Below are 57,122 nucleotides of genomic sequence, written 5' to 3' on the forward strand. Positions count from 1 at the left end.
CCCGCTGGCCCAGTGGCTGGTGGGCCTGGTACCGAAAAACCCCTTTGAGGCGCTGGCCGAGGCCAACCTGCTGCAGATCATCCTGGCCGCCGCCCTGGTCGGCGTGGCCGCCCGCCAGCTACCGGAACAGAGCCGGCCGCTGGTCTCGCTGCTGCAGAGCGGCTACGACGTGACCCTCAAGATCCTGTCGATGGTACTCAAGCTCGCCCCCATCGGTGTGTTCGCGCTGATCGCCTCGGTGGTGGCCACCCAGGGGTTCGACCTGCTGTTGAAGCTCGGCCTGTACGTGATCGGCCTGCTGGCGGCCATCGGCGCCATGGCGGTGTTCTATCTGGCCCTGCTGGCGATCACAGGTGCCCGCCCCCTGGCCTACCTGCGCCACTTCGGCGAGGCCCTGAGCTTTGCCCTTGGCACCGCCAGCTCCAACGCCACCCTGCCGATCGCCCTCAACAATGCCCGGGCCTACGGTGCACCACACCAGCTCAGCGCCTTCGCCCTGCCCTTCGGGACCGCCCTCAAACGTGACGGCGCCGCCGTGCTCCAGGGCTTCAATGCGCTCTTCGTGGCGCAGCTTTTCGGCGTCGAGGTGACCCTGACCCTGGCCGCCACCATCTTTACCACCGGCCTGCTGGTATCCTTCTCCACCGCTGGCGTGCCGGGCGCTGGCCTGGTGGCCATGAGCACCGTACTGTCGGCTGCAGGGCTGCCGCTGGAGGGCGTCGCCGTGGTCGCCGGCGTGGACCGCTTCACCGATGGCTTCCGCACCTCTCTGAACGTGATGGGCAATACCGCCAACGCCATGCTGCTGAGCCGTCTGGAGGGCCGCCACCATGCCGCCCACCCAGCCGCCCACCCAGACTCTGGCCAGACAGGCGCCAGCGAGGCAGGCCGCTAGACGATGAATCGACAGGGCCCGGCTGCGCAGGAGAGCCAGGCCCCACCTCGACCAGGTACTGATGATTCAGCGCCATGCTGATAGTCCAACGAGCACGGCCCCGTCACCTGATGACGGGGCCGTGCTCGTTGATGGTGTTGACGCTGAAGGACCGCTGTAGGCGCCACAAGGCGGCGCCGTCAGCAGTGGCGTCAGGAAGCGGTGGCGGGGCCGGTCTCGGCCGGGCGTGCGGGATCGCCGCTCCACTCGCTCCAGGAGCCGACATAGAGCCGCGGGGCCGGCAGACCCGCCAGGCGATAGGCGAGAATGTCATGGCAGGCGGTAACGCCGGAGCCGCAGTAGGCAATCACGCCAGGATCCTGCTGCGACGTCTGGGGCAGTTCTCTTGCTAAAGCCTCCGGCGACTTGAAGCGTCCATTGTCGTCGAGATTGAGGCTACAGGGGCGATTGACCGCACCAGGGATATGCCCGGCTCGGGGGTCCATCGGCTCGACCTCGCCGCGATAGCGCTCACCGGCCCGGGCGTCCACCTTCAGCGCCGCAGTCGACGCCATCTCCTCGAGGACGACGAAACGACTGTCGTCGAATTCGGGTGCCCACTGCGACGGCGCAGGAGGTGCACCCTCCCCCACCTCCCAGTCACCATTGATGCCCTCCCAGGCGGCGAGGCCACCGTCGAGCAGGCGCACCCGCGGGTGGCCGGCCCACTCGCTCAGCATCCACCAGGCCCGTGCCGCCGCCAGCTGGCCGCCGGCATCATCGAGCACCACCACCTCGCGCTCAGGCGCAACGCCCAGCCGCTGAAGGGTCGCGGTGAAGTCGGCGTGGCTCGGCAACGGGTGTCGTCCGCCTGCCTCGGAGCCAACGTCCCTGGGTCCGGACAGGTCACGGTCCAGATCCAGGTGCAGACTGCCGGGAACATGGGCCTGACGCCACAGCGCCGCCCCGGCCTCGTGGTCGTTCAAGCGCACGCGGCAGTCCAAAACCAGCGGCGGGGTGTCGCCGTCAAGCGCGTGTCGCAGGCTATCGGCGTCGATCAAGGGATGGGTCATGACGAACTCCTTCTCATGTCAGAACACTGTCTGGTGGCGCAAGGCTTTATCGCTTCGGAGCCTTATCGTATCGAAGTGCTTTCGCGCGTCTCGACAAGTGGCCCGCGCCCTGATCAGGCGCTCGACAGCCGCTCGATCGGGGCGCGATGGGCGATCAGGCGGCGCTTGCCGGCACGATCGAAGCGCACCTCGATGACCGGATTGGCGGGGTCGCCTTCCACCAAGGCGACCTCACCGTCACCGAAGACGCCGTGGCGAATGCGCTCACCCACCTGGTAATGGCCATTGCCTGGCGCTCGCTCAAGCGCCTTGATCGGCAGCGGCTGCCCCAGGGCATTCAGATAGCGCCCCACCAGTGCCGGCTCGGCGACGCTCACCTCCTCGGGGTCGGCTCCGTCAGCGCATCGGTACAGCGCCCTGGCCACGGCGCTGGCGTCGCGGCAGGCGCTCTCCTGGATAAAGCGGCTGGGACGATGATCGCCACCATCGTGGAGGAGGACCAGACGTTCGATGGCCCGGGTGATGGCCACATAGTAGAGCCTGCGCTCTTCCTCGAGACGCTCGGGGGACAGGGGGTTGTCACGACTGTAGTGGGGAAAGTCCTCTTCATTGACCGCCCCCACCATCACCAGCGGCCACTCCAGGCCCTTGGCGCCATGGACGGTGTTGATCAACACCCCTTCGTCGCGGTTCTGCACCGGGCGCCGCAACAGCTCGATGAAGGTGGCGATGTCGCCGACCTCCCGAGCCTGCTCGATCAGGACATCGAGCAGGCGCACGTCCTCCTCGCCCTTGTCGCGGCGGGAGGCGGCGCGCTTGAGCACCTTTTCCGCCTCGACCTCCGCGACCACGTGCTCGAGCAGCGCGTCGGCGGACAGATGGGCAAGCTTCGGCAGCTCGCACAGCAGTTGCCAGCGACGCTTGAGGGTGCGCTTCTGGTGGGGCTTCAGTCGCGCCAGCAGCGCGTCGCTCGGCCCTGGCCAGGTCTGGGTGTCGGCCAGGCGCTGGACCAGGCTAGCGAGCACTTCACGTGGTACGAAGCAGGTCGGCTGGGCAAACATTGGCATCAGCGCGCCGGGGTCGCGCAGTTTCTCGGGCGACAGCGCCAGCGATAGATAGCCGGCCAGAGCCTCCACCAGCGGCAGGCGAAAGACGAAGCGATCCTCCCGGGCCAGGCGAAAGGGAATGCCCTCGCGCAATAGCGCCAGCTGCATCGGCACCGACAGGGTCCAGCTACGTACCAGCAGACAGGCTTCGTCGAGACGACGGCCGGCTTCCACCCAGCGCTTGAGTCCATCGAGGAAGGCACTGGCGCCCCGTGCCACCTTGAGCTCGGTACGCGGATTGGTGGGCGCCGCCAGACACAGCTGATCCGGGCGACGCGGGTTGCCGGCGATGGCATGATTGGCGGCCAGCGCCAAGGCGTGACCATGGCGAAAGGTGGTCGACAAGGGGTAGTCGGTGGCGGCACCGAAGATCCGGGTAAAGTTCTCGAGCATGGCCTCCGGGTGGGCGCCGCGCCATTCGTAGATGCACTGGTTGGCGTCACCCACCGCCATCACCGAGGCCTGGTCGCCGGCCAGCACCGCCAACAACCGCTGCTGAGCGGCATTGATGTCCTGATACTCGTCGATGATCACGTGGTCGAGGAAGCCCTGAACCCGCTGGCGCAGCGCGGGATCACCTTCGAGTGCCAGCAGCGGTCGATACAGCAGATCCGAATAGGTCATCACGCCGTGATCGGCCAGCAAGGTCTCGAGACACTGGTGGGCGACGACGAAGTGGCGAGTCCCCTCGCCGAGCTCGAGCCGCTCATACAGCAACTGGGGGTCGATCACCTCGGCCTTGACCAGCGAACAGAAGTGAGCGAGTTCCTCGATGCGATCGGGCTCGAGCGCGGCGTCGCGATCCTCGTCGACCTGGGCCAACGCCTCCAGGGTCGCCTGGCGCAGCAGTCGCTCCTGCTGCCAGTCTGCGGTCAGCAGTTCGCGCCGTGGCAGCGCGCCCCAGCGGGTCAGGCTCTGACTCAGGCGATGTCCGAGAGAGTGAAAGGTACGCACCTCCGGCAGTTCCATGCCGGGTTCGGCCATGGCCACCAGACGGCGCTGAAAGTCTTCCCGGGCGGCGCGGTTGAACATCAGCACCATCATGCGCCGGGCGCTGACTCCGTGGGACAGCAGGTGCAGCACCCTGGCCACCAGGGTGGTGGTCTTGCCCGCTCCGGCCACCGCCGCGACCCTGGCGTGGCCTGCCGGGTGGGCGACAACGCAGCGTTGTTCGGGCGTCAGCGCGAGCCGCTCCAATGCAGGTGAAGCCATCAGTGCGCGTCACCCTCCAGGCGTCCCAGCGGCTGCCACACGCCGTCGCTGGTAAGCCCCAGCTCGCCGCGCTCGGTGCACGCTTCGGCCTGCTCGACCAGACGGTAGAAGACGTTACGCCCGAGTCGAGCACTCACGCCATAGGGCAGGCACACCTGGGGCACCTCCTCGCCCGCCGGTGTCGTCGACAGTGATAGTCGATGCTGCTGCCCCAGGGCGATACGCTCGCCGACGTTGGTGGTCAGCCACCAGCGCTTGTCTACGTGGTCTTCTGGCTGGCCTTTTGACTGGCCTTCCAGCCGAGCGTCTGCCTGCTCGGCCTCCAATACCACGAAGGCGCTGTCCTCGACGCTGATCCGCCACTTTTCGATAGGCGTGACCAGGTAGTGGTGGCCGTCGTCCTCCCGTCGCAGGATGCGCGCAAAAAGGCGCACCAGCTCAGGACGCTGGATCGGACTGCCTTCGTGGATCCAGCGCCCGTCCCGGGCGATCACCAGGTCCATCTCGCCGCTCGGTTCGGGCTGCCAGTCAGACAAGGGCGGACGCTCACCAAGCTCGGCGATGCCGTTCAGGATGTGATCGAGTTGCATGGAGGCTACCTCGTCGAGTTATCGCTCAAGGCCCGGCCAACAGACCGGTGCCCGTGCCGACCGGGGCCATGGGCCCTGTTCACAACAAAGCCTGCTTCGCCCTGGTCCACAACGCCCGCTTAGCCCTGGTCCACAAAGCCCGCGTCGCGAAGGGCCTGCTTGAGGTCCTCCGGGGCGGCAGGCTGGGCCTTGGGAAACAGCCGGTAGAAGTTGGCGGTGGTCTGCATCGCCACCTCTTCCACGCTGATTCCTCGCTCGTCGGCGATGCACTGGGCCACGTCGACCACCCAGGCCGGCTCGTTGGGCTTGCCACGGTGCGGCACCGGCGCCAGATAGGGGCTGTCGGTCTCGATCAGCAGACGATCCAGCGGTACTTTTCTGGCCACCTCGCGCAGCGACTCGGCGGTGCGAAAGGTGACGATCCCCGACAAGGAGATATAAAAGCCCAGGCGCACCGCATCCCGCGCCATCTCGAGGTCCTCGGTGAAGCAGTGAAGTACCCCGCCGACCTCGGGATCGCTGTACTGACGAATCAGCGAGAGCGTGTCCTCCCTCGCTTCCCGGGTATGCACCACGATCGGCAGCGACAGCTCGGTGGCGGCCTGCAGATGGCGAGCGAAACGCTCGTGCTGCACCTCGGCGGGAACGCTGTCGTAATGATAGTCCAGTCCCGATTCACCGATGGCCACGGCGCCATGCTCCTTGGCGCAGGCGACAATCTCGGCAACGCCGGGTTCGTGCTCCACCTGATGCAGCGGATGCACCCCGGCGGAGATCACCACATCGTCGTGGGCCTGGCGAATTGCGGCCAGTTCGGGTACGCCGTCGAGGGTCACGCTGATGGCCAGGAACTGCTGGACGCCGCGCTCGCGGGCGGCGTCCAGGGCCCGCGACAGATCGCCGCCATGGGTATCAGGAGAAAGGCGATCGAGATGGCAGTGGGAATCGACGAACATGAAGATCTCTCGGGGCTTGAATACGGATGTCAGGGACGAATACCGGCGACGATGATCAGAGACGCCAGCGAGCCTCCGGGGAGGACGTCTGGGCACACGACGTCGCTCAGGAACGCAACAGGGCCGCCCAGCGGACCAGCCAGGCCTCGAGCACCAGTTGCGGGTTGGGATTGCCGCCTTCACTGAGCAACCGACGCTGCTCACGGGCGTAGTCGAGCAGGCGGAACCAGTCGCGCACCCGGCCATTTTTCACCGCCTGGCGATAGAGCGGTGCCAGGTCGGGGTTTCTGAGGCCTTCAGGCTCGCCGGAAAGGCCCAGGCGAATCAGATCCTCCAGCCAGGCGATACCGTACCACAGGATGGCATCGATGGCCTGGCGGTCCAGCCGGGCCGCCTCGGCCACCGGTTCGGCGCCACGTACCAGGGCGTCGAAGGTCTCGTGCAGCTGTTGACGCAGCGCCCGCGAGCCCGGCTCGGCCAGCTGTCGCGCTGCCAGCGGCAACCCACCGGCGGCTCGAAACCAGAAGCGTGCTTCGTCCTCGGAACCGAGTTCCTTCGACAGCCAGTCCAGGCAGTCTTCGAGTTCCGGCGGCTTGAGCGTCCACTGCTGGCAGCGCGAACGGATCGTCGGCAGCAGGTGGGACGGCATGTCGGAGACCAGCACGAACAGGGTGTCCTGCCCCGGCTCCTCCAGGCTCTTCAGCAGGGCGTTGGACGCGGCCACGTTCATCGCCTCGGCAGGACGGATCTCGATGACCCGGTGCCCACCCTGCTGAGCGGTCTGGGAGACGAAGCCATTGACCTGACGGATCGGGTCGATGCGAATCATCCGCTTGCCCTCCTCCGGCGCCACCCGAAGCAGGTCAGGATGGTAGCCCGAGGCCAGCATATGGCAACTGTGGCACTCACCGCAGGCGGTCTCGCCTGGGCGGGCACACAGGGCGCGGGCAATCAGTGCCTCGGCCAGGGACTGCTTGCCGAGCCCGCGGGGGCCCGACAGCAGCACGGCATGGGGCAGACGACCGGCGTCCATCAGCCGCACCAGTTCGTGCCAGCGCGGCGCCAACCAGGGCATCGGCGGCTGGGCGACGCTACTACTCACGTCCATTGCGCCACCCGCTCGTCCAGTACCCGCGTGATCCGCCGCTGCACCTCTTCGAGGCTGGCGTCAGCGTCGATCCTGACCATCCGCTGCGGTGCCTGCTCGGCCCGGGCCAGGTAGGCCAGGCGCACCCGCTCGAAAAAGTCGCGGCGCTCCTGCTCGAAGCGATCCTTGCGCGTGCCGGTGCGGTCCAGACGACCCGCCAGGCGACGCTCCGCCGCGTCCAGCGGCATGTCCAGCAACAGCGTCAGATCCGGCGTCAGTTCTCCCTGGACCAGACGTTCGAGCTGGACGATGCGCTCGAACGGCAGGCCTCGACCGCCACCCTGGTAGGCAAAGGTGGCGTCGGTGAAGCGGTCGCTGACCACCCAGGCGCCGCGCTCCAGGGCCGGGCGAATACGCTGGGCAAGATGCTGGGCCCGTGCCGCGAACACCAGCAGCAGCTCGGCGTCACTGTCCAGCGGCTCGTCGCTGGACGCCAGCAGCAGTTCGCGAATGGCCTCGGCCCGAGGCGTCCCGCCGGGCTCGCGGGTCTGTACCACCTCGATGCCACGCGCCTCGAGGGCGTCGACCACGAAGGCCAGGTTGGTGGACTTGCCGACGCCTTCTCCGCCCTCCAGGGTAATGAAGCGCCCGCGCGCGCCGGAGGTGGGCTCGGCCGGTTGTGTCTGCGTCATGGATACCACTCCTGGTTCGGGAGACGTCCGCGTCAACGGCGCCGAATATAACGATTGACGGCGTTATTGTGCTCACGCAGCGTGCGGGAGAAGTGGTGGGTGCCATCTCCCTTGGCGACGAAGTACAGGGTGTCGCCCTCCTCCGGGTCGACGGCGGCCTCCAGTGCAGCCCGCCCCGGCAATGCGATCGGGGTCGGCGGCAGGCCATCGATCACGTAGGTGTTGTAGGGGGTGGCTTCGCGCAGGTCGGCCCGAGTGATATTGCCCTCGAAGCGATCGCCCATGCCGTAGATCACCGTTGGATCGGTCTGCAGCCGCATCCCACGCTCCAGGCGGCGCTTGAACACCCCGGCAATCTGACGCCGCTCTTCGGGGGCGCCGGTCTCACGCTCGATCAGCGAGGCCATGATAAGCGCCTCGTACGGCGTATCGATGGGCAGATCCTCGGCGCGATCGGCCCACACCTCCTCGAGCAGGGCCTCCATGCTCTGATTGGCCTGGCGCAAAATCTCCAGATCCTCCACCCCCTTGTGGTAGGTGTAGGTATCGGGGAAGAAGCGCCCCTCCGGATGCTCGCCCTCGTGCCCCAGCGCCGTCATGATCTCGTCGTCGCTCATGTTGGCACTGGCGTGGGCCAGCTTCTCGGCCTCGGCCAGGGCCGCGCGCATCTGCTGGAAGGTCCAGCCCTCGGGAATGGTCACGCTGTAGGTGACCACCTCGGCGCTGGCGAGCTTATCGAGTACCTGCATGCCACTCATGCCTGGCTCCAGCGAGTACTCGCCGACCTTCAGCGACGGCACACGATCTGGCTCCACTCGCGTCAACAGCTTGAAGGCCCAGGCGTCGGCCAGCACACCCTGGGCCTCGAGATCATCCACCACCCGATTGAAACCGGCCCCGGGCGGCACCTCGTAGAGCATCGGTTCATCGAGGGTGATCGGGGCCTGCAGACGCGTCTGCCAATAGTGATAAGCGCCGTAGCCGCCAATAGCGGCAATGACGACAAGAGTGAGCAAGACCTTGAGCGCGGTGCGCATGGAAGTTCCTTAGTCTGGTCGCGCCGGCGCACGGCGCTTGTCTGAAGCGGTCAGAATAGTACGGCAAAGCGGATGCAGGCACCCCGGCTGGAAGCGCCCGGGTGACTCAGTCGGCCCCGGCATACCCCAGCAGGCGGTGGGCTCGGTGCTGAAAGGCGCGATGGACATCACTCAGCTCCCAGCCATGCTGGGGCTGCCCTTCGCTGTCGTCGAGTCGCGCGACCGGCCACACGCCCTGGACGCTGTTGCCAAGCCATAAAGCCTCGCAGGACGAAAGCTCGTCGGCCAGCAACGGCGCCTCCACCACCGCGCCCTGTTCCAGCAAGGCGGCTCGCAGGGTACCTGCCACGCCACACTGATCCAGCGGCGGGGTCGATACCTGTTCGGCGCCCCGGGCGAGAAAGAACACGTTCATGGCGGTGGCTTCGACAAGCTGGCCTCGATCATCCTCGAGAAGCCCCTCGGCGATGTCGGGATCCTGCCACTCCGCTCGTGCCAGCACGTTCTCGAGGCGGGCCAGATGCTTGATCCCTGCCAGCACGGGCTGGCGTGCCAGGCGCAGGCGGCAGCGACGCACCCTGACCCCGGCTGCCCAGCGCTGTTGATCGGGTGCGAAGCTCGACCATATCGCCTCGAGCCTGGGGTCTGAGGACGCCGGCGGCGCGTAGCCCCGCCCACCGCTGCCCCGGGTGTAGACCAGCTTGAGCACACCAAGCCCCGGCCCCGCGCCAGCGAGGGCGGATGCCAGGGCCTCTGTACGGGGCGGGGGCAGGTCGAGCACCCGGCAGCCGTTCAGCAGTCGTGCCAGGTGCTCAGACCACAACAGCGGCGTGCCGTCGCGCACCAGCACCGTCTCGAACAGGCCATCGCCGTAGGCCAGCCCCCGGTCACTCAGGGGCAATGTCGGCTCGGGCGGCCTATTCATCCATCAGGCCTTCTTGAACACCAGGGTGCCATTGGTGCCGCCGAAGCCGAAGGAGTTGGACAGGGTCACGTCGACCTTGGCATCGCGGGCGGTATGCGGCACGTAGTCAAGCACGCACCCTTCCTGGGGATTGTCCAGGTTGATGGTGGGCGGCAGCGCCTGATCACGAATCGCCAGGATGCTGAAGACCGCCTCCACCGCACCGGCGGCACCGAGCAGGTGGCCGATCATCGACTTGGTGGAGCTGACCGCGACGCTTTGGGCGGCGCTGCCCATGACCTTCTCCACCGCCCTGCTCTCGGCCAGGTCACCGGCGGCGGTCGAGGTGCCGTGGGCGTTGATGTAGTCGATCTCGCTGGCGTCGATGCCGGCGTCCTTGATCGCGTTGGCCATGGAGGCCGCCGCGCCGCGACCGTCTTCCGGCGGCAGGGTCATGTGGTAGGCATCATCGCTCATGCCGAAACCGATCAGCTCGGCGTAGATGGTCGCCCCACGTGCCTTGGCGTGTTCGTACTCTTCCAGCACCACCACGCCGGCGCCGTCGGACAGCACGAAGCCGTCGCGATCCTTGTCCCACGGGCGGCTGGCCGCCTGGGGATCGTCATTGCGGGTGGACAGTGCCCGCGCGGCGGAGAAGCCGCCCAGCCCCAACGGTGTGGTCGCCATCTCGGCACCGCCACAGACCATCACGTCGGCGTCGCCGTAAGCGATGGTGCGGGCGCTGTAGCCGATATTGTGGGTACCGGTGGTGCAGGCGGTGGTGATGGCGATATTGGGACCACGGAAGCCGTGCTGAATCGCCAGATTGCCCGAGATCATGTTGATGATGGAGCCGGGCACAAAGAACGGCGAGATACGCCGGGCGCCGCTCTTGTTGAGTGCGTTGTGGTTGTGCTCGATCATCGGCAGCCCACCGATTCCCGAGCCGATGGCCACGCCGATGCGATCGGCATTTTCCTCGGTGCACTCGATACCGGCGTCCTCGATGGCCTGAGCCCCCGCGGCAATACCGTACTGGATGAACAGGTCCATCTTCCTGGCATCCTTGGGGTTCAGGTAGGGGCTGATATCAAAGTCCTTCACCGAACCGCCGAAGCGCGTGTTGAAGCCGCTGACATCGAAGTGCTCGATGGGCGCCACACCGCTCTTGCCGGCCAGGATGCTGTCCCAGCTTTCCTTGACGGTGTTGCCCACCGGTGTGACCAGGCCGAGGCCCGTCACCACTACCCTTCTACGAGACATCAGCTTTCCTCCAGACATCCAAAAAGTTACGGCCCAACTGTGGAGGACCGTCGGTTGCGCGCATTATACCCGAGACACAGGCCGCTGTGCTCCCCCCGGCGCCGAGGCTTTACCGGGAACGCTGGCACAGGACCCTGCCTTCGAGGCCTGGACACGCAAAAGCCGCCCTGGCGAACCAGGACGGCTTCCGCGGGGATTGCATCCCCGCCTTTCAGCAAGCGGCCATCGCCGCCACCGGCAGACTGACTCGGAACACCGAGCCGGTCTTACTGGTTGGCGTTGACGTAGTCGATCGCTTCCTGAACGGTGGTAATCTTCTCGGCTTCTTCATCAGGAATTTCGGTATCGAATTCCTCTTCCAGCGCCATCACCAGCTCAACGGTGTCCAGGGAATCAGCGCCCAGGTCCTCGGTGAAGGAAGAGGAGTTCTGAATATCTTCTTCCTTGACGTTCAGGCGCTCTGCCACAACTTTCTTCACGCGCTCTTCGATGGTGCTCATTTAGACATACTCCAGTCGTTCACGTTAGCCGTTCTGATGACCAGCTGGTTAATTCCGCAAGTAAACTGCGGGGTAGTTTATAGACCCCTTCGGGTCGACGCAACACACGCAGGAAGCGCATTCAGCGCATGTTCATCCCGCCATTGACGTGCAGGGTTTCGCCAGTGATATAGGCTGCGCTATCGCTGGTCAAGAACCCGACCGCCGCGGCGATTTCCTCGGGCTGCCCCAGACGCGCCAGAGGCACCTGCCCCTTGAGCATCGTCTGCTGATCCTCGGACAGCGCCTGGGTCATGTCGGTGGCAATAAAGCCAGGCGCCACGGCGTTGACGGTGATGGCACGGGAGGCCACCTCGCGCGCCAGCGCCCGGGTGAAGCCTTCCATGCCCGCCTTGGCGGCAGCATAGTTGCTTTGGCCGGCGTTGCCCATGGTGGCGACCACCGAACTGACGGATACGATACGGCCCCAACGGGCCTTGCTCATGCCACGCAGGCACGCCTTGCTGAGGCGAAAGACCGACTTGAGGTTGGCGTCGAGTACACCATCCCACTCATCTTCCTTCATTCGCATCAGCAGATTGTCACGGGTGATACCGGCATTGTTGACCAGGATGGTCGGCGCACCAAACTCGTCATTGATCGACTTCAGCAGTGCTTCGACGCTGGTCGGATCGGTGACGTCGAGGCGGCGCCCTGCGCCCTGAAACCCCTGCTCCTTGAGGTCCGCATCGATGCGGTCGGCACCGGCATCGGTGGTGGCGGTGCCGATCACGATGCGACCCTGCCGCCCCAGCTCGTGGGCGATGGCACGGCCGATACCGCGGCTGGCCCCGGTAATCAGGGCGACTCTAGGCTCGGTTGTCATGGTCACTTCCATTGCTTCGTCGTTGTCGCCCGGCACAGCGCCGGGCCAGGAGGCTTTCGATCAGTTGATCTCGCGAGCCAGCTCAAGGGCGGCACTGAGACTGTCGGGATCATTCACCGCCAGTCCGCGACTGCCCCGGGCAATACGCTTGTTGAGGCCGGTGAGGACCTTGCCGGGCCCGCACTCGATGAACACCTCGGCACCGCCGTCGACCATCTTCTCGACGCAGGAGACCCAACGCACCGGCTGGTAGAGCTGCTCGATCAGACGAGTGCGCAGGGTGGCCACATCGGCATGGGCCTGGGCATCGACGTTCTGCACCACGGTATAGCGCGGCGCCTTGAGCTCGATATCACCAAGCGCCTGCTCCAGCCGCTCGGCGGCCGGCCGCATCAGGTCACAGTGGGAAGGCACCGATACCGGCAACGGCATCGCGCGCTTGGCCCCGGCCTCCTGACAGGCGGCGATGGCACGATCCACGGCGGCCTTGCTGCCGGCGATCACCACCTGCCCGGGAGCATTGTAGTTGACAGCAGAGACCACGTCCCCGTCGGCCGCCTTGGCGCAGGCCTGCTCGACGGCCGCGTCGTCCAGACCAAGAATCGCCGCCATGGCGCCCTGCCCGGCCGGCACGGCCTGCTGCATGGCTTCGCCGCGCAGGCGAACCAGACGGACCCCTTCCGCAAAGGAAAGCGCGCCGGCGCACACCATGGCGCTGTATTCGCCGAGACTATGGCCGGCCATGGCACCGGGGCGCGGGCCCTCGAGTTCCTGCCACACGCGCCAGATCGCCACGCTGGAGGCCAACAGTGCCGGCTGGGTGCAGGCGGTGGCATTGAGCGCCTCCGCAGGACCCTCCTGGACCACCTGCCACAGGTCGTAACCCAGAGCCTCCGAGGCCTCCTCGAAGGTCGTCCTCACCACGCTGTAGCGTTCGGCCAGATCGCGCAGCATGCCGACCTGTTGCGACCCCTGCCCAGGGAAGATAAGGGCAAGCGGTTGAGTCATCTTGATCACCTATAGCTCTTGTTGGCCATCATCCATATCCACACTGCCCCCTGACAAGGGACCGGAAGATGGACGACGATGGTCGAGCTCGGCCTCCAGCCGGCTCGGCAAGTCACGGCTGACCTCCTGGGAGGCGCGCTTCAGGGCGTAGTAAAAACCCTGAGCGTCACAGCTGCCATGACTCTTTATCACAATACCCGCCAGCCCCAGCAGGCTGGCGCCGTTGTAGCGAACCGGATCCAGTTCACTCTTCAATCGTCTGAGCGCCGGACGGGCCAGCATCCCCACCAGCCGACTCCCCCAGTGCGCCTCGAAGGTCGCCTGGACGCGACCGACCAGCATCTTGGCCAGGCCCTCGCTGGCCTTGAGCAGCACATTGCCGACAAAGCCGTCACAGACCACGACGTCCGCCTGACCGGCAAACACGCCATCGCCCTCGATAAAGCCAAGATAGTCGATCCCGGCCACCTGGCGCAGTGCCGCATCGGCCTGCTGTACCGCCAGGGAGCCCTTGGTCGACTCCACCCCAACGTTGAGCAGGGCAATCCGTGGAGCCGCCAGACCGTCGACGTGGCGCGCCATGATATCGCCCATCAGGGCGAAGTCCACCAGGCGCTCCGCCGACACATCCACATTGGCACCCAGATCAAGCAAATAGCAGCGTCCGTCGCCTCGCGTCGGAATCGCCGTACTGATGGCCGGGCGCGGCACGCCCGGCACCATGCCAAGGGCGCGGCGCGACAGCGCCATCAAGGCGCCAGTATTGCCGGAACTGACGCCGACATCGGCCTCACCCGCCGCCACACAGTCAAGCATGCGAGCCATGCTTGAAGCATGGCCTCGGCGCAGCGCCTGAGAGGCGCGCATATCGGCGGGAATGATATCGGGTGCGTCACACAGGTGCAGATGCGACGCCGCCGCGGCCAGAGGCCGCGGCAGGCGTGAAATCTCGTCATCCAGCAGGCCCGCAGGGCCAAACAGCTGAATGTCGAGCTGCGGGTCCTCGATGACTGCCCTGGCCGCCCCCGCCACGGTGGCGCGGGGACCCTTGTCCCCGCCCATGGCATCTACGGCAATCCGCATCCCGGCGGCCAGGCGCTATCGAGGCGTCGTCAACTTATACGTCGACGACCTTGCGACCGCGATAGAAACCGTCCGGGGAGACGTGGTGACGCAGGTGAGTGGTACCGGTCTCCTTGTCCTGGGACAGGGTCGGTGCACTCAGGGCGTCGTGGCTACGACGCATGCCGCGCTTGGAACGGGTCTTACGGTTCTGCTGAACTGCCATGGGAAATCACTCCACAAAAAATCGATCAGGTATCGGTGTTGCCCTTGAGGCGCTTGAGCACGTCAAAGGGACTGCCAGAGGGCGCTTCCGAGACTTCGGCATCCGCCCCGCTGCTCAGCTGGTCGCGCGAGACAGGACACTCTGACTCGTCGTGGTAGACCACCTGGGGCAGACTGAGGATAAGTTCATCCTCGACCACGCCCAGCAGGTCCAGCTGTTCATTCTCCACCAGCACCGGTTCATGGGTGCTCGGCAGATCGGCGGCCAGGTCGTCACTGCTGACGAGCCCGAGCAGGAAGTCGCTCGTGACATGTTGGGCCATGGGCTCGAGGCAGCGGCGACACGGCAGCTGCAGATCGGCCTCCAGGCGCCCCCGGATCACCCGACGCCCCTGAGCGTCGATGGCGAATTCCAGCCAGGCGCTGGCATCGCCCTGTTGAGCGCCGACCTCTTCGGTCAGGCGACTCATGTCGGCCAGCGCCACCAGGCCTTCGAGGTGTTCGGCTTGGGCGGCGAGCTTGTAGGGCTCGACCCGGCCGGGCAATCGTGAGGTCAACATAGGCGCGCAATGATAGGCACTCGCTCCGCCCCTGTCAAAGCCCTGTGCTCAATAGGTTACCATGTCCCGGAATCCGCTCGAACCCGGCGAGCACAACCTGCCCATAGCGGGCCTCCCCGACACGACTCCACACACGACAAGGAAAGACGCATGACCCCACTGGTGCTTGCCTCCAGCTCACCCTGGCGCCGCGAACTGCTTGAACGGCTGGGCCTGCCCTTCTCCTGGGCGAGCCCGGACATCGACGAGACCCGGCGCACGGACGAGACGCCCACATCACTGGTGCAGCGGCTGTCGCTGACCAAGGCCGAAGCGCTGGCCGACGCCTACTCGCGCCACCTGATCATCGGCTCCGACCAGGTAGCCCTGTTCGACGACCAGATCCTGGGCAAGCCCCACACCCAGGAGCGCGCCTGCGCACAACTGCGAGCCTTCTCGGGGCAGCGGGTGCGTTTTGTCACCGGACTGGCGCTGCTCGACACCGCCGAGCATCGCCATTGGGTCGGCTACCAGCACTATGACGTGGTCTTTCGCCGCCTCACCGACACCGAGATCAGCACCTACGTCGCCCGCGAGCAGCCGCTTCAGTGCGCTGGCAGCTTTCGCATGGAGGGCCTCGGCATCACCCTGTTCGAGCGCCTGGAGGGTGACGACCCGAACAGTCTGATCGGCCTCCCTCTGATTCTGCTGTGCCGGTGGCTGCGCGAGGCTGGCGCCGACCCCCTGGCGGCATCCGCCACCGATGTCGCGAACGGCGATCAGGGCAACTGATAACGCACCGGCGATGACGCCTGGGGCAGCCCCACCCACTGGGCCACGCCCACACCGAAGCGCCGAGCCAGGCGGTCGAAGGGGTCCTGGGATGGGGTGTAGTCCTTGATTCGCGGCTGGTCGAGCCATTCATGGGCCTCTTCGTCCAGGGTACCCAGGCGATCCACCAGGCCCAGCTCCAGCGCCTGCTCTCCGGTCCAGATCAGGCCGCTGAAGATCCGGGGATCATCGGCCAGGCGATCACCGCGCCCTGCCTTGACCGCATCGATGAACTGCTGATGGGTCGTATCCAGCACCTCTTGCCAGAACGCCTGCTGTTCGGGACGCATCTCGGAGAAGGGATCGAGAAAGGCCTTGTTGTCGCCTGCGGTGAAGACGCGCCGCTCCACACCCAGCTCATCGATGGCCCCTTCCAGCCCGAAGCCGGCGTAGATGACGCCGATAGAGCCGACCAGACTGGACGGCGCAGCGACAATCTCGTCCGCCGCAGACGCCATGTAATAGGCGCCGCTGGCCCCCAGGTCCTCGACCACCGCGACGATCGGCTTGTCGCCGCGCTCGCGCAGGGCCATCACCGCCTTGTAGACCCGCTGGGACTGCACCGGACTGCCGCCCGGACTGTTGATATGCAATACCACCGCGGCGCTATTGGGCGACTCCCAGGCGGCTTCGATACCTTCGATCAGGCGCTCGGCGTTGGCCGGCGACTCGCTATCGATCACACCGTCGACCTTGACCACCCCAAGATGCCTGGCCTGCTCTCGCTCATCGCCAGGCACCATCAGCAGTGCAAAGCCCACCAGCGCCGCCACTCCCAGCAGCAGCGCCAACCAGGCGAAACGAAAGAACAGCTTCCAGCGCCGACTGCGCCGCTGCTCGACCAGTACGCTCTGGATCCAGCGGTCCATGCTCTCGATCTGGGCAAGGCGCTGGCGCTCCCGCAATACTTCGGCGCTGTCGCCGGACGATTCAGCCGGCCCGCTGCCGCCGGACGATCCAACCGGCCCGCTGCCGCCGGACGATTCAGCCGGCCCGCTGCCACCGCCCGATCCAACCGGCCCGTTGCCGCCGGACGATTCAGCCGACCCGCTGCCACCGCTCTTGTCCGGCCCACTACCGCCGGCAGCCGCCGCTCCCTTGCCGCTGGAAGACGACATCTCCCCCTGGGTCCAGGGGTCATCCTTGGGGGTATCCGACATCCCACCACTCCTTGCAAGCCTGGCGACAACCAGGAATAGAAAACGATTTGCCAGACGATCGACGCGATTCAGCCAGCCAGGTGATCCAGCACCTGATCGAAGCGATCCGCCACCAGCAGCGGCTCACTGCGCGACAGCCGCTGCACATCGTGCACACCATACGAGACGGCGATGCGCGGCATGCCGATGGCACGCGCCATTTCCATATCGTACTCGGTATCGCCGATCATGACGGCGCGGGAGGCGTCGACGCCGCACTCTTCGAGCAGCTCGACCAGCATCAGGGGATCCGGCTTGGAACGCGTCTCGTCGGCGGTACGACTGGCACGAAAGAAGCGACCGGTGTCGCTCTGGCGGAAGATACGATCGAGCCCGCGACGGCTCTTGCCGGTGGCCACGGCCAGCGCCGAGGTCGAGGCCAGCGAGGCCAGCCCCGCCTCGACGCCGGGGTAGAAGGTGACCGGGGTGGCATCACCCTCGACGAAGTGCCAGGCATAGCGTGCCTTCAAACGCTCGGCCTGCTCCGGCTGGATACCCGGACACAGTGTGGCGATGGCTTCCGGCAGACCGAGACCGATGATATCGCGAATCTCGCCCTCCCCCAGCTCGCCCCACTCGGCCTCGCGGCCAGCCGCCTGCATGCAGGATACGATCCGGGCGATGGAATCCATCAGGGTGCCATCCCAGTCAAAGATGGTCAGGTCATAGCGCAAGAGACAACTCCTCGAGAGACGACGGCGTCCACGCCATCGCCCATGGATAAATGCCTCTTCCCCGATGATGGGTCACTCAAGCACGCAGGCCGGCTCGGCGCAGCATCAGAGAACCAGACGCCACCACTAGCAGTGACAGCGGCATGCGCCCGCCAGGGCTAGTCGGCCAGCCGAGTCACCACCCTGGCCTTGCCCTCCAGCGTCAGATGCACCGGACACAGGTCAGCGATGGCCAAGAGCTTGTCGCGGGCCTCCTGGTCGAGATCCCCCGTCAGGAAAAGGACACGTTCGAAGTGGTCGATTTTGCCACTGGTCGCCTCGCACTCGCCACAATCCTTGGCGTGAATCTTGTCATGGGAGACGTCCACGGTGACATCATCGAGCGGAAGCTTCTTGCGCCTGGCGTAGCTGCGCACGGTCATCGCCGTGCAGGAGCCGAGCGCCGCCGCCAGCAACTGGTACGGCGTAAAACCGAGATTGGTCCCACCGTAGGAAAGCGGCTCGTCGGCCTGCAGGTGGTGCGCACCCGCGACCACATCCTGACGAAAGCCTGCAGGATCGGCTTCGGATACTCGGGTGACGCCTTCAGGCGCTCCCGCGGGGGGCTTCGGCGCCTCCAGGCCCAGATAGCGCGACGCCCAGCCGACGATGACCTCGGCGGCGTACTCGGCGTCCTGGGGCCGGGTCAGCAGATGATCGGCGTCATCCAGCGAAACAAAGCTTCTGGGATGACGGGCGGCGGTGAAGATGGCCGAGGCGTTTTCGATCTCCACCGTTTCGTCGTTAGGCGCGTGCAGCACCAGCAGCGGACGCCCCAGGTTCTCGATGCGCTCGTGCTGACGCTGACTCTGGAGATCCTCGATAAAGGCCTTGCGGATGGTAAAGGGACGACCCGCCAGGACCAGCTCGGCCTCCCCTTCGCGTTCGATGACGTCGAGGTTCGAGCCGAAGTTATGCACCACATGAGCCGGGTCGTAAGGCGCCCCGACGGTGGCCACCGCCTTGACCCCGGGCAGTCGCTCGGCGGCGGCGATCACCGCCGCGCCGCCCAGCGAATGACCGACCAGCAGAGACGGCGACAGCCCACGCCCCTCGAGATGCTTGGCGGCGGCCACCAGGTCATCGACGTTGGAGCTGAAATGGGTATTGGCGAACTCACCCTCGGAATGACCAAGACCGGTGAAATCGAAGCGCAATACCGCCACGCCCCGCGACACCAGTCGTGCGGCGATACGCTTGGCGGCGAGGATATCCTTGGTACAGGTAAAGCAATGGGCGAAGATCGCCACCGCCTGGGGCTCACCCACCTCCGGCCGGTCGAACCTCGCCGCCAGCTGGTTGCCGTCGTGACCGGGAAACTGTTCTCTTTCGCTGATGACACGCATGACCGTCCTACCCTCCGAAGACTCATGGGCGCATCGCCGGCACAAACCGCCGATGCCTTACCTGAATCCTTGGCCGAGGACGATCGTTTGGCAACCTGGCTCGCCTGCCCGGCGCGGGCTCACCACGTCCGCCAGACACAGCGATTCACCCACACTTGCTCATTTAGCGCACTGTAATTTCAGTCTTTCTTGCCACAAGGCCGGCACCAGGCAAGGCCGCCGGCGACATCTTTCACTGTCGCCGCCGAGCCTTGTCGAGCACAGTTTCCAGGGCATCGTCGAGGGGAGCGCGAATCTGCACCGGCCGCTGACTGGTCGGCTCGGGGAAGGTCAGCGAGGCAGCATGCAGAAACAGGCGATCCAGCCCCAGTTCGCGACCGAGGCGAGCGCCCTCTCGGGTACCGTACTTGTCGTCGCCCAACAGCACGTGTCCGGCGTGGGCAGCGTGGACGCGAATCTGATGGGTACGCCCGGTGATCGGCTCCGCCTCCACCAGGGTTGCACCGGCAAAGGTCTCACGCACACCAAAGCGGGTCCGAGCCACCTTGCCCTGCGGATCGACCCTGACTCGACGCTCGCCGTTGCCGGCATCGTAGCGATCCAGGCGGGCACTGACGAAATCCCGACGGGCTGGCCAGCGGCCTGCCACCAGCGCCAGATACTGCTTGTTCATCTTGTGCTGCTTGAGTGACTGGTTCAGCGCAAGCAGCGCCGGCCGGGACTTGGCCAGCAGCAGACACCCTGAGGTATCCCGATCCAGCCGATGCACCAGCTCCAGGAAGTCCAGGTCCTCGCGCACCTGCCGCAGCGCCTCGATCAGTCCGATCTTGACACCACTGCCGCCGTGCACCGCCAGTCCCGACGGCTTGTTCAAGACCATCCAGTCTGGCCCTTCCAGCAGCACGCTGCCGGCCAGCAGATTACGCAGATTATCGCTGACCTCGCGCACTGCCTCCTGCGGTGCCAGCTTGAGCGGGGGAATACGCACCAGATCGCCAAGCGCCAGACGGGTATCCGCCTTGACCCGCTTCTTGTTCACGCGCACCTCACCCTTGCGCACGATGCGATACACCAGCGAACGGGGGGCGCCCTTGAGGCGACTCATCAGAAAATTGTCGACGCGCTGGCCGACCTGGCCTTCGGTCACTTCCACCCACTGCACTTCACGCCCTTCGGCCACGCTGTCACCCCACTCGAAACCCGCAATAAAGCGCCATTCTAGCGCAGCTTGTCGCCAATTGCTGACCCCTGGCATTGCTGTTATATTGCTTGTTCGCTCCCCGGGTCCGATTGACCCCTGCAAGCGCCTGCACGACTAGACACGCAGGCCCGAGCGAAACGTGACTGACACAGCGTTTGCCACAGAGGCCGCGACGACCCACAGAGGTCCCGCCGCCGATGTCAAGTGACAACACCGAGCCCGGCGCGCCCCACCCCAGCTGGATACCTTTCCGAAGGGATGGGGCGTCGCCGGGAGACGTACAACACCGTGCCGGAGGCCGGCAGCGGTGAATCGATGAATGCCAGGTGTTGGCGGTGACGGCAGGACCGGATGGGCAAGGCCCCACCGAGACACGTCCTCCCTCCGCCCCGTACTCAACATGATCATGCCGTGACGTTCCTGATGAAGTAACGTCGCGGCCGGGCGCAGCTTCCGCGACATGCGCTGAGCACAAGCACGCTGCACCAACGGTTCACCCTTGCCGTTGCCCATGGGCGCCCTCCGGCGCGCCCATATTGCGAGACAACATGAAACGGATGCTCATCAACGCGACCCAGCCCGAAGAGCTGCGTGTCGCCCTGGTGGATGGACAACGCCTGTACGACCTGGACATCGAATCCGGTGCCAGGGAACAGAAAAAAGCCAATATCTATCGCGGCAAGATCACCCGCGTGGAACCCTCCCTCGAAGCCGCCTTTGTCGATTTCGGCGCCGAACGCCACGGTTTTCTGCCCCTCAAGGAAATTGCTCGCGAGTACTTCGTCAAGGAGCCTTCCGGCCGCCCCAGCATCAAGGAAGTACTGAAGGAAGGTCAGGAAGTCATCGTTCAGGTCGACAAGGAAGAGCGTGGCAACAAGGGCGCTGCCCTGACCACCTTTGTCAGCCTGGCCGGCCGCTTCCTGGTGCTGATGCCCAACAACGCCCGCGCAGGCGGCATCTCGCGTCGCATCGAGGGCGAGGAACGCGCCCAGCTGAAGGAAGCCATGGGCCAGCTCAGCGTGCCCGACAAGATGGGCCTGATCGTGCGCACCGCCGGTATCGGTCGGTCGCCCGAAGAGCTGCAGTGGGACCTCGACTACCTGGTACAGGTGTGGGAATCCATCACCGAGGAAGCCGGCAAGCGCGCCGCCCCCTTCCTGATCTACCGCGAGTCCAATGTCATCATTCGCGCCATGCGCGACTACCTGCGCCAGGATATCGGCGAGGTACTGATCGACAGCCCCGAGGTGCACCAGGAGGCGCTGGCCTTCATTCGCCAGGTGATGCCGTCCTACCAGCAGAAGATCAAGCTTTACGCCGACGAGGTGCCGCTGTTCTCGCGCTTCCAGATCGAGTCGCAGATCGAGACCGCCTACGAGCGTGAAGTGAAGCTGCCCTCCGGCGGCTCCATCGTGATCGACCACACCGAGGCACTGGTGTCCATCGACATCAACTCGGCGCGAGCGACACGCGGCAGTGACATCGAAGAGACCGCGCTGCAGACCAATCTGGAGGCGGCCGACGAGATCGCTCGCCAGTTGCGCCTGCGTGACATCGGCGGCCTGGTGGTCATCGACTTCATCGACATGGGGCCAGCACGCAACCAGCGCGAGGTCGAAAACCGCGCTCGCGATGCCCTCAAGCTCGACCGCGCCCGGGTACAGATCGGCCGTATTTCGCGCTTTGGCCTGATGGAAATGTCGCGTCAGCGTCTGCGTCCGTCCCTCGGCGAAACCAGCGGCGTGGTATGCCCCCGCTGTGACGGCCAGGGCACCATCCGTGACGTGCGTTCGCTCTCGCTGTCGGTCATGCGCCTGATCGAAGAAGAGGCCATGAAGGAGCGCAGCGCTCAGATCCGCGCCATCCTGCCGGTGCCTGTCGCTACCTATCTGCTTAACGAGAAGCGCGCCATCCTGGCCGATATCGAGCGTCGCCAGGGCGTCCGCGTGGTCATCCTGCCAAGCCCGGACATGGACACCCCCCACTACGACGTCCAGCGTCTGCGCGACGACCACGTCGACGAGGAAGGCACCGCCAACGCCTCCAGTTTCGAGCTGTCCACCGACACCGAGGTCGGCAAGGAGCCCGACGCCGCCTTCGGCAAGCCGGTGCAACGCGCCGAAGCCGCGGTCAAGAGCGTGGTCCACAACGCTCCTGCCCCCGCTTCCTTGAGCCAGGAAGAGGCCGCCAGCGAGGACAAGCCCGCACAGCCGAGTCGCCAGCCCAGCGCTCAGGGCGCTCAAGCTGGTCGCCAGGCCTCGTCGTCCAGCCGCAGGCAGAGCAGCCCTCAGGCTAATCGCCAGCCAGGCCGTCAGAGCCCCGCAGAGTCTCGTCAGGCGGTTCAGAACGCCGGCCTGTTCGGTCGACTGGTCAAGGGCTTCGCTCGCTTCCTCGGCGGCGAGGAAGAAACCAGTAACGGCGCCGCGAGCGGCAGCCAAGGCTCGAGCAGCACACGCACTCAGTCCTCGAGTCGCGACGACAATGCTCAGCGCGGCGCCCAACAGCGCAGCGACAACGGCCAGCAGCGCGGTAGCGACACGCGCCAGCGCAATCGCCGTGGTGGCAGCCAGAACGGCCAGCGTCAGAGCAGCAACAGATCCAACCGTAGCGATGGCAACAGCCAGGACCGTCGCCAGCAGGATCGCCGCCAGCCGGCCGCCAAGAGCGACGGCCGCAGCGAGACTCGAAACGACGCACGCACCGACAGCAAGGCAGACACTCGAGCCGACAGAAATGACGGCAACGACAACCGCCAGCGCTCTCGCCGTGACGACAATCGTCAGCAGGACAACCGCCAGGCTGAAGGACGTCAGCAAGAGGGTCGTCAGCAAGAGGGTCGTCAACAGGAAAGCCGCCAGCCGGATAGCCGCAAGAGCGACGACAACAAGTCGCCCCGTTCGGCCAGCCGCGGTGAAACGCAGCAGGCAGATGCTGCCAGCAGCGATGCTGCCAAGGACAGCAAGCCCAAGCGCACCCGCAACAATCCGCGCAACCGCAGCCGCAAGCAGGCCATCAACCCCGAGGCGCTGAAAGAGCAGCAACGCCTGCAGGCGGAAGCGGCCGCGGCTCAGGAAGCTCAGCCCGAGGCGGGCCAGGCAAGCGCTACGGAAGCTACGGCCGAACAGACCCAGCCCGAAGCAAAAGCCGAAACAAAAGCCGAAGCCCCCAAGACTGACGCCAAGGCCGAGGCTCCCAAGGCTGACGACAAGCCCGTCGAGAAAGCTGCAGAGAAAGCCAAGCCAAAAGCCGAAGCCAAGGCCGAGACTTCCAAGGCTGACGACAAGGCCGACGTCAAAGCCGAAGCCCCCAAGGCGGATACCAAGCCCGTCGCCAACGCCGAGGCTCCCAAGTCGGACGACGCCAAGCCCGTAGAGAAAGACGAGCCGAAGACCGAAGCCAAGGCCGAGGCCGAGGCTCCCAAGGCTGACGCCCAGCCTGAAGCTGCAGCCAAGGCTCCCAAGGCTGACGCCCAGCCAGAAGCAGCAGCCAAAGCTCCCAAGGCTGACGCCCAGCCTGGAGAGAAAGCCGAAGCCAAGGCCGAGACTCCCAAGGCTGACGCGCAGCCTGCAGAGAAAGCCGTCGAGAAAGCTGCAGAGAAAGCCGTCGAGAAAGCCGAGCCGAAAGCCGAAGCCAAGGCCGAGGCTCCCAAGACTGAGGCCCCCAAGGCCGAGACGCCAAAGGCTGAGGCCCCCAAGGCCGAGACGCCAAAGGCTGACACCAGGCCTGCTGAGAAAGCTGCAGAGAAAGCCGAAGCCAAGGCTGAAGCCCTCAAGGCCGAGACTCCCAAGGCCGAGGCTCCCAAGACTGAGGCCCCCAAGGCCGAGACGCCCAAGGCTGACGCCCAACCTGCAGAGAAAGCCGTAGCGAAAGCTGCAGAGAAAGCGGAGGCACCCAAGGCCGATACCAAGGCGGAAGAGAAAGCCGAGGCGCCCAAGACTGACGCCAAGGCCGACGACGCCAAGACAGAAGCCAAGGCCGAAGACGACGCCTTGAGTGGCGCCACTGATGATGGCCAGGCGCCTCGCCGCCGTCGCCGTCGCCGGGCCCACAACGACCCGCGCGAGCGTCGCAAGCTCGAGGCCGAAAAGGCAAGTGACGGCCACAACAGCTGATCACTAGCCGGAAAGCAAAACGCCCGCGTCCAAGGACGCGGGCGTTTTCATTTATGCGCTTTCGATACTCACACAGCGCCTCCGGCGCCGGCAAGTCAGGTGCTGGCCAACTAATCAGGCCAGGCGCGGCTCTCGTTCGAGCGTCACACCGAAGCGTTCGGCGACCCGCGCCGACACCTGGTCGGCGAACGCCAGCAATTCCGTGGCATTGCCGCCACCGTGGTGCACCAGCACCAGCGCCTGACGATCGTGGACGCCAAAGTGACCCTGTCGCCAGCCCTTGAGGCCGCACTGATCGATCAGCCACCCCGCCGCCAGCTTTACCCGTCCGTCTTCCAGCTCATAGACCGGCATACCCGGATAGCTCTCGCGCAGTGCCCCGGCACGCGCAGCCTCGACCACAGGATTCTTGAAGAAGCTGCCGGCATTGCCGAGCTGCTCGGGGTCGGGCAGCTTCTCGCGGCGCACCTGGCAGACCGCCTCGGCCACCGCCAGAGGAGCGGGGCTCTCCCCCACCCGGGACGCCAGATCGCCGTAGCCAAGCTTCGGCGCGCCGTGACGGCTGACCCTCAAGGTGAGGTCGGTGATGATGACCTTGCCGTCCCACTCCCCCTTGAAGCGGCTCTCCCGATAGCCGAAGCCACAGGCACCAGCCGGCAAGCTTTCCACCGCACCACTGTCGCGATGGACCAGGGTCACCGACTCCAGCACATCGGCCAGTTCGACCCCATAGGCGCCGATGTTCTGTACCGGTGCCGCACCACAGTGCCCGGGTATCAGTGCCAGATTCTCGATGCCCCACCATCCCTTCGACGCCAGCGCCATGACCAGTCGATGCCAGTTGACCCCGGCACCGACATGCACCAGCGCATCCTGTCCGCGCCGCTCGACCCACCAGTAATCGAGCCGCGGTCGCAGCGTCATCCCCGGCAGATAGTCGGGCAGAATCAGATTGCTGCCGCCGGAGAGCAGGGTCAATCGGCGGTCTCCGACCTGCCTGATCAGGGAGGCGAGCTGATCACGACTGAAGACGTCTACGACCTCTTCGGCGACACAGGGCAGCCCCAGGGTATTGGCTCGGGTCAAGTCCTGATCGAGGCCTATGACGGGCCTCAAGACGACGCCCCCAGACGCTGCGACAAGGTGGCCACCAGGCCATCGGCGGCACGCTCGATCATCGCGTAGACGCCATCGAAACCGCCCTCGTAGTAGGGGTCCGGCACCGCAACGCCGGGCTCCCCGGCGAACTCCATCAAGAGGCCGATATGGGCCTGGCAATTCGCCGGCGCCTGGCGCTCGAGCACGCTCAAGTTGTCGGCGTCCATCGCCAGCAGGTAGTCACATGTTTCGAAATCGGCGGCCTCGAGCTGGCGACCGCGCAGCTTCGATAGATCGATTCCCCGCTTGCGCGCGGCCTGCTGGGCGCGGGCATCCGGTGGCTCACCCACGTGCCAGGGCCCGGTGCCGCAGGAATCCAGCACCACCCGGTCCGCCAGACCGTGCTCCTCGAGTCGCTGCCTCACTACCCCCTCGGCGGTGGGCGAGCGGCAGATATTGCCCAGACATACGAACAGTACCCGCATGCTTGTCTCCTGATCGTTGGCCTTCACTGGTCCGGCGACGTCTGCTGGCCGGCGAAATGGGCGCGAACCCGCTCAAGATCCTCGGTGGTGTCCACCCCGGCCCCGGGCGTCTGCTCGGCCAGCGCCACCTGGATGGCGTGCCCATAGTGCAGCGCACGCAACTGCTCGAGCTGTTCGAGCTGTTCGATGGGAGCCGGCAGCCACTGGCTGAAGGCCCGCAGAAAGCTCGCTCGATAGGCATAGAGGCCGATATGGCGTAGCCAGGCGTCGGTGGTGAGCAGCGCTGGCGGCTCACGAAAGCCCTCCCGGTCCCAGGGCATCGGGGCGCGAGAAAAGCTCAGCGCCCTGCCCGATGCGGCGCGGGTCACCTTGACCACATTGGGGTTGAACAAGGTGTCGACGTCGCCAATGGACTCGGCCAGGGTCGCGACCGAGGCGCCCTCGTCGCGCATCAGCCGCCCCGCCACCTGATCGATCAGTTCGGGCGGCAACAGCGGTTCGTCCCCCTGGACGTTGACCAGCACCGCCTCGTCCGGCAGCGCCAGGCGCTCGACCACCTCCGCCAGCCGATCGGTCCCGGTGGTATGGTCCTCGCGGGTCATCACCACCTCGGCGCCCAGCTCGAGCATCACGCTTTCGATGCGCGCATCGTCGGTGGCGATCACCACTCGACTCGCCGAGGAGCGCCGGGCCTGATCCCAGACCCGGGCGACCATGGGGCGGCCGGCGATATCTGCCAGCGGCTTTCCGGGCAGACGACTCGAGCCGTAACGCGCCGGTATGACAACGATAAAATCCTGCATCGGCTAGCGCTCCTTCACGTCTGGTCCGTGCTGGAGGCGCCCCGCCCGGGGTTGGTCTTGAGGGTCTCGTCGACCTCCATGACCCGCGCCTCCTCGACCAGCATCACTGGGATGCCGTCACGGATCGGATAGGCCAGGCCATCGAACTGGCAGCACAGCTCGCCGGCATCGCGGTCGTAGCGCAGCTTGCCCTGGCACTGGGGGCACACCAGCATCGCCAGTAGTTCCTTGTCCATCATCGTTTCTCCTGTTGAATTTGAGCCTTCGGCGGCAGTGCTCAGTCACTCTGCCGCTGCGCGATCCCGGTATCATGAGCGACCCGCGCATCGTCGGTGCCTCGCCAGGCGGACACACGCCGATCGAACCAGGCCACGAAGGACGCCTCGGGTCTAGCCTCTACATCCAGGGCCCAGCAATCGTCGGGAACAAAGCTTCGACACTTGACCGCATCCTTGGCGGTCATCACCACAGGTCGCTGGTCGCTGGTGGTCAGGTCGGCCGGGCTGAACCGGTGGTGGTCGGAAAAGGGGGCCGGTCGATGGGCGATCCCTAGCTCCGACAGGGTGGTAAAGAAACGCTCCGGATGACCGATCCCTGCCACCGCGGTGACCGGTGTGGCGAAGGGCAGCGGCGTCAGTGGACGCCGCTCGTCGTCACCGACCCTGCGCCAGCAGGCGGGCTCCAGTTGCATGGTGAAGCCGTCGGCGGCAAGCGCGCTCGACGATTCGCCGTTGACGATCAGTGCGTCGATGCGCTCCAGCCGCTCCAGCGGTTCGCGCAGCGGCCCTGCCGGTAGGCAGCGCCCATTGCCGAAGCCTCGCTTGGCGTCCACCACCACCACCTCGAGATCACGCCCCAGGGCATGGTGCTGAAGGCCGTCGTCGGTGACGATGACGTCACAACCGGCGTCGATCAGGCACTGGGCCCCACGCGGGCGGTCCGGGTCGACCACCACCGGCAGCCCGGTCTGATCGGCCAGCATTCGCGGCTCATCGCCGCTGGCCGCTACTGGTGTATCGTCGGCAAGGTGCAGGGGGTAGCCATCGGCCTTGCCACCGTAGCCCCGTGACAGAATCCCGGGGCGAAAGCCGCGTTCGGCCAGGTGCCGCCCCATCCAGGCGACCAGCGGCGACTTGCCGGTGCCGCCGAGAGTCAGGTTGCCGACCACGATGACGGGTACCGAAGCGCGCCACACCGGCTTGTCGCCACGCGCAAAGGCGTCGGCTCGCCGGCGTACCTCGCGGCGATAGAGCGCCTCCAGCGGCCGCAGGACGGCAAGCCAGGGAGCCCCACGATAGGCCGCCTCGAGCCAGCGCTGCCCAAGCCCCATCTACGCCTCCTGGAATTGCAGCTGGTGCAACGCGGCGTAGGCACCGCCATCGCGTTCCAGCAGCTCGGCGTGGGAGCCCTGCTCGATGATCTCGCCCTGCTCCATGACCAAGATGCGGTCGGCCCGTTCGATGGTCGACAGGCGGTGGGCGATGACCAGGGTGGTGCGGTCCTTGCAGACCTCTTCCAGGGCCGCCTGGATATGGCGCTCGGACTCGGTGTCCAGCGCCGAGGTCGCCTCGTCGAGGATCAGGATGGGAGCATCCTTGAAGATCGCCCGAGCGATCGCCATGCGCTGACGCTGACCACCGGAGAGCATCACGCCGTTGTCACCGACCAGCGCCTGGTAGCCGCCGGGCATGCGTTCGATGAACTCATGGGCATGGGCGGCGCGGGCCGCCGCCTCGATGTCAGCAGGATCGGCATCGGGGACCCCGTAGGCAATGTTCTCGGCGATGGTGGCGTTGAACAACGTCACCTGCTGGGACACCAGCGCAATCTGCTGTCGCAGCGCCGTCAGCTGGTACTCCTCGATGGGGGTGCCATCGATCAGGATACGCCCGCCCGTCGGTCGGTAGAAGCGCGGCAACAGGCTGACCAGGGTCGACTTGCCGCTGCCCGAACGGCCGACGATGGCCACCATCTCGCCCTTGCGCACGTCCAGGTCGATGCCCTTGAGCACCTCGGGCTGATCGTCTCCGTAGGCGAAGCGCACCTGTTCGAGCTGTATCCGCCCCTGCAGGCGCTCGGGCATCAGGGTTCCGGTGTCGCGTTCCTCAGGCTCGTCGAGCAGCCCGAACAGTTCACTGGAGGCAGCGATACCCTTCTGGATGGTGCCGTTGATCTCGCTGAGCGAGCGAATCGGCTTGGCCATCAGCGAGGCGGCGGTGATGAAGGCCACGAATTCGCCCGGCGTCATGTTGTCCATCAGCGCCGGTGACATGGCAAGCCACACCAGCAGCGCCAGCGACAGTGCCACCAGCATCTGGATGACCGGGGTGCTGGTGGCCTTGGTCAGGGCCTCCTTCAGGCTCTGGCGACGGTTGACTTCACTGGCGTCGTGGAAGCGCCCCATCTCGTATTTCTCGGCGCCGTGGGTACGCACCACGCGGTAGCCGGTCAAGGCCTCGGAGGCGACGTGGGTGACGTCCCCCATGGAGCGCTGGATGCGCTTGGAAATGCGCCGAAAGCGCTTGCTGGCGTAGCTCACCACGCCACCAATCAGCGGCGTCACGGCCATGAACAAGAGCGTCAGCATCCAGTTGGTCCACAGCAGATAGCCCAGCAGGCCGAGTACAAACAGGCCCTCCTGGAGGATTACCGTGATCGCCTTGGTGCCTGCGCCGGTCACCTGCTCCACATGGTAGGTCACCCGCGAAATCAGGTGGCCGGAAGAATGATTGTCAAAGAAGCGCCCCGGCAGCCGCAGCATATGGTTGAAGACGTCACAGCGCAGCGCGTGCACCATATTGCGTGCGACGTTGCTCATGAAGTAGGTACCAAGAAAGGTGCCGACCCCCCTGGCGCCGAACATGCCGACGACGAACAGCGGCAGAAACAGACGAAAGGCGGCGTCGGGATTCTGGATGCCATCGATCAGGCGCTTCATCATCTCGGCCAGGGCGGTACTGGACGCCGCGTAGATGGCGTAGCCGACCACGGCGACGAGAAAGGACTTCCAGAAGGGTTTGACGTAACCAAGAAGACGCTTGTAGAGCGTCCAGCCGGAGTATTCGATCACGTTGGCTCCAGTTGCGAGGGAATCGGTCCTGTCTGGCCGCCGCGGATGGTCCGGGTGGCGATCACCCGGACCCGCACGGCCGTCTGCCGCCGACAGCGGACGCGGCGTCGCTCCTGGCCGGCCGACACACAGGGCAGTGAGATTCAGTGCCGCGATTCTACCCCATGGCAGGGGCCTTCGACACCGCCACCAGTCAGACGGGGATGGATACCCTGCGCCGCCGCTATCCCGACCTGCGACAGGAGGATGTTCACTCGCCCATCCACAGCGGTGTCCATCAGGCAACTGCCGGCGCGTCGCAGGCGACGCACCACCTGGTCGGCAGGATGACCGAAGCCATTGTAGGCACCGCGGGAAATCACCGCCAGGCGGGGCGGCCTGGCCGTAACCAGGGCCTCGCCGGTGCTGTCCGCGCTGCCATGATGCCCCACCACCAGAACCGCAGGCGCCAGCGGCAAGCGCGGGATCAGGAAGCGCTCGACGCGTTTTCCCGCATCACCGGTAAGCAACACGCTGCCACCGGCGGTACTCACCAGCAGCACGCAGGAGCGATCATTGCTGCCATGCCCGGCAACGTCGCTTGCCGTTGCGCTGCCGGCCGAGGCAGGCGGCCACAGAAAGGTGAAGTCGACACCGTCCCAGCGCCAGCCCTCCCCGGCATGACAAGGGTGTCGCGGCGCGTGCGCCGACAGCGCCAGCGTCTCGCCCTCGGGGTGCCACCAGTGAGCCACCCGATGATCGCGCACCAGGCTGGCGACTCCTCCTGCGTGGTCCTGGTCGGCGTGGCTGATCACCACCTCGTCGAAGGCTTGCGGAGATGCCCAGATGGACGCCAGCGGCGTAAAGCCGGAGCGAAAGCGAGGACCGCTGTCGTACAGCAGTCGATGACGGGCGGTGATCAGCTCCACCATCAACCCCTGCCCCACGTCCCAGACCATCAGCCGCACCTCGCCCGGTCCGGGCCTGCCTCCGAAGGCCGGCATCATCGCCATGGCCGCAACAAGTGCCAGGACGCTTGCTGACCGCTGCCCGGCACCCAGGCCAGGCAGCAACAGCAGCGCGCCCAGGCCCAGCAGCAGAATGCCTAGCGTCCAGCGCCCTCCTTCTCGCAGTGACAGACCGGGTGACAGTTCGGCGAACATCCGCAACGACGCCAGCATCACCTCAAGGCCCGCTTCGAACAGCCACCAGCTCGCCATCGCCGCCTCAGACGACACCGTCGACAGCACCCAGCCCAGCATCCCCAGCGGCACCAGCACCAGCGTCACCAGGGGTACCGCGACCAGATTGGCCAAGGGGGCCAACGGCGCCACTTGGCCCAGGGCCAGCAGCACCAGGCCCGCCATGGGCAACGCCAGCAACAGCTGGGTGCGCAGCAGCACCGTCAAGGCGCCCTTGATGCCGGAGGTCGCCTGCCTGCCCTGCCACATCAGGATCAGCAGGGCCACAGCACCGAAGGACAGCCAAAGCCCGGGGCGCCACAGCGCCAGAGGATCCCACAGCACGACCACCGCCCAGGCCAGTGCCCAGCCCTGCCACGGCGAAGGAGAATGCCGCCCCCCGGCCACCCAAAGGGCGATAAGGACCATCACCAGTGCCCGCAGCGCCGGCGGTTCGGCGCCGACCAGCCAGACAAAGCTGGTGGTGGCCGTTGCGGCGGCCAGCCACGGCCAACGCAACAGCCGCCAGCGCCCCGGCTGAATCAACCGCGCTACCAGGCGCGACAGGGTCAGCGCCAGCGCTGCCACCAGGCCCACGTGCAGCCCGGACACCACCGCCAGATGGGTCGTCCCGGTGGCGTCGAGCAGCGCCCAGTCGTCGGCCTCGAGTCGCTCGCCACGCCCCAGGGTCAAGGCCGCCAGCCAGCGCTGCGTCGTCTCATGCAGCGGCTGGCCAGCGAGCTGTCGCAGTAACACTCGGCGTGGGTCCCGGGGTGCGGCGGCCAAGCGTTGCGGCGGCGGTTGTGCGATGACCGACCCGGTGGCGTGGATGCCTTCCCGCCACAGCCAGCGGCGATAGTCGAAGCGCCCGGGATTGGCGAGGCCACCAGGTGGGCGCAGTCGTACATTGATGCGCCAGCGCTCACCGACGGCCATCATCGTGTGCGCTGTTGCCGACGCGGTCCCGACCTCGCCGACCATGGTGCTATAGCGACTGACCCGTATCCGCTCGAGTCCCGAGCAGTCAGGCAGTCCGGCTTCCAGGGGACGGCAGCTCTCGACCCTCATGGTCAGACGCTGCAGGCCATCGCTCTGGCGACTTGCCAACACCCGCCCCTCGACCGTCAGCGGCACCCCGGCAAGCCCCGAGGGCAAGCGGGCCGCCTGCTGCTGCAACAGACAGCCAAGCACCCACAGCCCGGCCAGACACACCAGCAGCGGCGCCGTCCGGCGCAAGGCCAGTGATACCAGTGCCGCCGCTGTCAGCAGATTCAGGCCGAGGGCGGCCTCGGGCAGCGTCAGACCGACGCCTCCAAGGACGCAGCCCAAGGCCAGCGCCCATGCCAGCGAGAGAGAACAGGTGCCTTGCCAGAGGCGGCCTGACGGCCGACGCATCGATCGTTGCCAATCTTCGTCAGATTCCATCGCCCTCTCTCTGGAGCCCTGGAGCATTAGAGCCCTGGAGCCCTGGGGCCCTGGAGCCCGACAGCCCGTTGGCGGAGTCGCGCATGCCCATCGTTGGCCGACGTCATGGCAAGGGCGGCGGCTTGTATGGATAATAGCCACGCATCCGCAGCCTCGAGCTGATTCGCCATGCCGCGTCGACTACTCAAGCGCTATCTGCCCTCGCCGGACGCCCTGCGCCGGCAGCGCTCGCTACGCTTCATGGCGCACCTGATCGCCGACCCCGCCCTGTGGGTGCTGACGCGCCGCAGCGTGGCCAACGCCTTCAGCGTTGGCCTGTTCAGCGCGCTGCTGCCGATCCCGTGTCAGATGGTCGTCGCCGCCCTCGGCGCCCGCGTCGGACGCTGCAATCTGCCGCTGTCGGTGGCTCTGGTGTGGATCACCAACCCGCTGACGATGCCGATCATCTTCTACGCCAACTACTGTCTCGGCGCCTGGCTGATGCAACGCCCGGCGCTGGAGGCGCCCCACCGGCTGACCACCGACTGGCTGCAGTCCCAGTTGCTGGACATCCTGCCGTCCCTGCTGATCGGCTCGCTGGTGGCGGCGATCGCCGTGGGAGGCCTGGCCAACCTGGTGATACGCCTGCTGTGGCGCTGGCAGGTGGCACGCAGCTGGAAGGCACGCGCGCGCCGGCGACGCCGCAGGACCCAGCCGCACTGAACCAACCACACTGACTCAACCGCATCGACCCAGCCACACTGCCCCAGCCGCACTGACTCAGCCTGCGCAAAAGGCCCTGCTCGGCCCGGCGCCGTTCCCACTGGTCTGCCGAGAAAGCCCGGACAAGCAATCCCCTACGAAAGAAGGCCCCGATGCGATTGCATCGGGGCCTTCTTCTGGCTTCTTCTGGACGCTGCGAAAGACCTACTCGGCGTGCAGCTTGCCGTTGTCGAGTCTCAGCACGCGGTCCTGATGGGCGGCCAGGGCCGGGTCATGGGTGACGATGACGAAGGCGCAGCGAGCGCTGGCGGCAAGCTCATCCATCAGCGCCAGGATGCTGGCGGCGGTGTGCTTGTCGAGGTTGCCGGTGGGCTCGTCCATCAGCATCAGGCTGGGATCGGTGACCAAGGCCCTGGCGATCGCCGCACGCTGGCGCTCACCGCCGGACAGCTCGCCGGGCTTGTGTTCGGCCCTGGGGCCCAGCCCTACCTTGTCCAGCAGAGCACGCGCCTTGTCCTCGGCGTCACGCTTGCGGCTACCGCGAATGATCAACGGCAGCGCCACGTTCTCCAGCGCCGAGAACTCCGCCAGCAGATGGTGGAACTGGTAGACGAAGCCGATGTGGCGATTGCGGAAGCGCCCGATCTCGGCGTCGCCCATCTTGTGCAACACGGTGTCGGCCACCCGTACTTCGCCGGCGCTGGGGCTGTCGAGCCCACCGAGCAGGTTGAGCAGGGTGGTCTTGCCGGAGCCGGAACTGCCGACCACCGCGACTCGCTCGCCGGCGTGCACCTTGAGCTCGAGCTGGTCGAGCACCACCAGGTCGGCGGGTCCTTCGTCGTAGACCCGGGACAACTCGCGGCACTCGAGCATCAGGTCGTTGCCGGCGGGGGTCGACGCCTCGACACCAGGCTTGGCGATTACCGAATCATTCATAGCGCAGCACCTCGGCAGGCTGGACCCGCGCCGCGCGCCAGGCCGGATACAGGGTGGACAGGAAAGTCAGCACGAAGGCGGCCCCCACGATCTGATAGACATCGCTCCAGATCAGCTGGGACGGCAGGTCACTGATGAAGTAGACCCCCGCGTCGAGGAAGTGGATACCCAGGGTCGACTCGACGAAGGCAATGATATCGGACACCGTCAGCGCCAGCAGAATACCCAGCGCGACCCCGATGACGATACCGATCACCCCGATGGCGATACCCTGGACCATGAAGATGCCCATGATCGAACCCGGGGTGGCGCCTATGGTCCGCAGGATGGCGATGTCGGCGTGCTTGTCGGTCACCACCATCACCAGGGTCGAGACGATATTGAAGGCAGCCACGGCGATGATCACGGTCAGCAGCAGGCCGATCATGCGCTTTTCCATCTGGATCGCCTGGAACAGGTTGCCCCGGGTGAAGGTCCAGTCGTAGCCGCGATAGCCACCGCCCAGCTCATTGACGATGGCCTGGGTCTCCTGACCGGCCAGGAACAGATCGTCGAGCTCCAGACGCAGCCCGCCAATGCTGTCACCCATGCGCGCCAGGGTCTGCATGTCCTCGATGTTGGCGTAGGCCAGGTTGGCGTCCAGGTCGGCACCGACACTGAAGATGCCGCTGACGGTGAAGCGCTTGAGCCTGGGGAAGACGCCTGCCGGGGTGATCGAGGCCTCCGGCACCAACAGGGTCACGCTGTCCCCCACGTCGACGTTGAGGTTGTTGGCGAGGATGGAGCCGAGCACGATGTGCCACTCCCCTGCCTTGAGGTCGTCCAGCGAGCCTCGCGACATGTTCTCGTCGACGATCGACACCCGGCTCTCCCACTCGGGCTCGATGCCGTTGACCATGGCACCCTGATTGCGCCCGGCCACCGAGAACATGCCCTGCTGCTGGATATAGGGCGCCGCCCCGATGACATGTTCGCGCTGGGTCAGGCGCTCGGCCAGGGGCTGCCAGTCGGTCATCCCACCGGCCTGTTCGATCTGGGTGTGGGGCACCATGCCCAGCACCCGCTGGCGCAGCTCCCGGTCGAAGCCGTTCATCACCGAGAGCACCAGGATCAGCACCGCCACGCCCAGGGTAAGACCCAGCATGGAGGTCAGCGAGATGAACGAAATGAAGTGGTTGCGTCGCTTGGCTCGCACATAACGCAACCCGATCAGAAAGGGCAATCGATCAAGCATGGACTCGTTCCTTGTCGGCGGGCCGTCATGGTACGGTTTTTTGCGAGCGACTGCATCGCCACGGCAGAGGAATTGCGAGATCCTTGCATCTTCGATCACAGCCGCCTACATTTCGCCGTTTCTTGGCCCCAGGACATCACCCATGCCCCGCCTGCTACCCGAATGGCACCCTCAGGATGCCGTCCAGCTGACCTGGCCCCGCCGCGACAGCGACTGGGCGCCGACGCTGCCCGCCATCGAGGCGATGCTCGAGCAGCTCGCCCTGATCATCAGTCGTTATCAGAGCGTGATCATCGGGGTGCCCGACCGTGACACCGGCGAGGCGCTGTCAGGCCGCCTGCTGGCCCGAGGCGCGCCACCCGAGCGTCTGCGCCTGACCGTGGTCGACGCCGACGACACCTGGGCCCGGGACCATGGCCCGCTGGCGACCGGTGACGGCGACGGCGTTACCTTCCATGACCTCGGCTTCAACGGCTGGGGCGGCAAGTTTCCGGCCGATCGCGACAACACCCTGACCCGCCAGCTCAAGGATGCCGGCTTGATCGCCTGCCCGACAAGCGAGAGCGCGGTGATCATGGAGGGCGGCGCCCTGGAGACCGATGGCGAAGGGACGCTGCTGACCACCGAGGCCTGTCTGCTCAATCCCAACCGCAACCCCTCGATGTCGCGGGCCGATATCGAGACCTGGCTGGCCGAGACGCTGGGCATCCAACGGGTGCTGTGGCTCTGCCACGGACATCTCGAAGGCGACGATACCGACAGCCATATCGATACCCTGGCGCGCTTCTGTGATCCCCAGACCATCGCCTATGTGCGCTGCGATGATCCGAGCGACGCGCACTACGCCGAGCTCGCCGCCATGGAGCGCGAACTCAAGGCGCTGACCCGCGCCGACGGCTCGCCCTATCGCCTGGTACCGCTGCCCTGGCCTGGCGCCTGCCATGACGCCGAGGATGGCCACCGCCTGCCGGCCACCTACGCCAACTTCCTGATCATCAACGGGGCGGTGCTGGTGCCGGTCTACGGCGATCGTCACGACCTGGCGGCGCTCGACGCCCTGGCCGGGGCCTTCCCCGACCGGGATGTCATCCCGGTGGACGCCAGCGCCGCCATCGTTCAACACGGCAGCCTGCACTGCCTGACCATGCAGTGGCCCCAGGGGGCTCTCGCCGCCGCCACCACCACCGCCGAAGGAGACCGTCGATGACACGCCAATTGACCGTGGGCCTGGTCCAGCAACCCGCCTGGCCCGACAAGGCCAGAAGCCTTGACGCCAGTGAAGCGAGCATCCGCGATCTCGCCGGCCGCGGTGCCAGACTGGTGATGCTGCAGGAACTCCACGCCACCCACTACTTCTGTCAGTACGAGGATCCGGCCCTGTTCGACCTGGCGGAGCCGCTGGACGGGCCCACCGGCACACGACTGGCCGAACTCGCCGCAGAGCTCGACATCGTGCTGATGGGCTCGCTGTTCGAGCGCCGCGCGCCGGGCATCTATCACAACACGGCGGTGGTCTACGACGGCGCCAAGGGCGCGGTGGGTCACTACCGCAAGATGCATATCCCCGACGACCCGGGCTTCTACGAGAAGTTCTACTTCACCCCCGGAGATCATGACGCCTCTCTCGGACAAGGGTTCACCCCCATCGACACCTCGGTGGGCCGGCTCGGGGTACTGGTGTGCTGGGATCAGTGGTACCCGGAGGCCGCGCGCCTGATGGCCCTGGCCGGTGCCGAACTGCTGCTCTACCCCACCGCCATCGGCTGGGCGCCGGGCGACGACGACGCCGAGAAGACGCGCCAGAAGGACGCCTGGACGCTGATCCAGCGCAGCCACGCCGTGGCCAACGGTGTCCCGGTGCTGGTCGCCAACCGGGTGGGCCACGAGGAGGATCACTCGAAGGTCAGCGAGGGCATCGACTTCTGGGGCGGCAGCTTTGTCGCCGGGCCCCAGGGGGAGCTGCTGGCCCACGCCGGCACCGAGCCCGAGACCCTGCTGGTGACCCTGGATCTCGACCATGGCGAAAACGTGCGTCGGATATGGCCCTACCTGCGGGACCGGCGCATCGATGCCTATGGGGACCTGACCCGCCGCTACCGCGACTAGGGCTTGCCGCCAAAGAGCCGGGCTTCGTCGACTTCTCGCATAAAGCCCAGGGCTTGTACGAAAAGCGCCGACGCTCGTCGAGCTTGAGAACAGAGCCACGCGGCAATGGAACGACATGCCCCTGAACGCAAGAAACCCCGCCAGGTCTCCCTGGCGGGGTTTCTTGCATCTGGTAGCTAACGGCCGGTGCTGGCCCTTTTCGCCAATGCCCTAGCGCCAGAAGTCACGGATGGACGCGATCCCCTGGGCCCCCACGGCGCGGGCATGGCTGGCGTCGTGGCGCGTCATGCCACCCAGCGCGTAGACCGGCATGCCGGCGCGTTCGACCAGTTGCTGGAAGTCATGCCAGCCGATCGGTGCCACTTCCGGATGGGACGGAGTGGTGCGCAGCGGTGACAGGGTCACGAAGTCGCAGCCAATGGCGTGGGCCTGGTCGAGCTGGGCCTTGTCGTGGGTCGAGGCCGCCAACCACTTGGCCTCGGCGATGGGGCGACGCTCCAGGCCCATCAGCCGCTCGCTGGTCAGATGGATACCATCGGCATCGATCCGCTCGAGCAGCTCCGGTTCACCGTTGAGCATCAGCTTGGCACCGTAACGACGGCACAGCGCCAGGGCACGCTCCGCACGGGCCACGTAGGCGTCCTCGTCGAGGGTCTTGGCGCGCAGCTGAACCAGACGCACGCCATCTTCCTCGAGGGCCCGCTCGAGCTTGGCGTCAAAGGCGTCCTCGTCGGCTTCCTCGTCACTGATCAGGTATTCCGAGGGCAGCATCACCGCACGCAGGATCGGCAGGTTGGCGGCCGGGAAGGGATAGCCAATCAGCTCGCCCATGGGCACCCAGCGTACCGCCTGTCCTTCGCGACCGAAGGGCTCACCGGAGAAGTCCTTGACCTGCCAGACGTCGAGCAGAATGTGCTTGTCGGAGTACTCGTGGTGGATGCGAATCAGCGGTTGGGCGCGACGAATCTCGATGCCGAGTTCTTCGTGCAGCTCGCGCTTGAGCGCCTCAAGCCCGGTCTCGTAGGGCGCCAGCTTGCCACCGGGAAACTCCCAAAGGCCGCCGTGGTCCACATTGGAAGGACGCCGGGCCAGCAGCACTTCGTCACCGTTCGGGCTGATGATGGCGGCCGCCGCCACGTGCACCCTTCTCTTCACCATAGTGTTCATTCAACAATACCAGCTTCGGTTCGCGGGCCACGCCCGCACCAGTTTTCAGTCGGGAGGGCGATAAAAGTCGGCATAGGATACCGATTCGCTCGCCGAGATTCATCTGCCGCTGATGCATCGCCGATGGATCGGCTCCACCGCTACCCGCCGGACAGGCAAAAAAGACGACACAGGATACCGATTCACCGGCCGAGATTCATCTGCCGCCGACGAACCCATGCGGAATCAACTGCGGTAGTCGGCGTTGATCGATACATAGTCGTGGGACAGGTCGGAGGTCCACACCCGCGCGGCAGCGTCACCACGCCCCAGATCGATGGCAATGGTGATCTCTTCTGCCGCCATCACCGCACTGCCGGCGTCCTCACTGTAGCCCTCAGCACGCCCACCGTTCTCGACCAGGCGCACATCGCCCAGATCAATGGTCACCCGATCGACATCGAAGTCCTCGACCCGGGCACGCCCCACCGCAGCGAGGATACGCCCCCAATTGGCGTCACTGGCGTACAGCGCGGTCTTTACCAGCGGCGAATGGGCCACCGTAAAGGCCACCTCGCGCGCCTCCTCGACGCTCAGGGCACCGCTGACATTCAGGGTGACGAACTTGGTCGCACCCTCGCCGTCGCGAATGATCGCCTGGGCCAGCTCCACCAGCACCTCATCGAGGGCCTGACGAAATATCCGCTCGTCATCGTCATCGGCGAGTGCTGCGCCCTGGCCGGTGGCGATCAGCATGCAGGCGTCGTTGGTCGAGGTATCGGAGTCCACGGTGATGCTGTTGAACGAGCGCTTGACGCCCTCCCTGAGCAGGGCATCAAGACGCTCGGACTCGATCGCCGCGTCGGTGGCGACAAAACCCAGCATGGTGGCCATGTCGGGACGGATCATGCCCGACCCCTTGGCGATGCCATTGAGGGTGACAGTGCCCTGCTTGAGCGTCACCTGGCGGGTCGCGCCCTTGGTCCGGGTGTCGGTGGTGAGGATGCCTTCGGCCGCCCGAGCCCAGGCGTCGCCACCGTCGTCGAGCTGGTCGAGCGCCTCTGGCAGGCCACCGAGAAGTCGCTCCATCGGCAGCGGTTCGCCGATCACGCCGGTGGAGAACGGCAGCACCTGGTCGGCCGACACCTCGGCGAGTTCGGCCAGCGCCTGACAGGTGGCGTGGGCGTCGCGCATGCCGATCTCGCCGGTGCCGGCGTTGGCATTGCCGGTATTGATGACCAGGTAGCGAACCGCGTCGCCCGCGGCCAGATGCTGGCGGGCCACATGGACCGGCGCCGCGCAGAAGGCGTTGCGGGTAAAGGTGCCGGACACCCTGGCGCCCGGGGCCACCTCGATCACCACCAGATCACGCCGGCCCGGCTTCTTGATGCCCGCCATGGCACTGCCCAGGCGAACCCCGGGGATCGGCCCCATTGCCGGAAAAATGCTGTCACCGACTGCCATTGTTTTCTCCTTGCGTCAAAGACGACCCCAGGCCTTGAAGCCCGGGGTCGCCGTCGTCATGGGTTGCGAGGCTTGCTCAGCTGAGCTTGCCGCAGCACTGCTTGTACTTCTTGCCGGAGCCGCAGGGGCAGGGATCATTGCGGCCAACCTTGGGGGCGTCTCGACGCACCGGGCGCTGATCGGCAACCTCGTTGACGTGACGCTCGCCGCCCTCGTCGGCCATCTCGGCGTCCGTCGCGGCAGGTGCGTCGTGGCGACTGGCCGCCTGGGCGCTCTCGCGGGCCAGGGCCTCGCGACGCTGACGCTCCAGGGCGTCCACCTCCTCAGGGGCACGCACCTGCACGTGACTGAGGATACGGGTGACGTCGGCCTTGATATTGGTCAGCAGGTTCTGGAACAGCTCGAAGGATTCGCGCTTGTACTCCTGCTTCGGATTCTTCTGAGCGTAGCCACGCAGATGGATACCACGACGCAGATGGTCCATGGACTGCAGGTGTTCCTTCCAGCGGGTGTCCAGCACCTGCAGCATGACCTGCTTCTCGAAGCGCCGCATCAGCTCCTCGCCGGCGATGGCGACCTTGGCCTGGTAGGTCTCGCGATGCTGGGTCTGCAGGCGTTCGCGCAGCTGCTCCTCGTGGAAGCGCTCGTCCTCCTCGGCCCACTGCACCACCGGCGCGTCCAACTGGTACTCGCTCTTGAGGTGAGCCTCGAGCCCCGCCAGGTCCCACTGCTCGGGCAGGCTCTGGGGCGGCACGTAGGCACTGATGGCCTCGTCCAGCACCTCTTCACGAATGCCCATGACGTTGTCGGAGACGTCGCTGGCGGCCAGGATCTCGTTGCGCTGCTCGTAGATCACGCGACGCTGATCGTTGGCCACGTCATCGTACTCGAGCAGCTGCTTGCGGATATCGAAGTTGCGTCCCTCGACCTTCTTCTGAGCACGCTCGACGGCGTTGGACACCATCTTGTGCTCGATGGCCTCGCCCCGCTCCAGGCCAAGCGCCTGCATCAGCTTCTGCACCCGTTCGGAACCGAACAGACGCATCAGGTTGTCTTCCAGCGACAGGAAGAAGCGGGTCGAGCCCGGGTCGCCCTGGCGGCCACTACGACCACGCAGCTGATTGTCGATGCGCCGTGACTCATGGCGCTCGGAGCCGATGACGTGCAGACCACCGGCGGCCAGCACCGCCTCGTGGCGTTCGCGCCAGGCCTCCTTCAATGCCTCGACCTCGGCGTCGCTGGCGTTTTCCAGCTTGGCCGCTTCGGCCTCCCAGTTGCCGCCGAGCACGATATCGGTACCACGACCGGCCATGTTGGTCGCGATGGTCACCGCACCTGGGCGCCCGGCCTGGGCGATAACCTCGGCCTCGCGCTGGTGCTGCTTGGCGTTGAGCACGTTGAAGTCGATGCCCGCCTTGCGCATCAACTCGGCCAGGTATTCGGACGTCTCGATGGACGCGGTACCCACCAGCACCGGACGGCCGGCCTCGACCTGGACCTTGACGTCCTCGATGATCGCCTCGAACTTCTCTTCGGCGCTGAGGTAGACGAGGTCGTTCATGTCCTTGCGCGCCAGCGGCCTGTTGGTGGGGATGACCACCACATCGAGCCCGTAGATCTGACGGAATTCGAAGGCCTCGGTATCGGCGGTACCGGTCATCCCGGACAGCTTCTCGTACAGGCGGAAGTAGTTCTGGAAGGTGGTGGAGGCCAGGGTCTGGCTCTCGCGCTGGACGGTCACACCCTCCTTGGCTTCCACCGCCTGGTGCAGGCCCTCTGACCAGCGACGTCCCGGCATGGTACGCCCGGTGTGTTCGTCGACGATGACCACCTGTCCCTCGCTGACGATGTAGTCGACGTCAGGGTGGTACAGGTGGCGCGCACGCAGCGCCGAGTGCATATGCTGCAACAGGTTGAGGTTCTGGGCGGCGTAGAGCGAGTCGTCCTCGCCGAGCAGCCCCTGGGCGCGCATCAGCTCCTCGACCTTGTGGTGGCCGCGCTCGGTCACCTCGACCTGCTTCTGCTTCTCGTCGAGGGTGAAGTCGCCGCTTTCGGGATCTTCCTCGTCGGTGCAGGGGGTGAGCTCCCTGGCGAGCCGATCCACCACCTTGTACAGCTCGGTGTTCTCGTCCACCGCACCGGAGATGATCAGCGGCGTGCGCGCCTCATCGATAAGGATGGAGTCCACCTCGTCGACGATGGCAAAGTGCAGTTCCCGCTGAACCTTGTCTTCCAGCGAAAACGCCATGTTGTCGCGCAGGTAGTCGAAGCCGAACTCGTTGTTGGTGCCGTAGGTGATGTCGCAGGCGTAGGAGTCACGCTTCTCCTCGGAGGTCTGGCCGGAGTAGATCACGCCTACCGACAGGCCGAGGAACTCGTACAGGGGGCGCATCCAGTTGGCGTCACGCCGGGCCAGGTAGTCGTTGACCGTGACCACGTGCACGCCCTTGCCGGGCAAGGCGTTGAGGTACACCGCCAGGGTCGCGACCAGGGTCTTGCCCTCACCGGTCTTCATCTCGGCGATCCGGCCGCGGTTCAAGGTCATGCCGCCGATCAGCTGTACGTCGAAGTGACGCATGCCCATCACCCGCTTGCTGGCCTCGCGCACGGTGGCAAAGGCTTCGGGCAACAGGGCATCGAGCGACTCACCGGCCGCCAGACGCTCACGGAACTCAGCGGTGCGGGCGGCCAGCGCAGCGTCATCGAGGGCTTCGAGGCTCGGCTCGAGCTCATTGACGGCGCGAACCTGGCGGGACATGCGCTTGACGTCGCGGTCGTTCTTGGAGCCGACGACTTTACGCAGCAGAGAATTGATCATGAAACTTCCTGAAATCTGGAACCTGAAAAAGAGGCCGCCAGGCATTGGCGACCGTCACGCTTCATCGAATTCAGGCGATGTCAGGAGGACCCCGGCGAGACACCACGTCGAGGGCGGCCACCGGCACCAGTATCGGCGCCGACCAGGCCACCGACGGGGACGATGGTTTGGGCAGGGTCTTGAGGGGATGTCGGGCCAGCCGATGGCGGCAGGCCTTGAGCATGGTATGGGCCCGGATGACCGCCGGCGCCATGATGCAGATCTGCACCAGTCGCTCGGTGGCTCGAGGAGATTCGGCGGCGCTCAGGCTCGCCGGCAGCAGGCAGCCCACCAGCAGCCCTGCCAACCACCATCTGGCCACCCGACGGGCACGAGCCTCGCGGGGGCAGCAGCGATGTGGGTCGATGGCAGTCATGCTGTCGGGGAACTCCCTGGCGTGCTAGTCTCGGGCCGGCGCCATGCCGGCTGCCCATCACTCGAGCGGCCATCATGCAAACGGCCATGACACCTGCGTTCCACAGACGAACGCCGCCGAGCGACAAATTCATTGATCCTGGGGCATCCCAAGACACAAGCACATGAGTATAAAGGTTAAGCGGTTCCGCGCCCAGTCCATGACAGGGCTTCTTCAGGGCCGCGGCGAACTGGGCGGACTGATGCGCATGGCGCGCCTGATCGAGCGCGCTCAGGAGCATCTGCGCAATGAACTCTCGCCCACTCTGGCGGAACACCTGTTTGTCGGTGGCTTCCGTGACGGCCGTTTGACCCTGATCACCGATGGCGCAGCCTGGCTGACCCGTCTGCGCTACGAACAGCCGCGTCTGCTCGACTGCCTGCACCAGTTGCCGGAGTTCCAGGCGGTGACCGGCTTCCACCTCAAGGTACGCCCGGTGCGCCCGGCCAAGGTGGCGCCGCGCCAGGTAAGGCGCCTGCCCGCCCAGGCCGGTGACGAGCTCTCGAGCTGCGCCGCCGATGTCGAGGATCCGCGACTCAAGCGCGCCCTGGAGCGCCTGGCGGCCCACGCCGAGTCGCCTTCAGGGAAAGACGACGCCTAGCCCCATCGGCGCTCCCCGCGCATGAATCGCCGCTCCCGGGCCACTCACGGGGGTACCCACAAGGCAGCGCCGCGGCCTCCCGACCCTGCCCGCGCCGCTTGGTGACGCCGAACACGACGTGAACATGACGCGAATATGAAACCCCAGACAGCAGAACGCCGCCCCGAGGGGCGGCGTTCAAGCGAGTGATGGCCGAAGACAAGTTGCTACGGAAGACTGGCGATCTGCGGGGCTAACCTTGGCCTGGCCATCACCGAGGCTCGCATCACGCCATGGCCGGTGCCGCGTAGGAAATCGGCGCCGATTCGGCTTCGCTCTCGTAGGTCACGATCTCCCAGGCCTCGGGCTGCTCGATGAGCGCACGACACAGCTGGTTGTTCAGCGCGTGACCGGACTTCACGCCACGGAACTCGCCGATCAGGCTGTGACCGAGCTGGTAAAGGTCACCGATGGCGTCCAGCACCTTGTGCTTGACGAACTCGTCGTCGTAGCGCAGACCACCGTCGTTCACGATGCGGTAGTCGTCCACCACGATGGCATTGTCGAGGCTCCCACCAAGCGCCAGGTTGTTCGAGCGCAGGTACTCGAGATCACGCATGAAGCCGAAGGTCCGCGCGCGAGACACCTCCTTGACGAAGGACGTCGTGGAGAAGTCGACCATGGCGGTCTGCTTCTGGTCCTCGAACACCGGGTGATCGAAGTCGATGGCAAAGGAGACCTTGAAGCCCTGATGGGGCAGGAAGACGGCTTCCTTGTCGCCTTCGCTGACCTTGATCTCACGCTTGATGCGGATGAACTTCTTGGCCGCGCTCTGCTCCTGGATCCCGGCGGACTGGATCAGGAACACAAAGGGTCCGGCACTACCGTCCATGATCGGCACTTCGGGCGCGCTCACATCTACGTAGGCATTGTCGATGCCGAGACCCGCGAAGGCGGACATCAGGTGCTCCACGGTCGCGACCTTCTCACCATTCTGAGACAGGGCGGTGCAGAGAGTGGTGTCGGTCACATTCAACGCCTGGGCGGGAATGCGGACCTCCGGCTCGAGGTCGGTGCGCACGAACACAATGCCCGTGTCCACCGGCGCGGGGCGAAGCGTCAGGTAGACCTTCTTGCCGGAGTGCAGTCCCACGCCCGTGGCGCGGATGACATTCTTGAGGGTACGTTGTCTGATCATTGTGCAGTCGCCAGGCAGTCGTTGGTTATCAAACACCGTTCACTATAACACCAAACGGACGTTTCAACAAAAAAACATCGCCTTTCGATCCCTGCACCCCGGAAATTTCGCGCACTCTGCTCTCGATCAGTCCGCCTGACGCCGCAGGAAGGCGGGAATATCGAGATAATCGTCCAACTCCTGAGACTTGCGCTTCTCGGCCTGCGGTCGCGGTGATTCCTGCGCCTCTGGCTTGCTCGCTGCGGCCACACCGGCGCCGCCCTGGGCGCGATTGATCGCACTCTGCTGAGGACGCTGGCGCGCCTCGGGACGACGAACCTGCTGCTGCGCCGCCGGCTTCTGCTGGCGTGACACCTGATTGTCGAGACCCGCCGCGACCACGGTGACCCGCAGTTCGTCGGTCATGTCCATGTCGATGGAGGTACCCACGACGATGGTGGCGTCCTGGGAAGCGAACTCCTGCACCGTGGCGCCGACGTCGTTGAACTCACCGATCGACAGATCCGGCCCAGCGGTGATGTTGACCAGGATGCCGCGAGCGCCGTGCAGATCGATATCCTCGAGCAGCGGGCTGCGGATCGCCTTCTCGGCGGCCTCGCGTGCGCGATTTTCGCCGGTGGCACCACCGGTGCCCATCATCGCCATGCCCATCTCTGACATCACGGTGCGCACGTCGGCGAAGTCGACGTTGATGATGCCCGGGCTGGTGATCAGCTCGGCGATACCCTGTACGGCACCCAGCAGGACGTCATTGGCGGCGCTGAAGGCAGTCAGCAGTGTCGCGCTCTTGCCAAGCACGGACAGAAGCTTCTCGTTGGGAATGGTGATCAGCGAGTCGACATGCTCGGACAGCTCCTTCATGCCCTCTTCCGCTGCGCGCATGCGCTTGGGGCCTTCGAAGGGGAACGGGCGGGTGACCACCGCGACGGTCAGGATGCCCAGCTCCTTGGCGACCTGGGCGACCACCGGTGCCCCGCCGGTGCCGGTACCACCACCCATGCCGGCGGTGATGAAGACCATGTCGGCGCCACCGAGCAACTCGGCGATCCGCTCACGATCTTCCATCGCGGCCTGACGACCCACTTCGGGGTTGGCACCGGCGCCAAGCCCCTTGGTGATCTCGCTGCCGAGCTGCAACACGGTCTTGGCGGAGACGCGCTTGAGCGCCTGGGCATCGGTATTGGCGCAGATGAACTCCACCCCTTCGATGCTGCTCTCGACCATGTGATTGACGGCATTGCCGCCGCCGCCACCGACGCCGATGACCTTTATGACCGCGCTGCTTGAGGGCGCGCTATCTACGACTTCGAACATTTGCCCCGTCTCCTGAGCCGCTTGTGCGGCCCTTTCAGAAATTTCCTTTGAACCAGCCTTTGATCTTTTCCAGCGCCGGAGTCCTTTCCTCTGGTCCACGCCGGGAGACGTCCTCGCGTCTCGATTGCGACGAGATGGTGCCACCCTGCCCCTGGTGGACACGACCCTGACGGGCCTCATGTAGAGCGTAATGTAACAAACCGACACCCGTCGAATAAATCGGATTTCGCACCACGTCAGCCAGGCCCCTCACATTCTGCGGACAAGCGACCCTGACCGGCATGTGAAATATCTCTTCGGCAAGCTCCACCACACCTTCCATGCGTGATGTGCCACCGGTCAACACCACCCCTGCGGCGACCAGATCCTCAAAGCCGCTGCGGCGCAGTTCGTCGCGCACCAGGGTGAACAATTCCTCGTAACGCGGCTCAACCACTTCGGCCAGCGACTGTCGAGACAGGTCTCTGGCGGGACGGTCGCCGACACTCGGTACCTTGATCATTTCGTCGCTGGAAGCCAGCTGGGTCAGCGCACAGGCGTACTTGACCTTGATCTCCTCGGCATACTGAGCCGGGGTACGCAGCGCCATGGCGATATCGTTGGTGACCTGGTCACCGGCGATCGGTATCACCGCAGTGTGGCGAATGGCGCCCTCGGTGAATACCGCAATATCGGTGGTGCCCCCGCCAATGTCGACCATGCAGACGCCCAGCTCACGCTCATCCTCGGTCAGCACGGCATGACTGGAAGCCAGCTGCTCGAGGATGATGGCGTCGACGTCGAGCCCACAGCGACGCACGCACTTCTCGATGTTCTGTACCGCGTTGAGCGCGGCGGTCACCAGATGAACTCGCGCCTCCAGACGCACACCCGACATGCCCAGCGGCTCACGGATACCGCCCTGGGTGTCGATGGCGAACTCCTGGGGCAACACGTGCAGCACCCGCTGCCCTTCGGAAATGGCCCTGGCCCGCGCCGAGTCGATCACTCGCTCGATATCGGAAGGCGCAACTTCGCGCTCCTTGATCGCCACGACCCCATCGGAATTCATGGAACTGATATGACTGCCGGCAATGCCCACATAAACCGAATGTATGTCGCAACCGGCCATCAACTCAGCTTCTTCAACCGCACGCTGAATCGACTGGACCGTGGATTCGATATTGATCACCACTCCCTTCTTCATGCCACGGGAGGGATGAGAGCCGATACCGGCAATTTCGATACCACCATCGTCGGTGGGTTGCCCCACGATCGCGACGACCTTGGATGTTCCGATATCCAGCCCGACTACCATATTGGACACGTTGGATGGACCTGCCATGAGCCGGGAAATCTCCTTGAACGGATTCCGTTACCTCGGAACCTGCCTCTGTTATAAAAAAACCTGGGACGATTATAGGAACAATAGCGCTTGTTCGACCAGCCCGGGGCGTACATTCATTCCACGATACGGACACATTTAAACAAAAGAAACCGAGAAAACTTTGCCGATGGCCGGAAAAGTGTCGCCATATAATTCCGTTCTCGCGTCTGATCCATGCCGTCTTTTCGTTAACCGCGAGTCGCGGCCTCATCATCGACCGGCTCCGTCTCGCCATGCCAGGCCACGGCGACGCCGTTGGGGTAGCGCAGATCGATGTAGCGAATGTGCGACGCGACCTCACCCAGTTCACGCCGCCAGGCCGCCTCGAGGCGCCCGAGGCGGGCGTCCAGATCTCCACGGCCGAGCATGATCCAGACGCCGCTGTCCAGCTGAAAGCGCCAGGCGCCGCGGGCTTCCAGACGTAGCTGGTCGATCCCGAGCCCCATCTTGTCCAGCCGCTGCCCCAGGTCATCGAAGTAGGCCAGCACCTCGGGACCGGCGCCACCGGGTCCCGCCATATCCGGTAGTCCCATGGGCGGCTCCACCGGGGCATAGACAAAGGGCTCGCCATCGCCGTTGAGCAGTTGATCGTCGTTCCAGCGCGCCACCGGGCGCTGCTCCTCGAGCTCGAAGGTCAGTGCATTGGGCCACTCGCGACGAATACGCACCTCCTTGAGCCAGCCCACCTGCAATGCCTGCTCACGCAGCGCCTCCAGGTCCACCGACAGCCAGGTGCGGCCCCTGACCAGCGGCGCCAGCTGGCCCTTGAGATAGCTGGCGTCCACGTGGTGCAACTCACCACCGATGGACACCCGCTCGATGGGCCGATCCAGCCACAACCACAGCGCCTTGCCACCGGCGCCCACCAGGGCAGCCAGCAGCACGACGCCAAGCCAGGTGCCGCGCCTGGCCATCTCAGCCGCGCTCCCTGGCGGTATCGAGAATACGCAGGACCAGTTCGTCGAAGTCGATGCCTGCATGGGCCGCCGCCTGGGGCACCAGACTGTGATCTGTCATGCCGGGCACGGTATTGACCTCGAGCAGCCAGAACCGACCTTCAGCGTCGCGCATCACATCGACGCGGCCCCAGCCCTGACAGCCCACCGCTTCGAACGCCGCCAGGCACAGCTCGCCCAGCGCGGTCTCCTGCTCGGTATCCAGACCACAGGGCAGGTGGTAAAGCGTCTCGTTGGACAGGTACTTGGCCTCGTAGTCGTAGAAGCCGCTGGGCACCTCGACGCGAATGGCCGGCAGCGCGCTGTCGCCAAGTACCGACAAGGTAAATTCGTCTCCCGACACAAAACGCTCGGCCATCACCCGAGTATCGAAGGTGGCGGCCTCACGATAGGCGGTTTCGAGTTCATCACGGCTGTTGACGATGCTGATGCCGATGGTCGAACCTTCATGGACCGGCTTGACCACCAGCGGCAGACCCAGTCGGTCGGCCACCTCGTTCCAGTCGGCTTCGGGCGACAGCAGCACGCTCTCGGGCGTCGGCAGACCCAGGGTCTGCCACAGCGCCTTGGTCCTGAGCTTGTCCATGCCCAGCGCCGAGGCCAGAACACCGCTGCCGGTATAGGGGATTCCCGCCAGCTCAAGGGCCCCCTGCAGACAGCCGTCCTCCCCTCCCCTGCCGTGCAAGGCAATGAACACCAGATCGGGGTTCAGCGCCTGCAGCCCGGCAACGCCGCCCTCGGCAAGGTCATAGCCGGTCACTTCAAGGCCCTGGCGCTGACACGCCGCCAGCACGGCGGCACCGCTGTTCAGCGACACTTCTCGTTCGGCGCTATGGCCACCGTAGATGACCACCACATGGCCGTAGGACTGTACTTGTCGTGTCACAGGATCACCTCGTCGAACTGAAGCTGGGCATCCGCCAGACGCTGGGAGATGCCACCCACGTCACCGGCGCCCTGAGTAATCAGGATATCGCCGGGTCTGAGCACCTTGGCCAGCAGCGCCGGCAATTCCGCCTTGTCCTGAGCAAAGATCGGATCGACTTCGCCACGCTGACGGATGGAACCCGCCAGGCTGCGACCATCGGCGCCGGGCAGCGCGGCTTCGCCGGCACTGTAGACGTCGAGCAGTACCAGCGTATCGACGCCGGACAGCACCCTGACGAAGTCCTCGTAGAGATCGCGCGTGCGTGAGTAGCGATGGGGCTGGTAGACCATCACCAGCCGGCGCTCGGACCAGCCATCGCGCACCGCCTTGATGACCATCTCCACCTCGCGGGGGTGATGACCATAGTCGTCCACCAGCATCACCTCACCTTCACCGTTCGGCGCGGCGAAGTGACCGTGTACCTGGAAGCGACGGCCAACCCCGGCAAAGCTCGCGAGTCCCCGCAGAATCGCCTCGGCGTCGACCCCGGCGTCGCTGGCCACGGCGATCGCCGCCAGCGCATTGAGCGCATTGTGACGGCCCGGCATGGCCAGACTGACATCGAGATCCTCGAGGTTGCCGGGCCGCACTGCGGTAAAGCGGACTTCGCCGGCACTCTGGGTGAAGTTCTCGATGCGATAGTCGGCGTCGTCGGAGAAGCCGTAGGTGACGAACTGGCGATTGATGCGGTCGAGCAGGCCACGCACGTTGTCGTCATCGATGCACAGTATCGCCAGTCCGTAGAACGGCAGGTTATGCAGAAACTCGATGAAGGTGTGCTTGAGACGCTCGAAGTCGCCACCATAGGTGCTCATATGGTCGGCATCGATATTGGTGACGATGCTGACCATCGGCTGCAGGTGCAGAAAGGAGGCATCGGACTCGTCCGCCTCTGCCACCAGGTAGTCGCCCTGCCCAAGCTGGGCGTTGGTACCGGCGCTGGTCAGCTTGCCGCCGATGACGAAGGTCGGGTCCAGCCCGCCCTCGCCGAGCAGAGTGGCGGTCAGGCTGGTGGTGGTGGTCTTGCCATGGGTCCCGGCCACGGCGATGCCGTGACGGAAGCGCATCAGCTCGGCCAGCATCTCGGCGCGACGTACCACCGGCACGCGATGCTCGTGGGCCCACACAAGCTCCGGGTTGTCCGCGTCCACGGCGGTGGATACCACCACCACATCGGCACCGGCAGCGTGCTCGGCAGCGTGTCCGATGAACACCTGGGCGCCGCACTGTTCGAGTCGCGCCACCACCGACGAATGACGCAGATCGCTGCCGCTGACCTGGTAGCCCTGATTGGCCAGCACCTCGGCGATGCCGCACATGCCGGCGCCGCCGATGCCGACGAAGTGGATACGACGAATGCGCCGCATGCCGAGACCGGGCCTGGTGGCAGCGGATGAGCTCAGTTGGCCGGGGACCGGCCCTTGGGTCGAATTACTCAAAACCTGTCTCCATACAGCCCGCCACCAGCCGTTCCACAGCGTCAAGGTGGGCCTCGGCCCTTGCCTTGCTCGCCATGGCCGCCAGGGTGTCGGGCTCAAGCAAGGTCCCCAGGCGTTCGGCCAGGGACGTCGGATTCATGTCACGCTGCTGAATAAGCGCCGCGGCACCGGCACCGACCAGCGCCTGGGCGTTGGCCGTCTGATGATCATCCACGGCGTGGGGAAAGGGTACGAACAGCGCCGGCTTGGCCGCCGCCGCCAGCTCCGCCACGGTCAGCGCGCCGGAGCGACAGACCACCAGATCCGCCCAATCGTAGGCGTCGGCCATGTCAGCGATAAAGTCGCTGACCTCGGCGTCAACGCCGGCAGCCTGATAGCCCTCGCGGGTCGCCTGGTCCTTGTCTCTACCGGCCTGGTGGCGCACCTCGGGACGCGACTCGGGGGGTAGCTCGGCCAGCGCTCTGGGCATCTGCTGGTTAAGCGCCAGCGCCCCCAGGGAGCCGCCGACCACCAGCAGCCGCAGGCGTCGTCCGCGCATCTGGTCGGCCACGCGTGCACTCTCGCCGAGGGCGGCGATGTCATCCCTGACCGGATTGCCGACGACCTCGGCGCGGCCACCGAAGGCCTGGGGAAAGGCGGCGTAGACTCGCTTGGCCAGGTGCGACAGTGCACGATTGGTCAGCCCGGCCACGGCGTTCTGCTCGTGGATGACCAGCGGTCTGCCGCACAGTCGGGCGGCAAGCCCGCCGGGGCCGCTGGCAAAGCCTCCGAGCCCAACCACCAGCTGTGGGTCGAACTCGCGAATCACGCTTCTCGCCTGGCACACGGCGCGTCCAAGGCGCACCGGCGCCTTGAGCCAGCCCGCCAGACCGTTGCCCCTCAGGCCACTGATGGCGATCTGGTGAAGCACTATGCCGGCCTCGGGCACCAGGCGATTCTCGATACCTCTGGGGCTACCCAGCCACGCCACCTCGACGCCCTGCTGCTGCAATCCCCTGGCCAGCGACAGCGCCGGGATGACGTGCCCCCCGGTGCCGCCGGCCATGATCAGCGCTCGCCTTCCCTGTGTGTCACTCACGGCTTCACTCCTGCAGCCTTGGTTCTCCTGGGCGCTTCGCGGGCCTGGTCACGCCGCGCCGCCGGCGACTGCCGACGCTGGCGCTCGCGCGTCTCGATGTCCACCCGCAGCAACAACGCTACCATGATACAGCTCACCACCAGGCTCGACCCACCGTAGGACAACAGCGGCAGGGTCAACCCCTTGGTCGGCAACATGCCAGTACTCACCGCGATGTTGATAAAGGCCTGGGCGCCGATCACCAGGGCGATGCCATAGCTCAGGTAGGCGGCAAACGGTAGCCTCGCAAGCTCGGCCCGACGCCCAACCGCCATGGCCCGCCACACCAGCAGTGCGAACAGGCCGACCACCGCGATCGCGCCGACCATGCCGAGCTCTTCGGCGAGCACCGCAAAGACAAAGTCGGTGTGGGCCTCCGGCAGGTAGAACAGCTTCTGTACGCTGTTGCCGAGGCCCATGCCGATCAAGTGGCCGCGACCGAAGGCGATCAGCGCCTGGGTCAGCTGGTAACCGCTGGCGAACTGGTCCGCCCAGGGATCGATGAAACTTGTCAGTCTCGCCATGCGGTAAGGTTCGGCCACCGCCAGGATGGCACCCAGGGTTCCCACCAGCACGAACAACAGCAGAAAGCGCCCCCAGGGCGCCCCGGCCATCAGCAACATGCCCATGACGCAGCTGGTCATGACCACCACACCGCCGTAGTCGGGCTCGAGGATCAGCAGCACGGCCACCACTCCGACCACTACCAACGGGCGCAGAAAGGCCCCCCACTGACGCCTGACCTGTGGCAGAAAGCGCTCCAGATAGCCCGCCATGTAAGCGATCAAGCAGAGCTTGGCGACCTCCGAGGCCTGTAGATTGAAGGGCACCCCGGGGATCGACAGCCAGCGGCGGCTGCCGTTGACCTCGCGCCCCACCAGCAGTACCAGCAACAGCAGCACCAGTCCCACCACCAGCAACAGCGGGCCATTGGCCTTCCACCAGGCCAGGGGGACGCGCAGCGCCAGGCACCCCACGGTCAACCCGCCCAGCACGAAGATGCCGTGGCGAATACTGAAGTACCAGGCGTTGCCGGTCAGGCTCGACGCCACCTCGGTGGAGGCCGACGTCACCATCACCCAGCCGATCAGCAGAAGCGACAGAGTAGCCACCACCAGCCAGCCATCGAAGGCATGGTCGCGGGTGGAAAGACGCTCGCGCAGGGCACCGAGGCGCTGGCGAGATCGGGCGAGACGGCTCATGGCTTGGCTCCGCTGGAAAGATCCTGCACCCAGGCGCGAAAGGCGTCTCCCCTGGCCTGATAGTTGACGAACTGATCGAGACTGGCGCAGGCCGGTGACAGCAGCACCGCATCACCGGGCCTGGCCACCTCCCGTGCGCGACACATGGCGGTGTCCAGATCGTCGACGCGGGTGATGGCGACCGCGCCCTTCAGGGCCTGGGCCATCGCCTCGGCGTCGCGGCCGAACAGCACCACCTCACGGGCGTAGCGCGACAGGGGGGCGGCCAGCGGCGAGAAATCGGCACCCTTGCCGACACCGCCGGCCAGCAGTACCAGACGCCCATCCAGGGTCGGGCCGAGACCGGCGATGGCGGCCAGGGTCGCGCCCACATTAGTGCCCTTGGAGTCGTTGATCCAGTCGACGTCGTCGATGGTGGCGAGCCACTCGCTGCGGTGGGCAAGCCCGCTGAAACGTTCGAGCACCCGGGCCATGGCCTCCAGCGGAAAGCCCAGCCGCTGGCCCATGGCCAGGGCGGCCAGCGCATTGGCCTGGTGGTGACGGCCGCTCTGGCGCATGCGAGCCACCGGCAACAGCGGTTGGTCCGCGTGGAAGAACCAGGGCTCGCCCTGGTGCTCCACCACGCCCCAGTCGTCGCCGGATTGCGGCGCCGTCACGCCGAAGCGCGACAGTGCAGGCAACGCCTCGTCCGGCCAGGTCAGGGGGTCCTCGGCGTTGACCACCGCGTGCCTGGCACCACGAAAGATCGCGAGCTTGGCGCGGCGATAGCCGGCCATGTCGCCGTGGCGATCGAGGTGGTCCTCGCTGAGGTTAAGGAAGGCAGCACTGTCGGCCCCCAGACACGGGGTCGTCTCGAGCTGAAAGCTGGACAGCTCCAGCACAAAGAGATCCGCCTCGGGTTCCTGCACCAGCAGGTCCAGCGCCGGGGTACCGAGGTTACCCCCCACGGCCACCCGCCGCCCCGCCTCGCGGGCCATCTCGCCGACCAGGGTGGTCACGGTGGACTTGGCGTTGGCACCGGTGATAGCCGCCAGCGGCGCGCGACAGGCCCGCCGGAACAGCGCGATCTCACCCACCAGACGGGGCTCGCCGGTGTCTGGATCGATGCGCCTGGCCGGCGTCTCGAAGCACGCCTGATGGGGGTCGATGCCGGGGCTCAGGATCACCTCCCGCGCGTCGTCCAGCACCAATCCATCGAGCGGCCCCAGGCGCACCGGCACCCCCGGAAAGTCCGCCAGGAAGACGTCGAGTCCCGGCGGCGCCTCGCGGGTGTCCACCACCATGAAATCGCGGCCTTCACGCTTGAGATGGCGACAGATCGCCATCCCCGACAGGCCGAGCCCTACCACCACGCTCAGGTGGGCGGGCACGACATGGCGTTGCGGCAGTCGCACATCCTGACTGGCGTCCATGGCCACCTCAGCGGATCTTGAGGGTGGCCAGACCCAGCAGGACCAGCACCACGGTGATGATCCAGAAGCGCACGATCACGCGAGGCTCGGGCCAGCCCTTGAGCTCGAAGTGGTGATGCAGCGGCGCCATGCGGAAGATACGACGACCGGTCAGCTTGTAGGAGCCGACCTGCAGGATCACCGAGATGGTCTCCATGACGAAGACGCCACCCATGATGAACAGCACCACTTCCTGGCGCACGATCACCGCGACCACGCCCAGGGCCGCACCCAGCGCCAGGGCGCCGACGTCACCCATGAACACCTGGGCGGGATAGGTGTTGAACCACAGAAAGCCGAGTCCGGCGCCGGAAATGGTGGCGCAGAATACCGCCAGCTCGCCGGCACCGGGGATCATCGGAATCTGCAGGTACTCGGAGAATACCGCGTTGCCGCTGGCGTAGGCGAAGACGCCAAGGCCCATGGCGACCATCACCGTGGGCATGATCGCCAGGCCGTCGAGGCCGTCGGTCAGGTTGACTGCGTTGGAAGAGCCGACGATCACCAGGTAGGTCAGCAGGATGTAGAAGCCACCCAGTGGCAGCACGAAGTCCTTGAGCAGCGGCAGGATCAGGCTGGTTTCCACCGGCGAGGCAGCGGTCAGGTAGAGCACCACGGCAGCCCCCAGGCCGATCACCGACTGCCAGCAGTACTTCCAGCGAGCCGGCAGTCCGCGCGGGTTCTTTTCCACTACCTTGCGATAGTCGTCGACCCAGCCGATGGCGCCGAAGCCCAGCGTGACGACCAGCACCACCCACACATAATGGTTGGTCAGATCGCCCCACAGCAGGGTACTGACGGCCATGGCCATCAGGATCATGGCGCCGCCCATGGTCGGCGTACCGGCCTTGGACAGGTGGGACTGGGGACCGTCGTCGCGCACCGCCTGGCCGATCTGACGCTCCACCAGACGGCGGATCATCAGGGGGCCAAACCAAAGACACAGCACCAGCGCGGTGATGGTCGCCAGAATCATCCTCAGGGTGAGGTATCCAAAGACGTTGAAGGCGCTTTGATAGTTCGCCAACAATTCAGCCAGGAAAAGCAACATGTATCAGGTTCACCTTGAAACATCCGGCCGCAAGGCCGCCACGACGCCTTCCATCCCCGCGGCGCGGGAGCCCTTGACCAGCACGCTGGCCGCCTCGGGCAGATGTTGACGCACATGGCGGACCATCGCCGCCTGATCAGAAAAATGGTACCCGCCTTCGCCGAAGGCTCGGGCGGCGGTCTCGGCCGCCTCGCCCAGAGTACCGAGAAATGTGATGCCGCGTTCCCGCGCGTAGCGTCCGATCTCTGCGTGCAGATCGGCAGACGCTTCACCCAGCTCTCCCATGGCGCCGAGCAGGCACCAGTGCGGGCCGGGCAGTCCCAGCAGGGCGTCGATGGCCGCCTTCATCGCCCCCGGGTTGGCATTGTAGGTATCATCGAGCAGCCGCGCACCGCGTAACCCCTCCTCCACGGTCAGGCGTCCCGGCGTCGGCACCACCTCGCCAAGCCCCGCCACCACGTCGGCGGCGGGCAGTCCCATGGCCAGCGCCCCTGCCGCAGCCGCCAGGGCATTGGACACGTTGTGACGGCCCATCAGCGGCAGCTCGACACGCCCCAGCACCTGAGCGTCGAAAGTCAGCGTGAAAGCATAGCGCCCGAGCGTATCGCAGACCAGCTCCCCGGCATGGAGGCGCGCCTCGGGCGTCAGTCCGAAATCGATCACCTCACGGGGCGACGCCAGACTCTGCCACAGCGAGAAGTAACGGTCGTCACGGTTGAGTACGGCGACGCCCTCGGGGCCGAGTCCGCCGAGAATCTCCCCCTTGGCCTGGGCGATGCGCCCCATGCCACCGAACTCGCCGACGTGGGCCCCGGTGACATTGGTGATGATGGCGACCTGGGGTTCGGCCAGCGCTACCGTCCAGGCGATCTCGCCCAGGTGATTGGCGCCGAGCTCCACCACGGCTCTCTGGTGATCCGAGGCAAGCGCCAGCAGCGTCAAGGGCGCGCCGATATCGTTGTTGAGGTTGCCGTGGGTGGCGAGGGTCTCGCCCTGACGAGCCAGCAATGTCGCCAGCATCTGCTTGACCGTGGTCTTGCCACTGTTGCCGGTTACCGCCACCAGCGGACCGCCCCAGGCCCGGCGCCGCTCGCGGGCCAGCAGCCCCAGCGCCATGCGGGTATCCCCCACCACCAACTGGGGCAAGGGATCGTCCACCGGGTGCTCGACCACCGCCGCCACGGCACCGCCTTCGCGGGCCTTGGCAATAAAGTCATGGGCATC

Annotated in this window: 50 protein-coding genes (1 of these 50 running past the window's edge); 7 read left to right on the forward strand and 43 right to left on the reverse strand. The window is 65.9% G+C overall.

The window, feature by feature from the left end; translation table 11 throughout:
* The coding region (locus tag NH448_RS00005; RefSeq protein WP_253028297.1) for a dicarboxylate/amino acid:cation symporter at window positions 1-895 on the forward strand (895 nt) is incomplete at its 5' end.
* 191 nt (window positions 896-1,086) lie between these two features.
* On the opposite strand, the gene NH448_RS00010 is transcribed toward NH448_RS00005, so the two are convergent.
* From NH448_RS00010 to NH448_RS00080, 15 genes are all read right to left on the reverse strand, one after another.
* Window positions 1,087-1,947 (reverse strand): sulfurtransferase, encoded by an 861-nt coding sequence (locus NH448_RS00010; RefSeq protein ID WP_253028298.1) that lies wholly within the window; start codon window positions 1,945-1,947, stop codon window positions 1,087-1,089.
* 113 nt (window positions 1,948-2,060) lie between these two features.
* Window positions 2,061-4,265, reverse strand: a complete 2,205-nt coding sequence (locus NH448_RS00015) for an ATP-dependent helicase (protein WP_253028299.1) — start codon at window positions 4,263-4,265, stop codon at window positions 2,061-2,063.
* Window positions 4,265-4,855, reverse strand: a complete 591-nt coding sequence (locus NH448_RS00020; protein WP_253028300.1) for a DUF1285 domain-containing protein — start codon at window positions 4,853-4,855, stop codon at window positions 4,265-4,267. Before NH448_RS00020 ends, NH448_RS00015 begins: the two co-directional genes overlap by 1 nt.
* Before the next feature lie 119 nt (window positions 4,856-4,974).
* A complete protein-coding gene (locus tag NH448_RS00025) occupies window positions 4,975-5,811 on the reverse strand; it encodes a TatD family hydrolase (RefSeq protein WP_108132686.1) in 837 nt (278 codons plus the stop codon).
* A 106-nt stretch (window positions 5,812-5,917) separates the two neighbouring features.
* Entirely contained in the window at window positions 5,918-6,886 is a 969-nt protein-coding gene (locus tag NH448_RS00030; RefSeq protein WP_045993433.1) for a DNA polymerase III subunit delta', read from the reverse strand.
* Window positions 6,887-6,909: 23 nt separating this feature from the next.
* A complete protein-coding gene (gene tmk / locus NH448_RS00035) occupies window positions 6,910-7,590 on the reverse strand; it encodes a dTMP kinase (RefSeq protein WP_108132684.1) in 681 nt (226 codons plus the stop codon).
* Window positions 7,591-7,622: 32 nt separating this feature from the next.
* Window positions 7,623-8,627, reverse strand: a complete 1,005-nt coding sequence (gene mltG / locus NH448_RS00040; protein ID WP_253028301.1) for an endolytic transglycosylase MltG — start codon at window positions 8,625-8,627, stop codon at window positions 7,623-7,625.
* Window positions 8,628-8,733: 106 nt separating this feature from the next.
* A complete protein-coding gene (pabC, locus tag NH448_RS00045; RefSeq protein WP_253028302.1) occupies window positions 8,734-9,552 on the reverse strand; it encodes an aminodeoxychorismate lyase in 819 nt (272 codons plus the stop codon).
* Window positions 9,553-9,555: 3 nt separating this feature from the next.
* Window positions 9,556-10,794, reverse strand: coding sequence for a beta-ketoacyl-ACP synthase II (gene fabF / locus NH448_RS00050; RefSeq protein WP_045993406.1), 1,239 nt, complete (start codon window positions 10,792-10,794; stop codon window positions 9,556-9,558).
* A gap of 266 nt (window positions 10,795-11,060) precedes the next feature.
* The gene (gene acpP / locus NH448_RS00055) at window positions 11,061-11,294 is read right to left on the reverse strand and encodes an acyl carrier protein (RefSeq protein WP_021820799.1); all 234 of its coding nucleotides are present in this window, start codon (window positions 11,292-11,294) and stop codon (window positions 11,061-11,063) included.
* A 121-nt stretch (window positions 11,295-11,415) separates the two neighbouring features.
* Window positions 11,416-12,159, reverse strand: a complete 744-nt coding sequence (gene fabG, locus NH448_RS00060; protein ID WP_045993432.1) for a 3-oxoacyl-ACP reductase FabG — start codon at window positions 12,157-12,159, stop codon at window positions 11,416-11,418.
* A 60-nt stretch (window positions 12,160-12,219) separates the two neighbouring features.
* Complete coding sequence (fabD, locus tag NH448_RS00065; protein ID WP_045993431.1) at window positions 12,220-13,167, reverse strand: ACP S-malonyltransferase; 948 nt, start codon at window positions 13,165-13,167, stop codon at window positions 12,220-12,222.
* Window positions 13,168-13,176: 9 nt separating this feature from the next.
* The gene (gene plsX / locus NH448_RS00070; RefSeq protein WP_083970469.1) at window positions 13,177-14,250 is read right to left on the reverse strand and encodes a phosphate acyltransferase PlsX; all 1,074 of its coding nucleotides are present in this window, start codon (window positions 14,248-14,250) and stop codon (window positions 13,177-13,179) included.
* Between the two features lie 34 nt (window positions 14,251-14,284).
* The gene (gene rpmF / locus NH448_RS00075) at window positions 14,285-14,455 is read right to left on the reverse strand and encodes a 50S ribosomal protein L32 (RefSeq protein WP_010627954.1); all 171 of its coding nucleotides are present in this window, start codon (window positions 14,453-14,455) and stop codon (window positions 14,285-14,287) included.
* Window positions 14,456-14,480: 25 nt separating this feature from the next.
* Complete coding sequence (locus NH448_RS00080; protein WP_045993405.1) at window positions 14,481-15,014, reverse strand: YceD family protein; 534 nt, start codon at window positions 15,012-15,014, stop codon at window positions 14,481-14,483.
* A gap of 150 nt (window positions 15,015-15,164) precedes the next feature.
* Here NH448_RS00080 and NH448_RS00085 point away from each other — a divergent pair, with 150 nt between their 5' ends.
* Window positions 15,165-15,785 carry a nucleoside triphosphate pyrophosphatase gene (locus NH448_RS00085; RefSeq protein ID WP_045993404.1) on the forward strand — a complete coding sequence of 207 codons (621 nt, stop codon included), beginning with the start codon at window positions 15,165-15,167 and terminating at the stop codon, window positions 15,783-15,785.
* Here NH448_RS00085 and sppA read toward each other — a convergent pair.
* The 4 genes from sppA to NH448_RS00105 all read right to left on the reverse strand — a co-directional run bounded on the left by sppA (window position 15,773) and on the right by NH448_RS00105 (window position 20,262).
* Window positions 15,773-16,984: a signal peptide peptidase SppA gene (gene sppA / locus NH448_RS00090; RefSeq protein ID WP_253028303.1), complete on the reverse strand. Its 1,212-nt coding sequence runs from the start codon at window positions 16,982-16,984 to the stop codon at window positions 15,773-15,775. The genes NH448_RS00085 and sppA overlap by 13 nt on opposite strands.
* A 68-nt stretch (window positions 16,985-17,052) precedes the next feature.
* A complete protein-coding gene (locus NH448_RS00095) occupies window positions 17,053-17,697 on the reverse strand; it encodes an HAD-IA family hydrolase (RefSeq protein ID WP_253028304.1) in 645 nt (214 codons plus the stop codon).
* 158 nt (window positions 17,698-17,855) lie between these two features.
* Complete coding sequence (locus tag NH448_RS00100; RefSeq protein WP_253028305.1) at window positions 17,856-19,082, reverse strand: bifunctional alpha/beta hydrolase/OsmC family protein; 1,227 nt, start codon at window positions 19,080-19,082, stop codon at window positions 17,856-17,858.
* Between the two features lie 232 nt (window positions 19,083-19,314).
* Window positions 19,315-20,262: an RluA family pseudouridine synthase gene (locus NH448_RS00105; RefSeq protein WP_045993400.1), complete on the reverse strand. Its 948-nt coding sequence runs from the start codon at window positions 20,260-20,262 to the stop codon at window positions 19,315-19,317.
* 569 nt (window positions 20,263-20,831) lie between these two features.
* Here NH448_RS00105 and NH448_RS00110 point away from each other — a divergent pair.
* The gene (locus NH448_RS00110; RefSeq protein ID WP_253028306.1) at window positions 20,832-24,395 is read left to right on the forward strand and encodes an Rne/Rng family ribonuclease; all 3,564 of its coding nucleotides are present in this window, start codon (window positions 20,832-20,834) and stop codon (window positions 24,393-24,395) included.
* Window positions 24,396-24,509: 114 nt separating this feature from the next.
* On the opposite strand, the gene murB is transcribed toward NH448_RS00110, so the two are convergent.
* The 7 genes from murB to NH448_RS00145 form a co-directional block, all read right to left on the reverse strand.
* Window positions 24,510-25,481, reverse strand: a complete 972-nt coding sequence (gene murB / locus NH448_RS00115) for a UDP-N-acetylmuramate dehydrogenase (protein ID WP_253028307.1) — start codon at window positions 25,479-25,481, stop codon at window positions 24,510-24,512.
* Between the two features lie 26 nt (window positions 25,482-25,507).
* Window positions 25,508-25,978 (reverse strand): low molecular weight protein-tyrosine-phosphatase, encoded by a 471-nt coding sequence (locus NH448_RS00120; protein WP_253028308.1) that lies wholly within the window; start codon window positions 25,976-25,978, stop codon window positions 25,508-25,510.
* Window positions 25,979-26,001: 23 nt separating this feature from the next.
* Complete coding sequence (gene kdsB, locus NH448_RS00125) at window positions 26,002-26,781, reverse strand: 3-deoxy-manno-octulosonate cytidylyltransferase (protein WP_253028309.1); 780 nt, start codon at window positions 26,779-26,781, stop codon at window positions 26,002-26,004.
* A gap of 14 nt (window positions 26,782-26,795) precedes the next feature.
* Window positions 26,796-27,017, reverse strand: a complete 222-nt coding sequence (locus NH448_RS00130; protein ID WP_045993429.1) for a Trm112 family protein — start codon at window positions 27,015-27,017, stop codon at window positions 26,796-26,798.
* Window positions 27,018-27,058: 41 nt separating this feature from the next.
* Window positions 27,059-28,111, reverse strand: coding sequence for a tetraacyldisaccharide 4'-kinase (gene lpxK / locus NH448_RS00135; RefSeq protein ID WP_253028310.1), 1,053 nt, complete (start codon window positions 28,109-28,111; stop codon window positions 27,059-27,061).
* Window positions 28,112-29,848: a lipid A export permease/ATP-binding protein MsbA gene (gene msbA, locus NH448_RS00140; protein WP_045993428.1), complete on the reverse strand. Its 1,737-nt coding sequence runs from the start codon at window positions 29,846-29,848 to the stop codon at window positions 28,112-28,114.
* A 146-nt stretch (window positions 29,849-29,994) separates the two neighbouring features.
* A complete protein-coding gene (locus NH448_RS00145; RefSeq protein WP_253028311.1) occupies window positions 29,995-32,436 on the reverse strand; it encodes a DNA internalization-related competence protein ComEC/Rec2 in 2,442 nt (813 codons plus the stop codon).
* Between the two features lie 168 nt (window positions 32,437-32,604).
* Here NH448_RS00145 and NH448_RS00150 point away from each other — a divergent pair, with 168 nt between their 5' ends.
* Window positions 32,605-33,138, forward strand: coding sequence for a DUF2062 domain-containing protein (locus NH448_RS00150; protein WP_045993394.1), 534 nt, complete (start codon window positions 32,605-32,607; stop codon window positions 33,136-33,138).
* A gap of 204 nt (window positions 33,139-33,342) precedes the next feature.
* Here the strand turns inward: NH448_RS00150 and NH448_RS00155 are convergent, their stop codons facing one another.
* A complete protein-coding gene (locus tag NH448_RS00155) occupies window positions 33,343-34,074 on the reverse strand; it encodes an ATP-binding cassette domain-containing protein (RefSeq protein ID WP_045993393.1) in 732 nt (243 codons plus the stop codon).
* Window positions 34,067-35,308 (reverse strand): lipoprotein-releasing ABC transporter permease subunit, encoded by a 1,242-nt coding sequence (locus tag NH448_RS00160; RefSeq protein ID WP_045993392.1) that lies wholly within the window; start codon window positions 35,306-35,308, stop codon window positions 34,067-34,069. The genes NH448_RS00155 and NH448_RS00160 overlap by 8 nt, the downstream gene beginning before the upstream one ends.
* Window positions 35,309-35,450: 142 nt before the next feature.
* Between NH448_RS00160 and NH448_RS00165 the strand changes: the two genes are divergently transcribed.
* Together NH448_RS00165 and NH448_RS00170 are read left to right on the forward strand one after the other, a co-directional pair.
* Entirely contained in the window at window positions 35,451-36,515 is a 1,065-nt protein-coding gene (locus NH448_RS00165) for an agmatine deiminase family protein (protein ID WP_253028312.1), read from the forward strand.
* Window positions 36,512-37,414, forward strand: coding sequence for a carbon-nitrogen hydrolase (locus NH448_RS00170; RefSeq protein WP_108132669.1), 903 nt, complete (start codon window positions 36,512-36,514; stop codon window positions 37,412-37,414). The genes NH448_RS00165 and NH448_RS00170 overlap by 4 nt, the downstream gene beginning before the upstream one ends.
* A 210-nt stretch (window positions 37,415-37,624) precedes the next feature.
* On the opposite strand, the gene NH448_RS00175 is transcribed toward NH448_RS00170, so the two are convergent.
* The 4 genes from NH448_RS00175 to NH448_RS00190 form a co-directional block, all read right to left on the reverse strand.
* Window positions 37,625-38,572 carry a Nudix family hydrolase gene (locus NH448_RS00175; protein WP_045993389.1) on the reverse strand — a complete coding sequence of 316 codons (948 nt, stop codon included), beginning with the start codon at window positions 38,570-38,572 and terminating at the stop codon, window positions 37,625-37,627.
* 234 nt (window positions 38,573-38,806) lie between these two features.
* Window positions 38,807-40,024 carry a bifunctional glutamate N-acetyltransferase/amino-acid acetyltransferase ArgJ gene (gene argJ, locus NH448_RS00180; protein WP_253028313.1) on the reverse strand — a complete coding sequence of 406 codons (1,218 nt, stop codon included), beginning with the start codon at window positions 40,022-40,024 and terminating at the stop codon, window positions 38,807-38,809.
* A 76-nt stretch (window positions 40,025-40,100) separates the two neighbouring features.
* A complete protein-coding gene (gene secA / locus NH448_RS00185) occupies window positions 40,101-42,842 on the reverse strand; it encodes a preprotein translocase subunit SecA (RefSeq protein WP_045993387.1) in 2,742 nt (913 codons plus the stop codon).
* Window positions 42,843-42,912: 70 nt separating this feature from the next.
* Entirely contained in the window at window positions 42,913-43,257 is a 345-nt protein-coding gene (locus NH448_RS00190; protein ID WP_045993386.1) for a hypothetical protein, read from the reverse strand.
* 163 nt (window positions 43,258-43,420) lie between these two features.
* Between NH448_RS00190 and NH448_RS00195 the strand changes: the two genes are divergently transcribed.
* A complete protein-coding gene (locus NH448_RS00195; protein ID WP_045993385.1) occupies window positions 43,421-43,897 on the forward strand; it encodes a DciA family protein in 477 nt (158 codons plus the stop codon).
* A 265-nt stretch (window positions 43,898-44,162) separates the two neighbouring features.
* Here NH448_RS00195 and lpxC read toward each other — a convergent pair whose 3' ends face one another.
* The 11 genes from lpxC to murF form a co-directional block, all read right to left on the reverse strand.
* Entirely contained in the window at window positions 44,163-45,074 is a 912-nt protein-coding gene (gene lpxC / locus NH448_RS00200; protein ID WP_045993384.1) for a UDP-3-O-acyl-N-acetylglucosamine deacetylase, read from the reverse strand.
* A gap of 126 nt (window positions 45,075-45,200) precedes the next feature.
* On the reverse strand, window positions 45,201-46,388 hold the full coding sequence (ftsZ, locus tag NH448_RS00205; protein WP_045993383.1) for a cell division protein FtsZ: 1,188 nt from the start codon (window positions 46,386-46,388) through the stop codon (window positions 45,201-45,203).
* 34 nt (window positions 46,389-46,422) lie between these two features.
* On the reverse strand, window positions 46,423-47,712 hold the full coding sequence (gene ftsA, locus NH448_RS00210; protein WP_045993382.1) for a cell division protein FtsA: 1,290 nt from the start codon (window positions 47,710-47,712) through the stop codon (window positions 46,423-46,425).
* Between the two features lie 230 nt (window positions 47,713-47,942).
* On the reverse strand, window positions 47,943-48,668 hold the full coding sequence (locus NH448_RS00215; protein WP_213228687.1) for a cell division protein FtsQ/DivIB: 726 nt from the start codon (window positions 48,666-48,668) through the stop codon (window positions 47,943-47,945).
* A gap of 1 nt (window position 48,669) precedes the next feature.
* Window positions 48,670-49,596: a D-alanine--D-alanine ligase gene (locus NH448_RS00220; protein WP_045993380.1), complete on the reverse strand. Its 927-nt coding sequence runs from the start codon at window positions 49,594-49,596 to the stop codon at window positions 48,670-48,672.
* A complete protein-coding gene (murC, locus tag NH448_RS00225; RefSeq protein WP_045993379.1) occupies window positions 49,593-51,005 on the reverse strand; it encodes a UDP-N-acetylmuramate--L-alanine ligase in 1,413 nt (470 codons plus the stop codon). The genes NH448_RS00220 and murC overlap by 4 nt, the downstream gene beginning before the upstream one ends.
* Window positions 51,006-51,069: 64 nt before the next feature.
* Complete coding sequence (murG, locus tag NH448_RS00230) at window positions 51,070-52,122, reverse strand: undecaprenyldiphospho-muramoylpentapeptide beta-N-acetylglucosaminyltransferase (protein ID WP_108132806.1); 1,053 nt, start codon at window positions 52,120-52,122, stop codon at window positions 51,070-51,072.
* Window positions 52,123-52,151: 29 nt separating this feature from the next.
* Window positions 52,152-53,396: a putative lipid II flippase FtsW gene (gene ftsW, locus NH448_RS00235; protein WP_045993378.1), complete on the reverse strand. Its 1,245-nt coding sequence runs from the start codon at window positions 53,394-53,396 to the stop codon at window positions 52,152-52,154.
* Window positions 53,393-54,808, reverse strand: a complete 1,416-nt coding sequence (gene murD / locus NH448_RS00240) for a UDP-N-acetylmuramoyl-L-alanine--D-glutamate ligase (protein ID WP_253028314.1) — start codon at window positions 54,806-54,808, stop codon at window positions 53,393-53,395. The genes ftsW and murD overlap by 4 nt, the downstream gene beginning before the upstream one ends.
* A gap of 7 nt (window positions 54,809-54,815) precedes the next feature.
* Window positions 54,816-55,898, reverse strand: a complete 1,083-nt coding sequence (gene mraY / locus NH448_RS00245; protein ID WP_045993377.1) for a phospho-N-acetylmuramoyl-pentapeptide-transferase — start codon at window positions 55,896-55,898, stop codon at window positions 54,816-54,818.
* A gap of 9 nt (window positions 55,899-55,907) precedes the next feature.
* Window positions 55,908-57,122, reverse strand: partial view of a UDP-N-acetylmuramoyl-tripeptide--D-alanyl-D-alanine ligase gene (gene murF / locus NH448_RS00250; RefSeq protein ID WP_045993376.1) — the 3' portion only. Its footprint extends 171 nt past the window's final position; 1,215 of the gene's 1,386 nt are visible here — the last part of the coding sequence; the start codon falls outside the window, past its right edge — the gene reads right to left on this strand; the stop codon is at window positions 55,908-55,910.

Source organism: Halomonas sp. OfavH-34-E, from assembly GCF_024124525.1.
Lineage (GTDB): Bacteria > Pseudomonadota > Gammaproteobacteria > Pseudomonadales > Halomonadaceae > Halomonas > Halomonas litopenaei.

What these genes read in the sequence shown, in the direction of transcription:
- sppA (WP_253028303.1), bottom strand. Translation starts at nt 16,984, where the DNA reads ATGTCGGATACCCCCAAGGATGACCCCTGGACCCAGGGGGAGATGTCG.
- NH448_RS00085 (WP_045993404.1), top strand. Translation starts at nt 15,165, where the DNA reads ATGACCCCACTGGTGCTTGCCTCCAGCTCACCCTGGCGCCGCGAACTG.
- ftsW (WP_045993378.1), bottom strand. Translation starts at nt 53,396, where the DNA reads ATGAGCCGTCTCGCCCGATCTCGCCAGCGCCTCGGTGCCCTGCGCGAG.
- NH448_RS00165 (WP_253028312.1), top strand. Translation starts at nt 35,451, where the DNA reads ATGCCCCGCCTGCTACCCGAATGGCACCCTCAGGATGCCGTCCAGCTG.
- NH448_RS00100 (WP_253028305.1), bottom strand. Translation starts at nt 19,082, where the DNA reads ATGCGTGTCATCAGCGAAAGAGAACAGTTTCCCGGTCACGACGGCAAC.
- NH448_RS00195 (WP_045993385.1), top strand. Translation starts at nt 43,421, where the DNA reads ATGAGTATAAAGGTTAAGCGGTTCCGCGCCCAGTCCATGACAGGGCTT.
- ftsA (WP_045993382.1), bottom strand. Translation starts at nt 47,712, where the DNA reads ATGGCAGGTCCATCCAACGTGTCCAATATGGTAGTCGGGCTGGATATC.
- kdsB (WP_253028309.1), bottom strand. Translation starts at nt 26,781, where the DNA reads ATGCAGGATTTTATCGTTGTCATACCGGCGCGTTACGGCTCGAGTCGT.
- NH448_RS00110 (WP_253028306.1), top strand. Translation starts at nt 20,832, where the DNA reads ATGAAACGGATGCTCATCAACGCGACCCAGCCCGAAGAGCTGCGTGTC.
- murC (WP_045993379.1), bottom strand. Translation starts at nt 51,005, where the DNA reads ATGCGGCGCATTCGTCGTATCCACTTCGTCGGCATCGGCGGCGCCGGC.
- mraY (WP_045993377.1), bottom strand. Translation starts at nt 55,898, where the DNA reads ATGTTGCTTTTCCTGGCTGAATTGTTGGCGAACTATCAAAGCGCCTTC.
- NH448_RS00215 (WP_213228687.1), bottom strand. Translation starts at nt 48,668, where the DNA reads ATGGCCAGGCGCGGCACCTGGCTTGGCGTCGTGCTGCTGGCTGCCCTG.
- fabG (WP_045993432.1), bottom strand. Translation starts at nt 12,159, where the DNA reads ATGACAACCGAGCCTAGAGTCGCCCTGATTACCGGGGCCAGCCGCGGT.
- NH448_RS00025 (WP_108132686.1), bottom strand. Translation starts at nt 5,811, where the DNA reads ATGTTCGTCGATTCCCACTGCCATCTCGATCGCCTTTCTCCTGATACC.
- secA (WP_045993387.1), bottom strand. Translation starts at nt 42,842, where the DNA reads ATGATCAATTCTCTGCTGCGTAAAGTCGTCGGCTCCAAGAACGACCGC.
- mltG (WP_253028301.1), bottom strand. Translation starts at nt 8,627, where the DNA reads ATGCGCACCGCGCTCAAGGTCTTGCTCACTCTTGTCGTCATTGCCGCT.
- NH448_RS00150 (WP_045993394.1), top strand. Translation starts at nt 32,605, where the DNA reads ATGCCGCGTCGACTACTCAAGCGCTATCTGCCCTCGCCGGACGCCCTG.
- rpmF (WP_010627954.1), bottom strand. Translation starts at nt 14,455, where the DNA reads ATGGCAGTTCAGCAGAACCGTAAGACCCGTTCCAAGCGCGGCATGCGT.
- pabC (WP_253028302.1), bottom strand. Translation starts at nt 9,552, where the DNA reads ATGAATAGGCCGCCCGAGCCGACATTGCCCCTGAGTGACCGGGGGCTG.
- NH448_RS00030 (WP_045993433.1), bottom strand. Translation starts at nt 6,886, where the DNA reads ATGCCCTGGTTGGCGCCGCGCTGGCACGAACTGGTGCGGCTGATGGAC.
- NH448_RS00015 (WP_253028299.1), bottom strand. Translation starts at nt 4,265, where the DNA reads ATGGCTTCACCTGCATTGGAGCGGCTCGCGCTGACGCCCGAACAACGC.
- NH448_RS00020 (WP_253028300.1), bottom strand. Translation starts at nt 4,855, where the DNA reads ATGCAACTCGATCACATCCTGAACGGCATCGCCGAGCTTGGTGAGCGT.
- NH448_RS00155 (WP_045993393.1), bottom strand. Translation starts at nt 34,074, where the DNA reads ATGAATGATTCGGTAATCGCCAAGCCTGGTGTCGAGGCGTCGACCCCC.
- murD (WP_253028314.1), bottom strand. Translation starts at nt 54,808, where the DNA reads ATGGACGCCAGTCAGGATGTGCGACTGCCGCAACGCCATGTCGTGCCC.
- acpP (WP_021820799.1), bottom strand. Translation starts at nt 11,294, where the DNA reads ATGAGCACCATCGAAGAGCGCGTGAAGAAAGTTGTGGCAGAGCGCCTG.
- NH448_RS00120 (WP_253028308.1), bottom strand. Translation starts at nt 25,978, where the DNA reads ATGCGGGTACTGTTCGTATGTCTGGGCAATATCTGCCGCTCGCCCACC.
- plsX (WP_083970469.1), bottom strand. Translation starts at nt 14,250, where the DNA reads ATGCGGATTGCCGTAGATGCCATGGGCGGGGACAAGGGTCCCCGCGCC.
- tmk (WP_108132684.1), bottom strand. Translation starts at nt 7,590, where the DNA reads ATGACGCAGACACAACCGGCCGAGCCCACCTCCGGCGCGCGCGGGCGC.
- ftsZ (WP_045993383.1), bottom strand. Translation starts at nt 46,388, where the DNA reads ATGTTCGAAGTCGTAGATAGCGCGCCCTCAAGCAGCGCGGTCATAAAG.
- murG (WP_108132806.1), bottom strand. Translation starts at nt 52,122, where the DNA reads ATGGCCGGCGGCACCGGGGGGCACGTCATCCCGGCGCTGTCGCTGGCC.
- lpxC (WP_045993384.1), bottom strand. Translation starts at nt 45,074, where the DNA reads ATGATCAGACAACGTACCCTCAAGAATGTCATCCGCGCCACGGGCGTG.
- NH448_RS00175 (WP_045993389.1), bottom strand. Translation starts at nt 38,572, where the DNA reads ATGGTGAAGAGAAGGGTGCACGTGGCGGCGGCCGCCATCATCAGCCCG.
- fabF (WP_045993406.1), bottom strand. Translation starts at nt 10,794, where the DNA reads ATGTCTCGTAGAAGGGTAGTGGTGACGGGCCTCGGCCTGGTCACACCG.
- NH448_RS00145 (WP_253028311.1), bottom strand. Translation starts at nt 32,436, where the DNA reads ATGGAATCTGACGAAGATTGGCAACGATCGATGCGTCGGCCGTCAGGC.
- NH448_RS00190 (WP_045993386.1), bottom strand. Translation starts at nt 43,257, where the DNA reads ATGACTGCCATCGACCCACATCGCTGCTGCCCCCGCGAGGCTCGTGCC.
- NH448_RS00130 (WP_045993429.1), bottom strand. Translation starts at nt 27,017, where the DNA reads ATGGACAAGGAACTACTGGCGATGCTGGTGTGCCCCCAGTGCCAGGGC.
- argJ (WP_253028313.1), bottom strand. Translation starts at nt 40,024, where the DNA reads ATGGCAGTCGGTGACAGCATTTTTCCGGCAATGGGGCCGATCCCCGGG.
- NH448_RS00080 (WP_045993405.1), bottom strand. Translation starts at nt 15,014, where the DNA reads ATGTTGACCTCACGATTGCCCGGCCGGGTCGAGCCCTACAAGCTCGCC.
- NH448_RS00170 (WP_108132669.1), top strand. Translation starts at nt 36,512, where the DNA reads ATGACACGCCAATTGACCGTGGGCCTGGTCCAGCAACCCGCCTGGCCC.
- lpxK (WP_253028310.1), bottom strand. Translation starts at nt 28,111, where the DNA reads ATGGGGCTTGGGCAGCGCTGGCTCGAGGCGGCCTATCGTGGGGCTCCC.
- fabD (WP_045993431.1), bottom strand. Translation starts at nt 13,167, where the DNA reads ATGACTCAACCGCTTGCCCTTATCTTCCCTGGGCAGGGGTCGCAACAG.
- NH448_RS00160 (WP_045993392.1), bottom strand. Translation starts at nt 35,308, where the DNA reads ATGCTTGATCGATTGCCCTTTCTGATCGGGTTGCGTTATGTGCGAGCC.
- NH448_RS00010 (WP_253028298.1), bottom strand. Translation starts at nt 1,947, where the DNA reads ATGACCCATCCCTTGATCGACGCCGATAGCCTGCGACACGCGCTTGAC.